Source organism: Companilactobacillus zhongbaensis (assembly GCF_003946515.1).
Taxonomy (GTDB): domain Bacteria; phylum Bacillota; class Bacilli; order Lactobacillales; family Lactobacillaceae; genus Companilactobacillus; species Companilactobacillus zhongbaensis.
The window spans coordinates 1-57671 of sequence record NZ_RHOM01000008.1 but is presented as its reverse complement, the minus strand read 5'-3'; the positions used below and the strand labels follow the sequence as shown (position 1 = coordinate 57671).

General features: G+C 38.4%; 55 protein-coding genes (1 of these 55 running past the window's edge). 18 read left to right on the top strand and 37 right to left on the bottom strand.

Translation table 11 applies throughout. From position 1 onward, the window contains the following. A protein-coding gene (gene ilvB, locus EKM69_RS05330; protein WP_125708881.1) for a biosynthetic-type acetolactate synthase large subunit crosses the window boundary here: on the bottom strand, nucleotides 1-550 show its beginning. The gene continues 1148 nt to the left of window position 1, outside the view; 550 of the gene's 1698 nt are visible here — the first part of the coding sequence; it begins with the start codon at nucleotides 548-550; its stop codon lies beyond the left edge, outside the window. Between the two features lie 547 nt (nucleotides 551-1097). Between ilvB and EKM69_RS05325 the strand changes: the two genes are divergently transcribed. Both EKM69_RS05325 and ilvA read left to right on the top strand, forming a co-directional pair. Continuing rightward, nucleotides 1098-1778 (top strand): isocitrate lyase/phosphoenolpyruvate mutase family protein, encoded by a 681-nt coding sequence (locus EKM69_RS05325; RefSeq protein ID WP_164505858.1) that lies wholly within the window; start codon nucleotides 1098-1100, stop codon nucleotides 1776-1778. Between the two features lie 82 nt (nucleotides 1779-1860). Continuing rightward, the gene (gene ilvA / locus EKM69_RS05320) at nucleotides 1861-3132 is read left to right on the top strand and encodes a threonine ammonia-lyase IlvA (protein WP_125708877.1); all 1272 of its coding nucleotides are present in this window, start codon (nucleotides 1861-1863) and stop codon (nucleotides 3130-3132) included. A gap of 184 nt (nucleotides 3133-3316) precedes the next feature. Here the strand turns inward: ilvA and EKM69_RS05315 are convergent, their stop codons facing one another. The 4 genes from EKM69_RS05315 to EKM69_RS05300 all read right to left on the bottom strand — a co-directional run bounded on the left by EKM69_RS05315 (nucleotide 3317) and on the right by EKM69_RS05300 (nucleotide 6557). Then, the gene (locus EKM69_RS05315) at nucleotides 3317-3547 is read right to left on the bottom strand and encodes a helix-turn-helix domain-containing protein (protein ID WP_125708875.1); all 231 of its coding nucleotides are present in this window, start codon (nucleotides 3545-3547) and stop codon (nucleotides 3317-3319) included. A 153-nt stretch (nucleotides 3548-3700) separates the two neighbouring features. Continuing rightward, entirely contained in the window at nucleotides 3701-5290 is a 1590-nt protein-coding gene (locus tag EKM69_RS05310) for an Nramp family divalent metal transporter (protein WP_404825400.1), read from the bottom strand. Nucleotides 5291-5809: 519 nt separating this feature from the next. Then, nucleotides 5810-6082 (bottom strand): hypothetical protein, encoded by a 273-nt coding sequence (locus EKM69_RS05305; RefSeq protein WP_125708871.1) that lies wholly within the window; start codon nucleotides 6080-6082, stop codon nucleotides 5810-5812. 148 nt (nucleotides 6083-6230) lie between these two features. Beyond that, on the bottom strand, nucleotides 6231-6557 hold the full coding sequence (locus tag EKM69_RS05300; RefSeq protein ID WP_125708869.1) for an iron chaperone: 327 nt from the start codon (nucleotides 6555-6557) through the stop codon (nucleotides 6231-6233). A gap of 24 nt (nucleotides 6558-6581) precedes the next feature. Here EKM69_RS05300 and EKM69_RS05295 point away from each other — a divergent pair, with 24 nt between their 5' ends. After that, on the top strand, nucleotides 6582-7214 hold the full coding sequence (locus tag EKM69_RS05295; protein ID WP_125708867.1) for an endonuclease III domain-containing protein: 633 nt from the start codon (nucleotides 6582-6584) through the stop codon (nucleotides 7212-7214). On the opposite strand, the gene EKM69_RS05290 is transcribed toward EKM69_RS05295, so the two are convergent. From EKM69_RS05290 to EKM69_RS05270, 5 genes are all read right to left on the bottom strand, one after another. Then, the gene (locus EKM69_RS05290) at nucleotides 7215-7835 is read right to left on the bottom strand and encodes an NAD(P)-dependent oxidoreductase (RefSeq protein ID WP_125708865.1); all 621 of its coding nucleotides are present in this window, start codon (nucleotides 7833-7835) and stop codon (nucleotides 7215-7217) included. It abuts the gene before it with no gap. 642 nt (nucleotides 7836-8477) lie between these two features. Beyond that, nucleotides 8478-8972 (bottom strand): C40 family peptidase, encoded by a 495-nt coding sequence (locus tag EKM69_RS05285; RefSeq protein ID WP_125708863.1) that lies wholly within the window; start codon nucleotides 8970-8972, stop codon nucleotides 8478-8480. Between the two features lie 42 nt (nucleotides 8973-9014). After that, nucleotides 9015-9956: an SLAP domain-containing protein gene (locus tag EKM69_RS05280; RefSeq protein WP_125708861.1), complete on the bottom strand. Its 942-nt coding sequence runs from the start codon at nucleotides 9954-9956 to the stop codon at nucleotides 9015-9017. Nucleotides 9957-9976: 20 nt separating this feature from the next. Next, complete coding sequence (locus tag EKM69_RS05275) at nucleotides 9977-11221, bottom strand: C39 family peptidase (RefSeq protein WP_125708859.1); 1245 nt, start codon at nucleotides 11219-11221, stop codon at nucleotides 9977-9979. A 310-nt stretch (nucleotides 11222-11531) separates the two neighbouring features. Then, nucleotides 11532-12812 (bottom strand): cation:dicarboxylate symporter family transporter, encoded by a 1281-nt coding sequence (locus EKM69_RS05270; RefSeq protein ID WP_125708857.1) that lies wholly within the window; start codon nucleotides 12810-12812, stop codon nucleotides 11532-11534. Between the two features lie 353 nt (nucleotides 12813-13165). Between EKM69_RS05270 and EKM69_RS05265 the strand changes: the two genes are divergently transcribed. After that, nucleotides 13166-14056, top strand: coding sequence for a DMT family transporter (locus EKM69_RS05265; RefSeq protein ID WP_125708855.1), 891 nt, complete (start codon nucleotides 13166-13168; stop codon nucleotides 14054-14056). Nucleotides 14057-14065: 9 nt separating this feature from the next. Here EKM69_RS05265 and lepB read toward each other — a convergent pair whose 3' ends face one another. After that, nucleotides 14066-14716, bottom strand: coding sequence for a signal peptidase I (gene lepB, locus EKM69_RS05260; protein WP_125708853.1), 651 nt, complete (start codon nucleotides 14714-14716; stop codon nucleotides 14066-14068). Between the two features lie 93 nt (nucleotides 14717-14809). Then, entirely contained in the window at nucleotides 14810-15412 is a 603-nt protein-coding gene (locus tag EKM69_RS05255; protein ID WP_125708851.1) for a TetR/AcrR family transcriptional regulator, read from the bottom strand. Between the two features lie 188 nt (nucleotides 15413-15600). Between EKM69_RS05255 and EKM69_RS05250 the strand changes: the two genes are divergently transcribed. From EKM69_RS05250 to EKM69_RS12270, 3 genes are all read left to right on the top strand, one after another. Beyond that, nucleotides 15601-16518 carry an ABC transporter ATP-binding protein gene (locus tag EKM69_RS05250; protein WP_125708983.1) on the top strand — a complete coding sequence of 306 codons (918 nt, stop codon included), beginning with the start codon at nucleotides 15601-15603 and terminating at the stop codon, nucleotides 16516-16518. Next, nucleotides 16519-18129 (top strand): ABC transporter permease, encoded by a 1611-nt coding sequence (locus EKM69_RS05245; protein ID WP_125708849.1) that lies wholly within the window; start codon nucleotides 16519-16521, stop codon nucleotides 18127-18129. It begins immediately after the preceding gene. Nucleotides 18130-18303: 174 nt separating this feature from the next. Beyond that, entirely contained in the window at nucleotides 18304-18474 is a 171-nt protein-coding gene (locus EKM69_RS12270; protein WP_164505856.1) for a hypothetical protein, read from the top strand. A 396-nt stretch (nucleotides 18475-18870) separates the two neighbouring features. Here EKM69_RS12270 and EKM69_RS05240 read toward each other — a convergent pair whose 3' ends face one another. After that, nucleotides 18871-19341, bottom strand: coding sequence for a hypothetical protein (locus tag EKM69_RS05240; RefSeq protein ID WP_225423842.1), 471 nt, complete (start codon nucleotides 19339-19341; stop codon nucleotides 18871-18873). Nucleotides 19342-19569: 228 nt separating this feature from the next. Between EKM69_RS05240 and EKM69_RS05235 the strand changes: the two genes are divergently transcribed. Together EKM69_RS05235 and EKM69_RS05230 are read left to right on the top strand one after the other, a co-directional pair. Continuing rightward, nucleotides 19570-20937: an Nramp family divalent metal transporter gene (locus tag EKM69_RS05235; RefSeq protein ID WP_125708847.1), complete on the top strand. Its 1368-nt coding sequence runs from the start codon at nucleotides 19570-19572 to the stop codon at nucleotides 20935-20937. Between the two features lie 168 nt (nucleotides 20938-21105). After that, on the top strand, nucleotides 21106-22275 hold the full coding sequence (locus EKM69_RS05230; RefSeq protein ID WP_125708845.1) for an iron-containing alcohol dehydrogenase: 1170 nt from the start codon (nucleotides 21106-21108) through the stop codon (nucleotides 22273-22275). Nucleotides 22276-22758: 483 nt separating this feature from the next. Here the strand turns inward: EKM69_RS05230 and EKM69_RS05225 are convergent, their stop codons facing one another. The 4 genes from EKM69_RS05225 to EKM69_RS05210 are packed head-to-tail and all read right to left on the bottom strand — an operon-like array spanning nucleotide 22759 to nucleotide 26960. After that, nucleotides 22759-24117 (bottom strand): ABC transporter substrate-binding protein, encoded by a 1359-nt coding sequence (locus EKM69_RS05225; protein WP_125708843.1) that lies wholly within the window; start codon nucleotides 24115-24117, stop codon nucleotides 22759-22761. Further along, entirely contained in the window at nucleotides 24117-24944 is an 828-nt protein-coding gene (locus tag EKM69_RS05220; RefSeq protein WP_125708841.1) for a carbohydrate ABC transporter permease, read from the bottom strand. Before EKM69_RS05220 ends, EKM69_RS05225 begins: the two co-directional genes overlap by 1 nt. Continuing rightward, nucleotides 24944-25888 carry a carbohydrate ABC transporter permease gene (locus EKM69_RS05215; RefSeq protein WP_125708838.1) on the bottom strand — a complete coding sequence of 315 codons (945 nt, stop codon included), beginning with the start codon at nucleotides 25886-25888 and terminating at the stop codon, nucleotides 24944-24946. The genes EKM69_RS05220 and EKM69_RS05215 overlap by 1 nt, the downstream gene beginning before the upstream one ends. After that, on the bottom strand, nucleotides 25881-26960 hold the full coding sequence (locus EKM69_RS05210; protein WP_125708836.1) for an ABC transporter ATP-binding protein: 1080 nt from the start codon (nucleotides 26958-26960) through the stop codon (nucleotides 25881-25883). Before EKM69_RS05210 ends, EKM69_RS05215 begins: the two co-directional genes overlap by 8 nt. Nucleotides 26961-27230: 270 nt before the next feature. On the opposite strand from EKM69_RS05210, the gene EKM69_RS05205 reads away from it, so the two are divergent. Together EKM69_RS05205 and EKM69_RS05200 are read left to right on the top strand one after the other, a co-directional pair. Next, on the top strand, nucleotides 27231-27980 hold the full coding sequence (locus EKM69_RS05205) for a TerC family protein (protein ID WP_191988683.1): 750 nt from the start codon (nucleotides 27231-27233) through the stop codon (nucleotides 27978-27980). A 683-nt stretch (nucleotides 27981-28663) separates the two neighbouring features. Then, nucleotides 28664-29419, top strand: a complete 756-nt coding sequence (locus EKM69_RS05200) for a TerC family protein (RefSeq protein ID WP_404825399.1) — start codon at nucleotides 28664-28666, stop codon at nucleotides 29417-29419. Between the two features lie 499 nt (nucleotides 29420-29918). Here the strand turns inward: EKM69_RS05200 and EKM69_RS05195 are convergent, their stop codons facing one another. Further along, nucleotides 29919-30770, bottom strand: coding sequence for a helix-turn-helix domain-containing protein (locus tag EKM69_RS05195; protein WP_125708830.1), 852 nt, complete (start codon nucleotides 30768-30770; stop codon nucleotides 29919-29921). 98 nt (nucleotides 30771-30868) lie between these two features. Next, complete coding sequence (locus EKM69_RS05190; RefSeq protein ID WP_125708828.1) at nucleotides 30869-31234, bottom strand: DUF488 domain-containing protein; 366 nt, start codon at nucleotides 31232-31234, stop codon at nucleotides 30869-30871. A gap of 78 nt (nucleotides 31235-31312) precedes the next feature. On the opposite strand from EKM69_RS05190, the gene EKM69_RS05185 reads away from it, so the two are divergent. The 5 genes from EKM69_RS05185 to EKM69_RS05165 all read left to right on the top strand — a co-directional run bounded on the left by EKM69_RS05185 (nucleotide 31313) and on the right by EKM69_RS05165 (nucleotide 35315). Next, a complete protein-coding gene (locus tag EKM69_RS05185; protein ID WP_125708826.1) occupies nucleotides 31313-32512 on the top strand; it encodes a betaine/proline/choline family ABC transporter ATP-binding protein in 1200 nt (399 codons plus the stop codon). Continuing rightward, nucleotides 32509-33144: an ABC transporter permease gene (locus EKM69_RS05180; RefSeq protein ID WP_125708824.1), complete on the top strand. Its 636-nt coding sequence runs from the start codon at nucleotides 32509-32511 to the stop codon at nucleotides 33142-33144. The genes EKM69_RS05185 and EKM69_RS05180 overlap by 4 nt, the downstream gene beginning before the upstream one ends. Nucleotides 33145-33146: 2 nt before the next feature. Further along, complete coding sequence (locus EKM69_RS05175; protein ID WP_125708822.1) at nucleotides 33147-34070, top strand: osmoprotectant ABC transporter substrate-binding protein; 924 nt, start codon at nucleotides 33147-33149, stop codon at nucleotides 34068-34070. Further along, complete coding sequence (locus tag EKM69_RS05170) at nucleotides 34070-34738, top strand: ABC transporter permease (RefSeq protein WP_125708820.1); 669 nt, start codon at nucleotides 34070-34072, stop codon at nucleotides 34736-34738. The genes EKM69_RS05175 and EKM69_RS05170 overlap by 1 nt, the downstream gene beginning before the upstream one ends. Before the next feature lie 139 nt (nucleotides 34739-34877). Beyond that, nucleotides 34878-35315 carry an Hsp20/alpha crystallin family protein gene (locus EKM69_RS05165; RefSeq protein WP_164505855.1) on the top strand — a complete coding sequence of 146 codons (438 nt, stop codon included), beginning with the start codon at nucleotides 34878-34880 and terminating at the stop codon, nucleotides 35313-35315. 906 nt (nucleotides 35316-36221) lie between these two features. Here the strand turns inward: EKM69_RS05165 and EKM69_RS05160 are convergent. From EKM69_RS05160 to EKM69_RS05085, 16 genes are all read right to left on the bottom strand, one after another. Next, a complete protein-coding gene (locus EKM69_RS05160) occupies nucleotides 36222-36620 on the bottom strand; it encodes a hypothetical protein (RefSeq protein WP_125708817.1) in 399 nt (132 codons plus the stop codon). Between the two features lie 1083 nt (nucleotides 36621-37703). Then, nucleotides 37704-38417 (bottom strand): demethylmenaquinone methyltransferase, encoded by a 714-nt coding sequence (locus EKM69_RS05155; RefSeq protein ID WP_125708815.1) that lies wholly within the window; start codon nucleotides 38415-38417, stop codon nucleotides 37704-37706. A gap of 129 nt (nucleotides 38418-38546) precedes the next feature. Continuing rightward, nucleotides 38547-39533, bottom strand: coding sequence for an LCP family protein (locus EKM69_RS05150; RefSeq protein ID WP_125708813.1), 987 nt, complete (start codon nucleotides 39531-39533; stop codon nucleotides 38547-38549). Between the two features lie 109 nt (nucleotides 39534-39642). Further along, nucleotides 39643-41037, bottom strand: coding sequence for a Coenzyme F420 hydrogenase/dehydrogenase, beta subunit C-terminal domain (locus EKM69_RS05145; protein ID WP_125708811.1), 1395 nt, complete (start codon nucleotides 41035-41037; stop codon nucleotides 39643-39645). A 19-nt stretch (nucleotides 41038-41056) separates the two neighbouring features. After that, the gene (locus EKM69_RS05140) at nucleotides 41057-42556 is read right to left on the bottom strand and encodes a lipopolysaccharide biosynthesis protein (protein ID WP_125708809.1); all 1500 of its coding nucleotides are present in this window, start codon (nucleotides 42554-42556) and stop codon (nucleotides 41057-41059) included. Then, entirely contained in the window at nucleotides 42549-43661 is a 1113-nt protein-coding gene (locus tag EKM69_RS05135) for a polysaccharide pyruvyl transferase family protein (protein WP_125708807.1), read from the bottom strand. Before EKM69_RS05135 ends, EKM69_RS05140 begins: the two co-directional genes overlap by 8 nt. Nucleotides 43662-43748: 87 nt before the next feature. Then, nucleotides 43749-44720 carry a glycosyltransferase family 2 protein gene (locus EKM69_RS05130; protein ID WP_125708805.1) on the bottom strand — a complete coding sequence of 324 codons (972 nt, stop codon included), beginning with the start codon at nucleotides 44718-44720 and terminating at the stop codon, nucleotides 43749-43751. 41 nt (nucleotides 44721-44761) lie between these two features. Further along, nucleotides 44762-45901: a glycosyltransferase gene (locus EKM69_RS05125; protein ID WP_125708803.1), complete on the bottom strand. Its 1140-nt coding sequence runs from the start codon at nucleotides 45899-45901 to the stop codon at nucleotides 44762-44764. A 297-nt stretch (nucleotides 45902-46198) separates the two neighbouring features. Continuing rightward, nucleotides 46199-46687, bottom strand: coding sequence for a glycosyltransferase family 32 protein (locus tag EKM69_RS05120; RefSeq protein ID WP_225423841.1), 489 nt, complete (start codon nucleotides 46685-46687; stop codon nucleotides 46199-46201). A gap of 9 nt (nucleotides 46688-46696) precedes the next feature. Further along, nucleotides 46697-47791 (bottom strand): hypothetical protein, encoded by a 1095-nt coding sequence (locus EKM69_RS05115; RefSeq protein ID WP_125708801.1) that lies wholly within the window; start codon nucleotides 47789-47791, stop codon nucleotides 46697-46699. Between the two features lie 132 nt (nucleotides 47792-47923). Next, on the bottom strand, nucleotides 47924-48280 hold the full coding sequence (locus tag EKM69_RS05110) for a glycosyltransferase (protein ID WP_125708799.1): 357 nt from the start codon (nucleotides 48278-48280) through the stop codon (nucleotides 47924-47926). Beyond that, on the bottom strand, nucleotides 48280-48729 hold the full coding sequence (gene pssD / locus EKM69_RS05105) for a PssD/Cps14F family polysaccharide biosynthesis glycosyltransferase (protein WP_125708797.1): 450 nt from the start codon (nucleotides 48727-48729) through the stop codon (nucleotides 48280-48282). Before pssD ends, EKM69_RS05110 begins: the two co-directional genes overlap by 1 nt. A gap of 11 nt (nucleotides 48730-48740) precedes the next feature. Continuing rightward, nucleotides 48741-49409: a sugar transferase gene (locus EKM69_RS05100; protein ID WP_125708979.1), complete on the bottom strand. Its 669-nt coding sequence runs from the start codon at nucleotides 49407-49409 to the stop codon at nucleotides 48741-48743. 33 nt (nucleotides 49410-49442) lie between these two features. Then, nucleotides 49443-50225 carry a tyrosine-protein phosphatase gene (locus EKM69_RS05095; protein WP_125708795.1) on the bottom strand — a complete coding sequence of 261 codons (783 nt, stop codon included), beginning with the start codon at nucleotides 50223-50225 and terminating at the stop codon, nucleotides 49443-49445. Continuing rightward, nucleotides 50222-50947, bottom strand: coding sequence for a CpsD/CapB family tyrosine-protein kinase (locus tag EKM69_RS05090; protein ID WP_125708793.1), 726 nt, complete (start codon nucleotides 50945-50947; stop codon nucleotides 50222-50224). The genes EKM69_RS05095 and EKM69_RS05090 overlap by 4 nt, the downstream gene beginning before the upstream one ends. 5 nt (nucleotides 50948-50952) lie before the next feature. Next, a complete protein-coding gene (locus EKM69_RS05085) occupies nucleotides 50953-51729 on the bottom strand; it encodes a YveK family protein (RefSeq protein WP_125708792.1) in 777 nt (258 codons plus the stop codon). 1094 nt (nucleotides 51730-52823) lie between these two features. Here EKM69_RS05085 and EKM69_RS05080 point away from each other — a divergent pair. Then, entirely contained in the window at nucleotides 52824-54110 is a 1287-nt protein-coding gene (locus EKM69_RS05080) for a uracil-xanthine permease family protein (protein WP_125708790.1), read from the top strand. Between the two features lie 195 nt (nucleotides 54111-54305). Here the strand turns inward: EKM69_RS05080 and EKM69_RS05075 are convergent, their stop codons facing one another. Both EKM69_RS05075 and EKM69_RS05070 read right to left on the bottom strand, forming a co-directional pair. Next, entirely contained in the window at nucleotides 54306-55835 is a 1530-nt protein-coding gene (locus tag EKM69_RS05075) for an ABC transporter permease/substrate-binding protein (RefSeq protein WP_125708788.1), read from the bottom strand. Then, nucleotides 55835-56767 (bottom strand): ATP-binding cassette domain-containing protein, encoded by a 933-nt coding sequence (locus EKM69_RS05070; protein ID WP_125708785.1) that lies wholly within the window; start codon nucleotides 56765-56767, stop codon nucleotides 55835-55837. Before EKM69_RS05070 ends, EKM69_RS05075 begins: the two co-directional genes overlap by 1 nt. A gap of 185 nt (nucleotides 56768-56952) precedes the next feature. Between EKM69_RS05070 and EKM69_RS05065 the strand changes: the two genes are divergently transcribed. Continuing rightward, on the top strand, nucleotides 56953-57366 hold the full coding sequence (locus tag EKM69_RS05065; RefSeq protein ID WP_125708783.1) for an Lrp/AsnC family transcriptional regulator: 414 nt from the start codon (nucleotides 56953-56955) through the stop codon (nucleotides 57364-57366). Nucleotides 57367-57671: the final 305 nt, after the last annotated feature.

The following is a 57671-nucleotide window of genomic DNA, read 5'->3' as shown; positions in this document are numbered from 1 at the left end:
CAGCTGTCGAATCACTTTCAAATACTTGTGACATCACGTCTTTGGGTAAGTCCACCAAGACAGGTCCTTTCCGACCTTCCTGAGCGATAGTAAAAGCTTGATCTAAAATACTCGCCAAGTCATCGCCTTTATGAACTTGAAAATTAGCTTTCGTCACTGCTTTGGTCATACTCACGATATCCAATTCTTGAAAAGCATGAGTCCCGATGGCACTCGTGCCAACTTGACCGGTCAAAACAACTAAGGGGGCCGAATCCATCATCGCATCAGCAATGCCAGTAATCGCATTTGACGCCCCTGGTCCACTTGTGACCAAAATGACGCCTGTCCTCCCTGTGACTTTGGCGTAACCTTCAGCAGCGTGAGCTGCTCCTTGTTCGTGCCGCGTCAAAATATTTCGAAACGACGAAGTGAGCAATTTGTCGTAAATTGGTAAAACGGCGCCACCCGGGTAGCCAAATAGCAACTCGACATCGTGATCAACTAAAGAGTTAATCAAAGATTCAGCTCCGCTAATTTTCGTTTCAACCTCCGACTGTTTTGCTAACATCGATAGATCCCCCTTTCTTCGCGAATAACTAAATTAAGAAAATAAGAATAACAGTTATGCTAAATTAAAATTTTCTAATTTTTGTAAGTTATTCGTTGCATGTTATAATTTTTCAGTCAAGCAGTGAGGCTTCAAAAACAATCGTGAAAGAATGCCGATCAAGAATTTCTTCTTTTGGTGTTCGCAACCGAAATCGATTGTGGAACGCGACATTTTGTAAATTACGTTTTATAAAATTTCGCTTGCTGTAGCTGATGGGCATTAATTTATACGCATTTAAAAATTCTGTCAAGCGCAAAAATTAGTTTTTTGTGAATGATTTCATGAATTTTTTATCAAGCTATATAGGTAGTTTTTTCAAAAAAATTGTCAGCAAAAAAATTTTATTTTTTTCAAATATGCACGTTTTTGTTGACATTGTTCGTGAAAGTGTTAATTTTAAAGACATTAAAAACAAATTAGAATTGCATCTGTCATAACTATTTTTTTGGCGGAGGGAATTTATCTCTATGTTTAGAGTAATTTGTTTAGGAAAGGGATGTTAATCATGTCAGCACGCTTTGTACCCGCAGCATCAAATGCTTTAATGCTAAAACATTTGTCAACAGAAGGCTTTGACTCTGTCTACTTAGACAGTCGCCTTTTAAGTACTCAATTATTGGGAACTTCTGATTCAGACTTGTTGAGCACATCAGCTTATTTAAACTATGTGCAAACTTTGTCTGCCTCAACAAAGATGAATGTCTTGGCAGATCTTTGCCTTAATGGTCAACTACAAGATTTGGATCAACAAGTTCAAGTCTTGCAAGACTCAGGTTGTGTTGCGGTCGTCGTGAGTGATGCTGACGTTGCCAATTCAGCCTTATTTGACGAACTCTTGAAAAATATCAAACTAGCTGCTGACAGTGATTTGCAAATAATCGTCAAGTTGGACGGCTTAGTTAAGTATGGCTTCAACGAACTACAAACAAGAATTGGGATTGCTCTCGATAATGGTCTAGACCACATTATTATTAGTAACATTACTGATGATGACTTGGTCATTATTAAGGCCGTCCAAGACTCGGCCTTGATTAGTCTTATTATTGATAACGCAAATATATCGTATTACAGCGCTTTACAGTTTAACCCCAAATTCATCTTGGACACTTTTCATGTTTATCAAGGTCTGGTACATTCGGCGAGTAGTATCAGTCAAAACATGATCTTAAAAATATTCATGGGCTAGTCCAAGCCCAACGGGTTGTCTGCAAACGCAGGCAGCCCTTTTTTTATTACCAAAATCAAAACAACGAGGAGAATTTTATATTATGACTACCAAAACTAGAACCGTCCTAACCGATCAAGAAGTAGAAAACGCCTATCGAGTCTTAAAACCAGTCGTGGAGCATACACCTTTGCAGCATTCTGAATACTTATCGCAAAAATATGGTTGCCAAGTGTATTTGAAACGTGAAGACTTGCAGCAAGTTCGTTCCTTCAAGATCCGTGGAGCTTATTACGCCATCCACCAAACACCAGAAGCCGACCGCAAGCGTGGAGTCGTCTGTGCCAGTGCCGGAAATCATGCCCAAGGTGTCGCTTGGACGAGTCGGGAAATGGATCTGCCTGCTACGATCTTCATGCCAACCACTACCCCTCAGCAAAAAGTCGACCAGGTGAAGTTTTTCGGTGGTGAGAATGTAACCATCAAATTAGTCAGCGATACTTTTGACGAAGCAAACGAAGCTGCCAATCAATTTTGCGAGCAAAACCAGCAGACCTTCATCGCTCCCTTCGACAACTTAAACACCATGGCTGGTCAAGGTAGCTTGGCCGTGGAAGTCTTCGATGATGCCGCCGAAAAAAATCTCGATGTCGATTTCTTGTTTGCCGCTATCGGTGGTGGCGGTTTGATCAGTGGGGTCAGCACTCACACCAAGGCAGTCAGTCCCCAAACGACTGTCGTCGGTGTCGAACCGAGTGGCGCTCGATCAATGGCTCAAGCTTTTTCCGTCGATCATCCGGTCAATTTAGATAAAGTCGACACTTTTGTTGATGGTGCTGCCGTCAAAAAAGTCGGTCAGCTGACCTACAATACTTGCCAAAAGTATGTCGACCGCCTAGTCTCAGTCCCCGAAGGTCTAGATAGTCAAACCATCCTCGAAGTTTATAGCAAACTAGCCATCGTTGCCGAACCAGCCGGAGCCTTGAGTATCGCCGCTTTGGAAGTCTACAAGGATCAATTACCAGGAAAGACCGTCGTTTGCGTCGTCTCTGGTGGCAACAACGACATCAACCGGATGCAAGAAATGGAAGAAAAGTCCCTAGTCTACCAAGGATTGCAACATTACTTCCTAGTAAGCTTTGCCCAAAGAGCTGGAGCGTTGCGGGAGTTCGTCAACGTAGTTTTGAATCCCGACGATGACATCACCAAATTCGAATACACTAAAAAGGTCAACAGCAGTGAAGGTCCCGTCTTGTTGGGTATCAGATTAGGGCAAGCTGAAAACCTCGGTCAGTTGTTAGACCGGTTGACCAAATTTGACCCTAACTACACCAACCTCCGCGACAATCCACAACTATATCGGATGCTAGTTTAGTTCGGTTCAATTTAGTCACTATATAGTGGAAGAAACAGGAAATTTTTCCGTAAAAAAACAGTATCAAAGCACTGATTTATCATGCTTTGATACTGTTTTTTTGATGATTTTAATTTGATTGATAATACTGCAAAGTTAAATTGACTGGTCGAAGCTTCGTCATCTATCACTTGTAATTGGAGTTTCAACCTAATCCATTGGCATACCTGCTCAGTGTTTTTAAAGAAGGAATGTGATCCATTCGCTCAATGCTTGCAAGTTGGGATGTATTCATGCCGATACGCTTAGCTAATTCTGACTGGCTAATGCCTCGATCTATTCTTTTAGCTTCCAAATAACTTAAAGTATGTATAACATCCATTTCTATCGCAGGAATCGATGTTATCTGTTTTTTAAAATCGCTATAAGTTTGCATCTTGAATTTCCCCTCTGCGGATTATTTTTCTGGATTAATTCATTGTAATTGCTCTCTTATGGTACGTTGCACTATCAAAAAAGTCCATAATTTAATAAAAAGTTCCCGAATAGAGTCATTTCTACTCGGGAACTATCATATTTGAATTCAATATTATTCAGTTTCAGCTAATCCTTTATTCTCACGATTGATTTTTTCAACTCGTTTGTTACCTTTGTACAATTCTACTACAGTCCAAATCAAGAGTGCGATTACTATACCGATCAAGGCGTAGGCTATGTCGTCAGCTATGACTAACTGAGTTTTGCTAGGATTGCTTCCGAAAAATCCTTCTACTTGAGCTGGTAAACCTAGTAAGTTGAGGTAGGTCAGACCGATGACGGAGATCCAGCCAAACATTTTAATAAAGAATGAATTTTTAAATTGCTTCCCCATTTCGGCTTCACTGTCGGTCATCAACAGTAGTGGCAACATTGAAAATGGCAAGGCGAAAGCTAAGAAGACTTGCGAATTATTCATCAAATCATTCAAAGCAACGTGTTCATCGATGGCACTTTTACCACTTGTCAATAAAACACAAATCAGAACTGGGATAACTGAGATCAATCTAGTTACTAACCGACGCAACCAGAGTGGCATCTTCAAATGAACGAAGCCTTCCATGATAACTTGTCCGGTCAAAGTACCAGTAATGGTTGAGTTTTGACCAGATGCTAACAAGGCAACAGCGAACAAAGTCGATAGTACACCGGTCTTGGCAACACTAGCGAGAACGCCATTACTCATCGTCTTCGTATCTGACAAGGCTTGGAACAATCCGAAGAATGATGGATCTTTAACAGTTCCACTCTTGAAGACGGCAACACCCATGATCAAAAGCAAAGCATTGACGAAAAAGGCACAAGTTAGTTGGATATTCGAGTCCCAAGCAGTGAACTTAACTGACATGGCAACTTGTTTTTTATCACTATGGTCGATTTTTCTAGTTTGAGAAATGGCCGAATGTAAGTACAAATTATGAGGCATGACCGTTGCACCAATAATTCCCAAGGCACCAGTCAATGGAGTCATACCGCCAACAGTGGGACTTTGAGAAAATGTTTGGGCTGAAGGGATGAGTCCTTTGAAGACCCCACCCCAATCAGGATTTGATAAAGCAACTTGATAACCAAAAACCAAAATGATCACAAGGATCAAGCAAACAACAATGGCTTCGATTTTTCTAAAACCGATCTTGGTCAATAATAATAGAAGTAAAACATCAAATACCGTTATAAATACCGCAATAACTAGTGGAATGTGAAACAGCAAGTAAAGCGCGATCGCTGCACCAATAACTTCGGCAATGTCAGTCGCCATGATGGCAAATTCAGTCATGATCCACAAAACGATCCCGAGCGACTTACTAGTCCGCGCCCGAATAGCTTGTGCGAGATCCATTTGTGTTACAATTCCTAGTTTAGCAGCCATATATTGCAACAACATAGCAACTAAACTAGAAAGAAGTATTACCGACATTAACAAATACTCAAAATTTTGACCACCAGTAATTGAAGTACTCCAATTACCAGGATCCATATAGCCCACAGCCACCAAAGCACCAGGACCAGAGTAAACAAACAACGTCCTCAAAAAATTCTTATTCTTGGGAACTTCAATCGTACTATTGATCTCCTCCAACGAAGGACCATTGGCATATTCAATCAACTTCTTACGATTGGGGGTTTCATCTTTCATTTTAATACCTCCCTTTTAGAATCCAGGGCAATACTAACACCACGAAAAATAAAAATATCTTTGAATTTAAAAAAACATTTTGTTAACAAATGAACAAGAGAATGGAGGTGCACGGTTAGCTGGTGAGGATTAAAAAACAGAGAGCGCAGCGAGGTTGGGCAGCTGCTGAGGATTAACGCGTGTAGTCGCACAAGGTGCTGCGAAGCAGTGCCGCGACTACATGTGTTAACCGGAGGCCGCTACCTCGCGGAGCTCGTTTCAGCATCCTTGAGGGTATAAATAAAAAACACTATCAAAATTGCTGCAGGTCTAGCCAGCAAGAATAGGTAGCACTATCTTTCTTTTCATACAAAGCCGTGCCTGCTGACAGTTTCTAAACCGGAGGCCGCTATCCCCTGGAACGCGTTTCCACTATAAAACGGGCAACGTTTGGCACAAAAACAACAAAAGTTTGGTTACCAAACAACAGAGATTTGGAAACAAAAAAAACCGTCAACCCCCAAGGTCAACGATCCAAATAAAATATTAAGCTTTCCGAGTACGACGCAAATGCATACGCCGTTGATACAATGAAATCCCCTGACTCCAAAAAATAAAATTAAAGAAGACAAAAACAACCCCAATAATCAGGTCAGTAAGTCCTCGAGTCATACGTGCACTGACGAGCAACCAAGTAACGATCCCGATAGAAAATACCGGAATAATGGCACCCAACCAGGCAAAGCGATTATTTGCAAAAATATACTTCTCCAGAAGTAGAGCAAAAACAGAACCAATTAAAAATAAAACGATTTGCATATTTTCTCCCCACACATTCGAATTCAACAAAAGATATAATACCACAAAAATGCAAACATATGTGCGATAAATCAGATTTGTAATATATTTTTTTGATTGCGCAATTAAATGTGAAAAAAATTTTTGATAATTGCTTATTTCTACAGGATCAATTATTCAAATTCCATAAAGCAATTTTTTGCACCAGTTCCACAGGAATCTCATCGACAGCTTTAGTGAACTGTAACGTAGTCTTATCGTGCAAATATGGCTTAATCTCATTTATAAAATGATCAATAGGTTTATCGGTTGGATAAAATCCGATATGATTTTTATAAATGCCAAAAAAGCAAATTTGCTTAGGTTGATAGTATCCAACGAGTCCATAAGAGAGACGGACTTCAGCATCAGGAAGTACTTGAGAAATAATATTTGCCATCTTTTTAGCTAAAAGTTTATCATTTTCATTATCGAGTGTTTGTAAATACTCATCCATTTTTGCACCACCGGGGGAATTATTTTGACAGAACAAATTACAATACCACAACTCTACAACTTACTACATAAAAAATTGGGCCAACAAAACTGGTGGCCAGCTGGATCAACTGAGGAAATGTTAACCGGAATGGTCTTGATCCAAAATACCAACTGGAAAAACGTCGACCGGTCCCTAGCCAATTTACAACAAGCAACTAATTTTGAACTAACAAGAATGCTTGACTTAACTTTTGAAGAGACCAAGCAACTGATCCAACCAAGCGGTTTTTTCAACAATAAAGCGATTTATTTAAAATCACTTTTGACCGCGTATCGTGACGACTTTGCCAATTGGGAAAAACTTCCAACCAGTGAATTGCGGAAGAAACTAATCGGCTTAAAAGGAATCGGCAACGAAACCGCCGATGTCTTATTACTCTACTATTTCCATCGAGCAACCTTCGTCGCCGATAACTACAGCATGCGACTTTTTAAAACCATGAACGCCTTCGACAAAAAGCCAACTTATCTCCAACTAAAACACGCAGTAGAATTCGACTTCAACTTCACATCCAAAGAGGCCGAAGAATTCCACGCCCTGATCGACGAATACGGCAAACTAAAAAGCGATTTTTTCAAAAACTATCAGCTAGTCTTACCTACTCCCATCAAATAATTACCGATAAGTAGCAGTAAACATAGAATTCAAAAACTGCCGATTCTCGATCTCATCGACCAAAGCCGTAGCCATATCAGCAAAGCTAATAGCAGCGGCCCCCTTCTGGTCAACAATAACAAAATCAGAACCAGTTCGATAAGTCCCAGTAGCTGGACCAGAAATTTCGAAATGAAACGGCGGAGCAACATAAGTCCAATCAAATCCAGAACTACCTTGCAAAACCTCAAAAGCCCGTCCCAACAAATTAGACTGCTCCTTCATAGCAGGCAAAAAATCAGCCACCTTCTGCTTCCGAGAATCATCAGCAAACAAATTAACCCCAGAACCAACCACCATCAATCGGCAGTCGGAATCAGCAAAAATCTTAACCAAATGTTTCATCTGAGAAACAGCCAACTCCCCCTGCCCAGCACGAAACTCAGAACAATCAACCACAACATCAAAAGAAGCAACATCAGCAGCAGAAAGCTCCAAAACATCAACATCAACCAAAGGCCAACCCTCAGGCAAATCAGAACGAGAATCGCCAATAGCAGAAACCTCAAACCCACGATCCAAAGCCTCATTAGCAACAAATCGACCAAAAGAACTAGCAGCCTTAATAATACCTAACTTCATAATCCACCTCTAAAAAATAAAAAAACAATATATTAGTAACAAAATACAAATTCATATATGACCATTCTTATCCAATAAAAGAAAAAATACAACCAAATACTCCAGAATTGCGACAGCGACATTTCACGAAGTAGAAATAAGCCAGAACTACCACTGCGACATTTCACGAAGTAGAAATGAGCCAGAAAAAGAAAAAAATCAAATAGGAACCGATGAAAAGAACCAGCAAAAATAAGAACAGATAAGGAAACAAAGAAAAAATCCTAGGAACGGAAAAAAAAAGGAAAGAAAAACCCAACAGCAGCAATCAACCACAATAAAACTAAGTACCGTACCCCAAACCAACAATTGGATTTATTGTAAACCTAGGTTCTGCGGAGGGTGGAGGGAATTCGCCGTCAGCCGCGAAATTTTCGTTTGCACGGCATGGGCCGTGCTTACGAAAAGGTCAAGCTTTGAGATGTCCAAGGGCGGGTTTCCCTTGGATAGCTCAAAGTTGGCCCGCAGCGTTCCACGGCGCAATTCCCGGAACTCTCCGCAGAACCGGCAGTGAACCACCACAACAAACTATAACCTCAACAAAAAACAACAAAAAAAAAGATGAAACCCCATCAATAAAGACAGAATCTCATCAAAAATAAACTATTCAAAAACCCGAGCAAAACCAGCAATATTACCACGATTACCATAAATCGAATGAATCTGAACCCCACCTGGCCACGACTCGATCATAGTATTAGCATCCAAAAGAATACCAACATGCCAGATAATACCAGTAGAAGGATCAGTAAAGAATACTAAATCACCACGTTCTCTTTGAGCAGAAGGAATATGAGGCATTCTCCAGTCAGCCCACATCAATCTACTATTCCATTCATTACCTGGTTGAGCGTGTTGGATAGCTGAAACAGGAAGTGGTGAAACACCAGCTGCATACATAGCTTGTGTAACCAAACCAGAACAGTCAACACCGTAAGCAGGTGAACTTGCAGCACCAGAGATCCATGGCTTGCCAAGATATTGTTTAGCTTGGTTGATCATGGCTTCGATATGGTCTGAACGAGTACTGTTCATACCAGTTTGAAGTGGAGCAACATATGAATCAATGCTGTACCATGAGTCTTCTGAGAAGCCCATTGCTTCCCAAGTAGCTAAGTCAGTTCTACCTGTAACAGGTAGTCACATACGTGCTTGAAGATTTCTAACGGCATTAATGACACTACCATCATAAATAGTATGGCCGTTTCCGAAACCAAAGTATTGTCTTACTAAGTAAGTCTTGATACCTTCAACACCGTTGTACAATTCGTAACCTGGTGTTCCATCAGGTTGGATCTGTGTGTTAGAAATTTGTAAGTAACCAGCGCTATTTGAGTAAGCTGGAGTAGTTGTAGCATCAAATGAGTTTACCCAAAGGTTGTTACCAACTTCCCAATAATTTACACCATCAATAGTGTCGTGGCGACTATATTGCCATACAGAATTTGCTTCTAGATTTGGTGAACCACTATCAGTAAATCCTGAGTCAGAACGGTTAGAAGTCTTTGCTCCCCAGCCTTGAACACGAACGACACCATTTTCGGCTTTACCAAAACTCAATGAAACATCGTTGCTGTTGACCCAAGCATTTGTACTTACACGATAATAAGTTTGGCCTTGATTTGACAATTTACTGTCAGTATACCAGTCGCTGTTTTTAGCAAGACTGATCGTCAATCTTGTACCATTTTCGTCAAATAAGGCTGATAAACCGTCACCAGTATGTACTTCACCGTTAACGATCGGTGTCTTAGTTGCTTGAGTTGTTGGTGTCGAAGTATTTGTTGAATCATCAGTGAAGTATGAATCATCTTGGTCCAAAGCGTTGTTCATTGCTTGAACATTTGCTTTAGTTGCTGATTCATTGGTTGTAGCTGCTGTATCAGTTACTTCGTTAGCTATTGTTGCTGTATCAGTGTCAGCAGTAGCACTTGCTTGAACTTGTGATGTAGTATCTGCAGTAGCTGTTTCAACTGTATTTTGGGCAGTAGTTTCAGCGTGAGCATTGTTTTGCATCAAACCAACTGAAATAACAGCCAAAACTAAATTACTAAAAATAATGACTTTATGTTTGTTTTTCATGTTTTTCCCCTAATTTAATTTTAATAACTAATAGCTCTTCTACTTTGCGTATCCCAATTATTCAAAAATTGTTGGATCCCCATTTGTGTCGATTGATTAGTCCAACAATCGTTGTAATAAACGTATTGGTCGTCGTAACCAGTCACCGTCAAAGCGTGATATGTAAATCCGTGCAATGTATTCCAAGTAACGACTGGATGACCGATATCAATTTGATACTTGATATCGTTGAAATCAACTCCAGTTAAATCTTTGGCTGAACCAGCGTATTTTTCCACTAAGTCCATCAAAGCGTTTGGAAAAATTGTGATACCTGTTTGATCCCAAGGTTGACCGATATAATCGTAGTTAGGGTCAGAATTTCTTGGCATTTCACGAGCTAATTGCATCTTATCAACGTTTGCTCCCGCGTATTGCAACATCATCGTGACAGCGGTGATCTCACAACCGTTTGGTAACTCTGGACGTTGAGCGATCAATGGCACACCGGATACCCAAGCTGCTGCCTTCATATCTGGTGCATCATTAATGGCCACATAATCTTGTGGTACCCACAAGTTATGCCCGATCTCGTACCAGTATTTCCCATTTTTACTGACACGCTTGTCGGTTTTCCAAGAAGTATCTGTTGGCAGATCATTACCAGTATATACGGCGGAATCACCGTATCCACTAAATGAATGGACACTAGATCCCTTCTTATAACTGATATTCACTGTCGCATTGTAATCCTCTATATTGGATACAAAAGTACCGGCATTGGCACTAATATATTCCAAGGTTGATACACGGTAGTATCCTTGACCATCTTGTGAGTAGGCCAATTTATCAGTGTACCAAGCAGTATGCGGAGCTAAACTACGATTACTCGTTTGTGTTCCCGATTGATCCGTCAAAGCTGACAAATTATCTCCAACTGTAAAAACTCCATCTACCTCAGTTACCGAAGCAGCTGGTTGAGTTGTGGTATCCGATTGAGTAGTCGTTTGATCACTCGTATTTGTAGTCGTATTGTTGTTAAATTGAACCGGATCCATTTGATCAGTTGAATTATCCGTCGTTTGATTGTCATTTTCTGGTGCAGAAGTTTGTGCTTGAACGACTTTTCCCGTAAGTTGTTCATCACTTGCAACTTCTGTCACTTTTGCTTGGTCTGTAACGCTAGCAGTTGGTTCCGTGCTGGCCTGACTTAGCATTGGAAAGGCAAAGATGCTCATCGATAGTAACGCTGATGCGCATAGTGAATATTTGTATTTTCTTTTCACTGTGTTCCCCCTATCTTAAGTTCCCTGTAACTTTAAACATGAACAGTTTAAATATAATGATATTTAGGGCGCTCGTCAATCGTGTTTTATCATTATTGGGTATATTATTTATTGTTATATTCATAAATTTACGTTTTTTCGCATTTTATCAGTATTTTTTAGTTTGAAATTTGGAATAATTCATTTATATTTGACTGAAAAATTTTGACGTTCAACTTTGTTTTTTTACGATGACGAATCCAACATACTTGCTTATTAACGCAAAAAAACAGATCATCCTTTTACTTGGATGATCTGTTTTTTAATAAATTTAGTCGCCACGTGTGTATGAAGCAACGTATTTCTCACGTTTTTCTTCATCAAATTCATTTTCACTCTTGGCAATAATAACTGTAGCTAAGGAATTTCCGACAACGTTAACGGCGGTTCTACCCATGTCGACTAGTCGGTCAATCCCGGCGATGAAGGTCAAACCTTGTAATGGAACACCGATAGTTGAAACGGTAGCTAGTAACACGACGAAGGAAGCACCGGGAACTCCGGCCATCCCTTTAGATGTCAACATCAAGACTACCACTAGGGTAATTTGTTGCCCGATCGATAGGTTGATGTTATAAGCTTGTGCTAAAAATAGAGCTGCTAGTGATTGGTAAATAGCCGATCCATCTAGGTTAAAGGTATATCCAGTTGGGATAACGAAAGATACAATACCTTTAGTTGCTCCGTATTTTTGCATCTTGTCCATCATCTTAGGCAAAGCTGCTTCAGATGAGGCTGTAGTGAAGGCTAAAACAATTTCGTTTTCAATGATGCGGAATAGTTCATAAAATTTAACATGGAAGATCCGACCGACGATCGCCATGATAACAAAGACGAAGAACGCCATTGTTCCATAAGCGATGACGATGAATAATCCCAAAGGTTTCAAGGCTTCAAAGCCCATTTCACCGACTGTCACACCGATCAAAGCACAGACACCAATTGGAGCTACTCTCATAACCCAGTTAGTTACTTTGAACATAACGTTTGCGACAGCGTCTAAAAACTTAGTAATGATCTGTCCTGGTTCACCGATGCTAGCTGTTCCTAATCCGAACAAGACGGAGAAGAAGATAACCGGAAGCATCTCACCTTTACCCATGGCTTCAAAAATATTCGTTGGGATGATACTCATCAATACTGACCAAATACCGTCATGTTGGGCGGTCTTTGCTGAAGCAGTATATTGTGAGATATCGGAACTTTGAAGATCATGGATGTTAATAAAGGTACCAGGATGAGTTATATTGGCAACGACGATACCAATAATAATGGCAAGTGTCGTCATTACTTCGAAATAAATCAAAGTTTTCAAACCGATTCTTCCTAGTTTCTTAATGTCCCCCATGTTGGCAATACCAACTGTTAAACAAGAAATAACAATAGGAAGCACGATCATTTGAATTAAGCTTAGGAACATAGTTCCAATGTTTTGCATTACTTGAATGGCGGCTTTATTATGGTAAAAAATTTGTCCTAAGATAACACCTAGGATCAAACCAATAATGATTTGCCAGCCGAGACTTATTCTAAAGTAACGTTTTTTCTGCAATTTTGACACCCCTTAAAAAACTCACTTCTTATGATTATATCAAAAATTTTCCCCACCGTTAGTATAATTTAATCAATTAAGAATAACTTTAATTTAATAACTTACTCAAAGTCCGAGTTTTCGGGATTTCCAGCTGGTTAAAAATTGAATTTAATATATATCACGAGGGATATTTTTTTCTAATTTAAATTGGACATAATTTTACTTGTTTCAAATATGCGGCTTAATCATCATGATTGGTATAGCCATTTCAGGGATGATTGACCTATTAAAACACAGTTTGAAAGCTGCTGCGTTTTATATTATTTTAGTAACATTGATTTTTATTGGTCTAGTTAAAAGGGGATGTTATTTTGTCTAAAGATCAACGTTTAGGGATTTTATTTGCCATCATCGGCTCAATGCTCTGGGGGACCTCCGGAAGTGTTGCCCAATTCGTATTTACAAATAAATCGATTTCACCGCTCTGGCTGGTAGGTATCCGGATGTTTTTTGCCGGATCATTACTGCTGATTTGGTACGGGATCTCCGACGGGAAAAAGGTTTTCTCAATTTGGAAAAATCGTTCATCAGCTATCACCTTGTTATTTTTCGCCTTTTTAGGAATGTTGCCTTCACAGCTGGCCTATTTCATGGCTATTAAATATGGCAATGCGCCCACAGCAACGGTTTTGCAGTTTTTAGGACCATTGTTCATCATCATTTACTTAGCAATCGCTAATTGGAAAATGCCACGTCGAATCGACTTGATTTCTATCGCCTTAGCGCTATTTGGAACTTTCTTATTAGTTACCCAAGGTCACTTCAATAAGTTGGCACTGGCTCCGCTAGCATTGATCTGGGGCTTGTTAGCCGGGTTAAGTCAGGCATCGTATACTTTGATTCCCAGAAAGTTGCTTCATGAACTAGACGCCCGTTTGGTAGTTGGTTGGGCCATGCTATTAGGAAGCATCCCTTTCTTACCAGTTGTCGTTACTACCAAAGTCAGTCACATAACTCTCAGCGAAATATTATCGGTAATTTTCATAGTCATCTTCGGGACTATGTTCGCCTACCTATTATATTTAAAAAGCGTGCAACACATCGAACCATCAACGACTGGAATGTTGAGTGCTTTTGAGCCCTTAACTGCCACGATTTTATCAGTCACTCTGCTGAGCACACCGATCTCCACCCCCGAAATAATCGGTGGGATCTTCATCCTTGCTACTGCCTTCTTGCAATCGATCGGTTCAAAGTCGTGATCATTCAACCTACCCGTAAAAAGTGAAATCGCTAAGTGGCCAATACTTCAGAGCCACGCGACCAACGATCTGTGAGTCTTTGACAAAGCCAAACATCCGACTATCGTTGGAAACTGTCCGATGATCACCGAGGACGAAGTAGTTGTGTTCCGGGACCCGATTTTGTTTTTGCAAAACTTTTAAATACTTTTTACTGTAGCGTTTTTGCCAATCAGGGGTCTGGGCCAGTGACTCGATGGAAAAAATATACGTATAAGTATATGGCATGCCAGCATATGGCGTGTAGAGCTTCTCCCGCAACTTCGAGTTGGGGTCGAAGAACTTTTGCTCATACTTCTTACCATTAATAAAAAAGCCGTTTTCCTGCGACTTGATCTTATCTCCTGGCAATCCAATGACTCGCTTAATATAAAGCGAGTTTTTTTTATCCGGTGCTTTCATGATGACCACATCACCACGGCTGATCGAAGCATTGCGAAGGGCAATGACGTGATCGCCATTGTTGAAATTCGGTTGCATCGACGGCCCCGAAACGTAATTTTTCGAAAATAAATACTGAAAGGCAAAAAAACTGCAACTCATTACTACCACAATAGCGAATAAAACTAATAACGAAATCTTTTTCCAAGAACGCGTCCACCGCCAACGATGATTTTTCATCCCATGACCTCGATCAGTAGTATTTAATTATTTTTTCAGTTTAATAATACTACTTTCGCACAGAAAATAATTATCGTTCTAATCATATTTGACTTATTTTCCTAAAATTCCATAAAAAAACATATGAACGAGTTCCTTAGCATGTTTTTTCATCTCCATGGCATTGATGTATGAGGCTCCATCAGGACTCATCACGTAACCGACATACATATCGAGGTAGATCAAAGCTCCTTGGTCGGTGATCTCGTCACTAATGACGTGTTCGGCCCGTCCTTGATCGAGTAAAGTCTTCCAAAACTTTATTTTCAACGATTGATACTCTTCCATCACCCGAGTGTCGCCATTCTTGCCTTGAAATTCTGCCACCATAAACTCGAAAAAATCGTTATCCATGTCCCCCGACATCGAGATACTGCTTTCTGTCATCGATTCAACTTTTTCAATGAAGGTCATCGAAGAATCATCGAGCTTTTGAAAATATTGAGCGTAACCATCAAGGATCAATTTCACGACTACCTCACGAGCGAGATCGACTTTGCTGGAAAAATACTTGTACAACGTAACTTGAGAAGCATTTGCTTCTTTTGCAATCTGGGCGATCGATGTTTTCTTATATCCCTGGGCCATCAACAGCTGTTGTGCTGCAACTAAAATTTGTTCACGTTTGATTTTCTTTCTTTTTTCATTTCCATTCATAATTTTCTCCTAAATAATTTTTTCGAAATATTTCAGTTATAAAACCGTCAATAATGACTTTGTAATTTTTCACCCCAAAATAGTTCAGTTTCCCATTATTTCGCAGTTGACAGCCCTTCCATCTGGTTTTACTATACGGATAAATAGTGAACTATTCAAGAAGGATATTTCATTTTTTAGAGGAGATTATTATGACAACGCCAATTTTACACATCGAACATTTACAAAAAAATTTTGGTAAGTTCCAAGCATTAAAGGATGTCACTTTCGACGTCTATCCTGGTGAAGTTTTTGGATTCATCGGACCCAATGGAGCCGGAAAATCCACGACCATCCGGACTTTACTGGGAATATTAAAGGCCAGTGCCGGTTCCGCCACGATTTTTGGCCAGGACGTCTTCAAGGATGCCGTGTCCATTCATAAACGAATTGCCTATGTCCCTGGTGACGTCTACTTGTGGCCAAACTTGAGCGGTGGCGAGATCATCGACTTGTTCTTAAAACTATCCGGTGACAAGCATTCTGACAAGACTGACCAACTGATCAAACGTTTCCAACTCGATCCAACGAAAAAGGCTCGGACTTACTCGAAAGGTAACCGGCAAAAAGTCGCCTTGATTGCTGCTTTTTCAACCGAAGCAGACTTTTATATTTTCGACGAACCGACTTCTGGACTCGATCCTTTGAACGAGGAATACTTCCAAAAATCGGTCGCAGAGCTGAAAAAACAAGGTAAGGCCGTCTTATTGTCGAGTCACATCTTATCTGAAGTCGAAAAAATGTGTGATCGGATCGGGATCATTCGCGACGGTCAGATCGTCGAAACGGGTACTTTGGCGGAAATGCGCCACCTAACCAGAACGGTTATTACTTTTAAAACGATGGATGACACTCCCGAACTAGCTAGCTTAAACGGCGTCCACAACGTTGAAGACCAGCCTAACGGTCGACAAACTTTTTCCGTTGATACCGAACAGATGCCTGAAGTCATCGACTACTTGGCCCAAAGGCAAATCGTTGAGCTCCAGTCGACTCCACCAACGCTAGAAGACTTATTCATGCGTTACTACGACACGAGCGAAGAAAATATTGCGGAGGGAAAATAAATGCTGAGCAACAACTTTACCAAAACAGCCTTTTTAACGCGGTTTTCGTTGCGAAAAAACTGGCTTAAACTAACCATCTGGGCCGTCGCTATGGCTGGTTTATTCACGGCTATTGCTGCCAAGTTTACTAGTATTTATAGCAATCAAGCCGCAATCGATTCAGTGATGGAAACTTTGAAATCACCCGCGATGACCGCTCTGTTCGGAAAGATGCCCAGTGGAGTATCAACCTCAGCTGACATCTTTGCAGCAGAAATGACCGTTTTCATGGCGATCATGGCCGTCGTGATGAATTACTCCATCGTCATCAAAAACCTCCGCGGAGAGGAAGAAACAGGCATCACCGAGATCATTCGAGCTCATGCCGTCGGCAAACTCAGTTTGTTAGGCGCAACCATGATCGAAGCTATCATCTTAAATCTGGGCATCGGACTCTTATATTCACTCGGACTATCTGTTGCCAACTTATCAGGAACTGACCTCAACGGAAACTTTTTATTAGGATTAGGACTAGGTTTTGCTGGTTTAATGTTTTCCAGCATCGCTGCCCTAATGTCACAGATCGTGGACAACGCCCGCAGTAGCACGATCTTGTCCTACTTAGTATTTGGCATCATGTACATCGCCAGAATGACGACCGACATTTCCGACCCTAAACAAACGTGGTGGGTTCCCTTCGGTTGGGTCGAAAAGTTTTCTACCTATAAAAACAACGACTGGACCCCAGTCTTATTAATGATCATCTTCACCATCATTGCCTTTGCATTAGCTTTTTTCATCAACTCAAAAAGAGACGTCAACGCCGGATTAATAGCAACCAGACCAGGTAAAAAGCAAGCCTCGGTTTTTTTAAACGGCACCTTCAGCCTGTTCTTAAAATTACACAAAACTTCCATAATAGTCTGGACCATCGGACTACTAATACTAGGCTTCACCTACGGCTCGATCTTCAGTGACATCGGCGACATCATCAAAACCAACCCAGCGTTAGAACAAATGCTAGGAAAATCCGCCATCCACTCAGCCAACGTAGCCATAATCAAGCAATTCATCAGCATGCTAATGATAATCTTCGCCGTCCTATCCCTGATCCCAGGAATACAAACCATCCACGATCTAAAAACCAGCGAAAACAAAGGCTACCTAGAAATGGTTCACGCCAAACCAGTAGGAAGAAGCAAACTCTATCTAAACGCCATAACAGTAGCAACAATAACCACCCTACTAGTACTAGCAGCAACCCTCTACGGCCTATATCTAGGAGGAGTCTACTCAATGAAAGACCCACTCCCCCTAAAAACCTTCGCCAAAGCCTACGCAGCCTACATCTCACCAACCCTAATAATGCTAGGCCTAACCGCAGCAATAATAGGAACAGCTCCAAAACTATCCATCCTAAACTACCTATACCTAACAGCAGCCCTAATAATCCAATACTTCGGCAAACTACTAAAACTACCAGACTGGCCAGAAAAACTAACCCCCTTCGGCTATATAGCCCAAGTACCAGTAAAAACCGCTGACCCAGAAACAATAATCTGGCAACTAGCAATAGCCGTAATATTATTTGGCATTGGGTACATTGGGTACACAAGAAGAGATTTGAAGTAAAAAAAGATCAAGAATAAGAAAAGAATAAAAAAAGAAAGAAATCAAACAAAATAGGCGCCGCATTGGATTTAAGAGAAAAATCCCAATGCAGCGCCTTTTTAAATACAAAATTCAAAAAAATATCAATAAAATAAAATAACCAAACTCAAAAAAATCATTAAAATTACTTCAAATATGAGAAAAGGTCTTAATACTTCCAAGAAAAATATGAAAAAAAAGGATAGCAACCACCCCAACCACCAAAACAAGACCAGAGCAATCCCAGAAAAAAACACAAAAGGTCTTGAACTAACAATAAATAACCGAAATGAAGTAGCAACCGATGAAGAGGAAAACATAAATTAACAAGATAGGAAGAAGTACGTAGGCCCGATAGAGAAAAAAAGAAACGGTAGCAGAGTAAAACCCAAAACAACATAAGCAAGAAAAAATAAGTACCGTATCCCCACACAAAAAGAGAATGTTTGTACCAACTTAGGTTCTGCGGAGGGTGGAGGGAATTCGCCGTCAGCCGCGAAATTTTCGTTTGCACGGCATGGGCCGTGCTTACGAAAAGACCCAGCTTTGAGATGTCCAAGGCGATCTTCCTTGGATAGCTCAAAGTGGGTCCGCAGCGTTCCACGGCGCAATTCCCGGAACCCTCCGCAGAACCGGGAACAAACCTCCACCCAAACTACCAGCACAAAAAAAAGCTCCAGATCAAAAAATCAATCAGAGCCCAAACATCAAAACATCAATAAACTAAACCTGCCCAATCTCAACCTCAACATCCTTACCAAGCTTATCAGACAAAAACTTCTCGATCTCCTTATAAGATCGCTTAAAATTGAGCTGGATCTGAGCAGCACGGTTAGTATTAAAAATAACCGCAACCCGCTCCACCTGGCCAGGCAACTCAATAGGAATCAAAGTAACATGGACGATTTGTGAATAATCTAACACTCCTGAATAAAAACCACTCAAGATAATTTTTTTATTACCAATTCCACCGACACCATTCATGATAGTCAATGTAACAAATTCAGCCACCATGAAAATGTATGGCAACCGGTTCACAGGTGAGATCATCAGCCAAGCACCAACGAACACTGCAAAAATCAGTGTAGACAGCTTGTACGTTGATCTGATCTCGATTTGTGATTGCCAATAAATACTAAAAATGGCTCCTATTAGGAAGACGACATCGATAAAAATTATAATTGAATCCATCATCTCTATCGCTCCTTTCCTCGTACCTTAATTGTAAGTTACCTGTGAAGGGAATTCAAACAATTGCCTCATTTTTCAGAAAAATTATATCGGAATTTTTTGATAAAATATTGTGAAATTAATATATTAGAATTCACAAATTTAGCCCAGCCTAAATATTTTATTCAAGGGGTTTTATATCTGCTGTTAGGGTGTTATGATGTCATGAGATGAAAAAAGGGGGAAATAAGCTTGAGTGAAAAAAATGAACAAAAACACGAAAGCCTTATCCATTATGCCAACGGTCCTTCACTAGAAGAGATCAATAACACGGTCGACGTTCCCGCTAATGCAAATTTTTTCAAAACCCTTCTTGCATATAGTGGTCCAGGAGCCTTAGTCGCCGTTGGATACATGGATCCAGGAAATTGGGTCACATCGATCGCTGGTGGTGCTCAATTCAAGTACAAACTACTAACAGTTATCTTAATTTCTAGTTTGATTGCAATGCTGCTACAATACATGTCAGCAAAGCTGGGGATCGTTACTGGAAAGGATTTAGCCCAACTTACTCGTGAAAACACTAGTAAAACCGGTGGATTCTTCTTATGGATCATCACCGAATTAGCCATCATGGCGACCGATATCGCGGAGATCATCGGTTCGGCTATTGCCTTGAAACTGTTATTCCATATTCCAGTCTTATTAGGTATTATAATAACCGCATTTGACGTCTTATTACTATTGCTATTAATGAAACTAGGATTTAGAAAGATCGAAGCTATCGTGGCTTGCTTGATCTTCGTTATCTTGGCAGTCTTCACTTATGAAGTTGTCTTGGCACAGCCACAATTAGGACCTATGGTTCAAGGATTCATTCCTGATCCAGTAATTTTACAAAATCAAAGCATGCTTTACCTATCCTTAGGTATCGTTGGTGCAACAGTTATGCCGCATAACTTGTACTTGCACTCATCGATCTCCCAAGCTCGTAAGTATGATCGACATGACAAAGCCAGTGTTAAACGTGCAGTTCGTTTCTCAACTTGGGATTCAAACATCCAACTAACATTAGCTTTCATCGTTAATACATTGCTCTTACTTCTTGGTGCAGCTTTATTCTATGGTACTAACAGTGATCTAGGACGTTTCGTTGATCTTTACAACGCCCTCCAAGATCCTAAGATCGCCGGAGCAGTTGCTAGTCCGATCTTGAGTACTTTGTTCGCTATCGCCCTATTGGCATCAGGACAAAACTCAACTATTACTGGTACACTTTCTGGTCAGATCGTTATGGAAGGTTTCGTCCACATGAAGATGAAACTTTGGGCAAGACGTGTTATTACTCGTCTCTTGTCGATCATTCCAGTTATTATCTTTGCGGTCGTATTCAATGGTAACGAAGCAAAAATCGAAGAACTGTTAACATTTTCACAGGTTTTCCTAAGTATTGCCTTACCATTTTCAATCTTCCCATTGATCAAATATTCAAGTGATAAAGGTCTAATGAGTGACTTTAAAAATAATACTGCGGTGAAATATCTTGGATATTTGATTGCGATTATCCTAACTATCCTAAATATCTGGTTGATTTACACAACAATCTTCCCAGGTGCATAGTCAAAATATTAAAAAATATACGTCATATTTGGCGTATATTTTTTTTGCTCAATTAATTTTTGACAATGAATTGTAAAATCTTGCTCAATTAGTTACATAATTAACAATATCGTTGCAAATGCTTTCATGAATATATAAACTGTTCCTATAAAGCGAGGAGGAACTATCATGAAAGAAAATTTCGATTTCTTAATGCCTAGTGTTAACTTTTTTGGAGCTGGCGTTATTAAGAAAATTGGTGATCGCGCCAAGATGTTAAATATGACTAACCCATTAGTCGTTACTGATAAATTTTTGGAAAGTGTTGAAGATGGCCCTGTTGCCCAAACACTCGATTCATTAAAAGCTGCCGGTGTTAAATACACTATTTACAATGGTGTTGAACCTAACCCTAAAGTTAGAAACATTCAAGAAGCTAAAAAAGTCTACTTAGACAATAACTGTGACGGTATCATCACTGTCGGTGGTGGTTCTGCTCACGATACTGGTAAAGGTACTGGTATCATTTTGACAAACGGCGACGATATCACAAAACTTGCTGGTATCGAAACACTCGAAAATGCCCTACCACCATTGATGGCTGTTAATACTACTGCTGGTACTGGTTCAGAACTTACTAGACACTGTGTTATCACAAATACAGAAACACATCTTAAGTTCGTTGTTGTTTCATGGAGAAACATCCCTCTAGTATCATTCAACGATCCAATGTTAATGTTAGACGTTCCTAAGAAATTAACTGCCGCAACTGGTATGGATACATTCGTTCAATTGATCGAACCATACGTTTCAACTAACAGAAACGAAATCACTGACGCTCAATGTCTCCAAGGTATCAAACTAGTTGAAGAAAGCTTACGTGAAGCTTACTCAAACGGCCATGACGTTGAAGCACGTACGAAGATGGTCGAAGCCGAAATGCTTGGTGGAATGGCCTTCAACAATGCTGATCTTGGTTATGTCCACGCAATGGCTCACCAACTAGGTGGTCAATACGATGCTCCACACGGTGTATGTTGTGCAATTCTTCTACCAATCGTTGAACAATACAACATCGTTTCAAATCCTGAAAGATTCGCTCAACTAGCCGTTGCTATGGGTGAGGATATTTCTGGACTATCAACACGTGATGCTGCAGAATTGTCAATCAAAGCCATGAGACAAATGGCCGATGATGTTGGTATCCCACGTAGTATTAAAGCTATTGGTGCAAAGCCTGAAGACTTTGAGCTTATGGCTGAGAATGCTTTAAAGGATGGTAATGCCTTTTCTAACCCTCGTAAGGGTAACAAGGAAGAGCTTGTCGAGCTGTTCCAAAAAGCATACGACGCAGAATAGTATTAAATTTGCTAGGACTTTAGAGTCCTGGCTTTTTTTATTTTTATAGTGTTTAGATGGTGGTAGTAGTTTGGTGTGGTGGTTCACTGCCGGTTCCGGGGCGGGGCGCTATATGGGATTGGAACGTAGCCGACATCGATTTGAACTACCCGAGGTGGACCGTCTCGGGCATTTCAAATACGAGTCTTATTCTAAGCGGTAAACCGCTAAGAATAATTTGGCTACTGAACCCATATAGCGCCCCGCCCCTCCACCTAGATTGTGGAAGTCAAAACTCTCTTTTTTTTAGTTTTACCGATTTTTGTTTGTTAAGTCGGCACTTTTTGCTCTTCCTATTTCTCACTTGTCTATCTCACTTTGCTTTGGTGTTTGTTAGTGCAAGTGCATGGTGAAGTTCATTTTATTAAAACATTATATTTCTAAATTACTGGACATAAAAAGACGATGAAACATTTTTCTTACTTGTTTCATCGTCTTCTTTATTTACTTATACCCATTTGCCTTATTCAAGGTGTGAAGATTTGCATTGATGTCTTTATCGGCTTTGTCTAGTGCTTTGTTGATGTCGCCGCCGTTGTAGACTGTTTCCATGGCTATTTCTTCTAGTTGGCGTGTTAGTTGCATGCCTTCCATTAGGATCCCTGAGTTGTAGTAGTTTGGCTTGGCTGTTGCTAGTTGTTGGCCTGGTACTTTGGCTGCTGGGGTTTGTTTGTATAGATCTTGTAGTACTTTTGATTTTTGTGAGTCTTTGTTTAATGCTAAATATCCTGTGTCTTTTTGCCATTGTGCTTGTACTTCTGGCTTCAAGGCGTATTTGATGAATTCGTAGGCACCTTGTTGGACTTCTTTTGGTTTGTCATTTGAGATCCAAAGTGCTGCACCACCGATGGCTACTCCGTTGGCTTTTTGACCATCTGGATGTGGGAAGTATGTGATACCTAGTTCATTTTTGTTGTTGGCTGTTAATTGCCCAATACTTGCGGAAGATTGGATGAAAATGCCAACTTTATCTGCCAAAAATCCGGCTGTTTGGTTGGCACCAGCACTGGCACCTGAACCGTAGTCGATGAAGTCGCCTGATTTGATATTTTCTCTGATCCATTCGAGGAACTTAACTGAAGCTGGATTGTTTAAGTTTACTTCAGTTGGATTTCCAGTGTGACCGTCGTTGTTGTTAGCTAGTGAAGCTCCAGAGTTGGCCAAGGCTTGTTCCATGAACCAACCGTAAACTTGCACGGTCATCCCTTTGACCTTGTGGTCAGACTTTTCGTAGAGTTCTTTAGCAACTCTAGTGATATCACTATAAGTTGGTGAAACTGGTGGTGGTGTGATGCCGTACTTTTTCAAGAGTGTTGCATTGTAGTACAACACTGGTTGTGATGTATTAAATGGCATTCCTTGTTGTTTACCGCCGTTGGAATAAAATGATCTAGCTACCGGTGAAATCTTGTTGACGTCAAAGCTATCGTCTTTATCTATGAAGTCTTGTATTGGTGTTGTGAAGCCACTGTGAATCATTTGGGCTGTTGAAATATCGAAAGCTTGGAAAACTGCTGGCGATGTACTTGATCCGTGTGTTTGTAAGATCTTTTGGATAGCTTCGTCATAAGTCCCTTGATACTTAGGAACTACTTGATACTTATCTTGTGACTTGTTGAAGCCGTCGACTACTTTTTTTAAAGCATCCTCTGAAGGTCCACCTAGTTCATGCCAAAAAACAATTTGCGTCTTATGATTTGAACTAGCTGTTGATTGGTTCGTCAAGATATTGCTAAATACCGCTACTAAGATTGCTCCAATGACTAAAACTAGCGGCAGAATAACTTTCTTAGTGTTTTTCATTATTTAACCGCTCCTTCATTTAGACCTGACTTGAAATAATGTTGTCCGATGAACAAAACAATGATAGTTGGGATAACGATGATAGCAGCACTAGCTTGGATCATCCTCCAGTCATTGAATGTTTCTTCAGATTGCAACTGACGTAATCCGTTTTGAATCACTCTTGAGTTGTTACTAAAAGTCGTCAACATTGGCCATAAGTATTGGTTCCAAGCACCTAAGAAACTGTATGCTCCTAAAGTGATCATGCTGATCTTGTTATAAGGCAAAACTACGTTCCAATAAAATTGGAAATGGTTCAAACCTTCGATATCAGAAGCTTCTTTCAACTCAGCTGGAGTTTGTTTAAATGATTGACGCAACATGAAAGTACCGAACGCTGAAGTCAAAAATGGCACGATCAAAACTGAATAGTTATCAAGCATTCCTAAGAATTTAACTGTTTGAAAGTTAGGAATAATTTGTGCTTCAAATGGAAGCATCATCGTAACTAAGAACAAACCGAACAAAATGTTACGACCTTTAAACTTCAAGAAAACAAAGGCGTAAGCACTCATTGAACAAAATAGTAATTGAGCGACCATCGTCAAAGTCGAAATAACAAAACTGTTAGCTAAGTATCTCAAGATAGGTGTCTTCGTAAAGGCAGCCACGTAATTGTCGAATGACAAATTAGTGCTGAACAGATCACCTTTGGCAATGTTCATCGTTGGCAAAAAGCTAGTCCAAATACCGATGAAAAATGGTGCTAGGATCACTAATGCTAAAGCAATTAGTAACACGTAAGTCAAAATACGTTTAGGCAAACTCTTATTGTTTTCAGCCATTAGTAATTTACCTTCTTCTCTAAAAATTTGAATTGAAGCAGTGTAAAGGCGGCGATGATCACAGTCAAAATAATAGCTTCGGTACTAGCTTGAGCATAGTTACCACTGTAAAAAGCGTCCTTATAAATTCGGTAAACGAGCATGTTAGTAGCGTTGGTTGGTCCACCTTTAGTGATCAAGTCGATCAATCCAAAACTCTTGAAGGCATCGATGATCGTAATCGTTGAAACAAAGAACAAAGTCGGTGAAATCATCGGTAAAGTGATCTTGAAAAATTGGAAACGAGGTGAAGCACCTTCAACACTGGCAGCTTCGTAAAGAGTTTGGGGAACAGATTCAATCGCACCTAAGAGGATCAAGAAAGTAAATCCTAAGTTCATCCACACTGTCGTAATAATAACGGCCCACATGGCGTTACTAGGATCAGTCAACCAATTGATCGGTGTCAATTTCAAAGCGTTAGCAATGATGGCAAAGAAACCAGTTGAAGGATTAAAAATAAATAGCCAGAAAATTGCAGCAACGGAAACTGAAACACCCATCGTCACTGAATAAAGTGTTCTAAAAATACCGATACCAGGCAGCTTTTTGCTAGCTAAATTAGCCAGCAACAAACTAATGGCCAAAGTAAAGAATGTCACACCCAAGACGTAGGCTAACGTCACGACCAGACTGTTCAAGAAATCCGGTGAAGTCAACAACTCTGCATAATTACTGAATCCAGCAAAGACCGAAGTCTTCCCTAAGGTATTAGTCAAAAACATACTGATGTAAAAAGTCTTGATCATTGGGTAAAAAACAAATAGTCCTAAGATCAAAAGTGATGGTCCTAAAAATAATAGTGAAAAATACTTATCATTCGCATTTAATTTAAAAGTGGATCTTTTCTTCGAAGAAGCTTGTTTCTTTTCAATGGCTTCTTCAGTTGTCGGAGACTTAAGCATGAGTTACAGCCCCTTTGTTAGTAATATTTTTACCATCAACATCAAAAAGTAAGAATTCAGAATCGGCAGTGATCTCAACGTTTTGATAAGGTTGGAAAACTTCTTCGCTGCTGACGATGACTGAAACTTCACCGCCATGGCTCATCTTAGCGTGAACGATCTTCTCATTACCTAAGAATTCAACAGCTTTGATAGTAGCGTTAGCGTGTAGTTCATCACTGTCAACGACCTTCATATCAGTTGGACGGATCCCGACACGGACGTTTGCGTGAGCGATTGGATGAGGTAAAGTAACTTCAAAATCACTATTAACTTGCAAAATTGCTTCAGAGACCTTTTGGGCAGGCAAAATGTTGATCGGTGGAACACCGAAGAAACTGGCCACGAATTCATTAGCAGGATGTTGATAAATTTCTTCTGGAGTACCGACTTGTTGGATCTTTGAATCGTTCAAGACCATGATGTGATCAGCCATAGTCATAGCTTCAACTTGATCGTGAGTAACATAAATCAAAGTTAGACCTAGCTTTCTTTGCAATGCATAAATTTCTTGACGCATCTTGATCCGCAATTGCGCATCCAAGTTTGATAACGGTTCGTCCATCAAGCAGATCTTAGCATCACTGGCAACAGCACGAGCAAGCGCCACACGTTGACGTTGTCCACCAGACAATTCACGAGGCTTACGGTCACGCAATTCTTCCAAGTTGACCATCTTCAAAGCGTCATTAACACGTTTTTCGATATCAGCTTTGTCAGCTTTTCGAGCTTTCAACCCAAAAGCTACGTTATCCCAGACGCTCAAAAATGGGAACAAAGCATAGCTTTGGAAAACCATCGTCAAGTTACGATCTTTCGGCGACAAATCATTGACCACACGGTCTTCGATCTTGATCGTTCCTTCAGAGATCTGTGTCAAACCGGCGATCATCCGTAGCAAAGTACTCTTTCCGCAACCAGACGGTCCGACGATCACAAAAAATTCTCCAGTTTGGATCTCAGCTGAAACATTATCCAAGACCTTCTTATCTTGGTCATATTGTTTCGTAACGTTCTTTAAAATTGTCGACATAATAAAAATCCTCCATGACATTCAATAGCCATAGTATGCATTTCGGATGTATAGATATAATCTATTTCTTGTAAATTTTGTGTAAATTACCAATTTATTTTCTGAATGAATTTTCAATCAAAAATCAAAAGAAAGATAATATTTTTTGAAAAATCATCAAATTCTAACCAATTAAAGTTAAAATTTAGTATGATGGAATTAAGAAATGGTCTACGTTTCTAAATTAAAATATAAAGTGAGGTAACACACTGATTGAATGCAATAATTAACATGTATGCTCCATTCTTTGATCTTCACAACTGGGCAACCGTGATCGAATCAGGTCACGACTGGATGGTTATTTTTTCTTTAGTTATTATGGAATGTTTACTTTCGGTTGATAACGCCGTGGTACTTGCGGCTCAAACTCAATCGCTGCCAGATAAAGTCCAACAAGAAAAGTCACTTTTCTATGGTTTGATCGGTGCATATATATTTAGATTTATTGTCATTGGTCTTGGTGTTTATTTGATCAACTTCTGGTGGATCAAGGCACTTGGTGCAATTTATTTATTTTATTTAGCAATTAAATTTTTCTTCGTTGAAAAACGAAAGAGCAATCAAGTTGAAGTTCCATCTGAGCGACCTAAGCCACGTGGTTGGAAGAAATACATTAAAATATCTGCCTTCTGGCAAGTTGTTATTTCTATCGAACTAATGGATATTGTTTTCTCGATCGATTCTGTTTTAGCTTCATTAGCTATTTCAGAGAATCCAGTTATCGTTCTTATCGGTGGTATGATCGGTATCTTGGCTATGAGAGGTATCGCTGAGATTATTATGAGTTTTATGAACAAGATTCCCGAGTTGCAGGATATGGCTTATTTTTTGATTTTGTTCATTGCTATTAAGCTGTTCCTTTCGATTCCTGCTATCAATATTCATATTCCTAATACTGTTTTCGTTTTTGTTTTATTGGGTGCTATTGCTGTTACTTTGATTGTGCATTTTTATCGTGCACATCGATCGGCACGTAAGTAGATGATTTAGACTCTGGTTTGTTTTCCAGGGTCTTTTTTTTCTTGAGGTGAGAGAGTTTTTGGCAGACGAGGAGCGTTTTGCTTGGTGGATGTTTTGATGTTTGTTTGGTGGGATAGAAGTAGTAGATTGGTGTGGTGGTTCACTGCCGACTCCGGGGCCCGGGGATACAGCCGCTGGAACGTGGTGGGCACATTTTGAACCAATCGAGCAAAGTACGCTCGCTTGTTTCAAAACTGCACCTTTCACTAAGCTCCTTCGTCGCCAAGTGAAATTTCACCACTGAGGGCTGTATCCCCGGGCCCCTCCGTCTAGATAGTGCAACACCCCCTTTTTTTTGGTTTTTACCGATTTATTGTCTACAAATTGGCACTTTTTGCTCGTCCTATTTCTCACTTGTCTATCTCATTTTCTATCTTAGTTAGTAAGATCTAAAAATAAAATCAAAGATCCAATGATATTATCTTTCGAATATTTTCCTATCGTTCTCTTTGAAAATAATCTGCTTTGTTTTCATTGTTCAAGTTCTTTTTCTTCTTTTCATCTTTTATGGAATTCCTTTTTCTTTTCTTAACTAAATAATAATATTTAGGAGATTTGTTTGGATTATTTGGTTCCGAGTCTGTATAATTCTAGACACAATAATATGAAATGAGGAATATCTTTAATTGAATGTACTGATTAATATGTACGCACCTTTTTTTGACCTTAATAACTGGAAGACAGTTATTACTTCTGGTAGTGACTGGCTTTTGATTTTGTCTTTGGTTGTTATGGAGTGTATTTTGTCGGTGGATAACGCCGTGGTATTAGCAGCACAAACTCAAACTTTGCCTACTAAAAAGGAACAAGAGAAGTCGCTTTTTTATGGGTTAGTTGGAGCTTATATTTTCCGTTTTATCGTTATCGGTCTAGGAGTTTACTTGATTAACTTCTGGTGGATCAAAGCTTTCGGAGCTGTTTACTTGTTCTACCTGGCCGTGAAGTTTTTCTTCTTTGAAAAGAAAAAGTCTAAGAATCCTGAAGTTCCGAAGGAAAAACCTCAGGCTAAAGGCTGGAGAAAGTACATCCGGATCTCAATGTTTTGGCAAGTAGTTATTTCGATCGAGTTAATGGACATCGTCTTCTCGATCGACTCAGTATTAGCTGCCCTAGCCATTTCCGAAAATCCGGTAATCGTACTGATCGGTGGAATCATCGGTATCCTAGCAATGCGTGGAATTGCACAAGTAATCATGAGATTCATGAAGAAAATCCCAGAATTACAAGACATGGCTTACTTCCTAATCTTATTCATAGCCATAAAACTATTCCTAACCATCCCAGCAATCAACATCCACATCCCAAACATCTTGTTCGTCTTCGTACTAATAGGAGCAATAGCAGTAACCCTAGTAGTACACCACTTCAACGAAAAGAAAAAAGCAAACAAAACAAACTAATAAAACAAAAACAAAAGGCAATGCACTGGAAAAAATTCCAGAATGCATTGCCTTTTTAATTTCAAAGCAAAATAAAAAAGCCAAACCCAACATAAAACTCGGTTTTGACCTTAAGTCATTTAAACTATATTGTCTTTGTTTTTCTTATTTTTTGACCTTGAACTTGAATTTCAAAATATGCAATCTACCAAACAAAATAAAACAGATAGATAGACCAACCAAATTCCTAGGACGAAAAACAAGTAAGTACCTATAACCCAACCAAAACAATTTTAGCAAGAAAAAATAAGTACCGTACCCCCACCAAAAAAGCAGGTTTATTCCAAATTAGGTTCTGGGAGGGTGGAAAAAATTCGCCGTCAGCCGCGAATAAAGGAACGTAAGTGCTGGCGCACTTGCGCAACTGGTTCTTGGTGGTGGCTACGCCACCGAACGACCAAGGAAGCCACGGCGCAATTCCTGGAACCCTCCCAGAACCGGGAATCAACCTCCAACAAAACTAAATCTCAAGAAACTCTCCGTTGCGAAACTCCGATGGTGTATACCCTGTATACTTCTTAAAAGTCTGACTAAAATAGCTGATCCGAGTAAACCCAAGCTCATCCGAAACCTCACTAATACTATGGCTAGTCTGCTTCAAAATGATCATAGCCTTTTGGATCTTACGGGCGTTCAAATAAACCGAAAAGCTCAGCTTCGTTTCGCGCTTGAACAGCTTACTAAAGTAGTAGTCGGACAAGAATACTTTGCTCGATACTTGATCTAGTGTTAGATGCTTATCCAAGTTTTCATCGATGTATTCGATGGCTGAGATGATGGCCTCGTTTGAGGTCGATAGCTTTTTCAGTTGTTGTAGTGCTTGATTGTCCTCGTCGTTTAATTCATCGATGATGTCATCGACTTCGACTGGATACTTGATCATGAATGAGCTGATCCCGTGGTTGTCGATCAAAATGCGACTCATGCTTTCGATCAAGCGTTTTAAAAAGTCGCTGTGTTCGCGTAATTGTTGCGTTAACAAGCCTGTTCCATTGGTTGGTGCTTGCGAAATTGGACTTACGCAACAAACTCGTCCGATGATTTGACCGATCGAAGCAATTCTCAATGAAGAATCGGAGTAAGCTAGCTTGTACTCGACGTGCTTGTTAGCTATTTCATTCATATTCTTCAATTCTGTCAGTTGCGCAAAAATTCCGTCACGATTGACGTTTCCAAAAATACCTGAACGAAGGTCGCCTGCATTATCGACAACATACATCACAATATGGTTGGTCGTTGCATAATCTTCAAGAAGGCGGATCAATGTTTTTTCATTGCTGGACAATAATGCCTCAATATCAAATTCTTCCATATATGTCTTCCCAACTTGTTGCTTAATACTAATATTATAATAGCGAAAAATTGGTAATTCAATTGGAAAAAGCTAACATTTTCATTATTTTGTCATTACTACTCTTTTACTGCCTCATTCAAAAAGTCGATCAAGACGGCTGCATTATTATACTTTTGTTCTTTTGATCCATATAGTAGTAGAACGTCTTGATCCTTCAAAGCATCCTTGACTGTTTGGATGAATTCTTCAGTGTAATCGTTTTTATTTATTTCTTCTAAATATTTTTCTTTAAATTTTGGAAATTTTTCTGGGTCGTGTGAAAACCACTTTCGAAGCTCGGGAGTGGGTGCGATCTGCTTGGCCCAAAGGTCCAATTGAGCCCGTACTTTCGACATTCCGCGGGGCCAAACCCGATCAATTAAAATTCTATAACCTTCTGGCAATTCCTTGTCATATATACGTTTAACGATGATTTTATTCATAATATAACTGTGCCTCTTTTGAATTAATTACCACATAATTGTATCATAACAAACGATAATATAATTATAGGAGGTTTTATGGCTACTGCTAAAGAAATCGTCTCTTTTAAGGATGTAGCAAAGATTTATCGTGGTCGTGCTGCTGTAACGGACGTCAACATCACGATCAAAGAGGGAGAATTCGTCTGCTTTATTGGTACGTCTGGTTCTGGTAAGACTACAACTATGCGTATGATTAATCGGATGTTGGAACCCACTAAAGGAACTATTATCTTTAAGGGCAAGAACATCAAAAAATACGATCCAGTTAAACTGCGTCGTACCATCGGATATGTTATCCAGAACAACGGCTTAATGCCGCATATGACTATTAAGGACAACATCACTCTCGTACCAAAATTACTAAAATGGTCTCAAGAAAAAATGGATCAAAAAGCACGCGAATTGATCAAACTAGCTGAACTTCCCGAAAACTACTTGGATATGTTCCCAGCTGAACTTTCTGGTGGTCAGCAACAACGGATCGGTGTCGTTAGAGCTTTGGCTGCCGATCAAGACATCATCTTAATGGATGAGCCTTTCGGTGCGCTTGATCCAATCACTCGCGATAATCTCCAAGATCTCGTTAAACATTTACAAGAAACCCTTGGAAAAACTATCGTCTTCGTTACTCACGATATGGATGAAGCTTTAAAACTAGCCACTCATATCGTAATTTTAGACGGCGGTAAAGTTATCCAAGATGATACTCCGGACAACATCTTACAACACCCAGCTAACAACTTCGTTAAGAACTTGTTAGGTGAAGAGCGTTTGCTTCAAGCTCAACAAGATACGTTGTCAGTTGGCGATATCATGTCGAAGAACCCAGCCCACATTACCCTAGGAAAATCGCTTTCTGAGGCTATTTGGGAAATGAGTCGTCATCACGTTGACTCACTATTAGTTACTGATGACAGTAAGAAATTGAAAGGTTACATCGATCTGGAAACGATCAATGATCATTATGCTAAAGACCTTTCGGTTTCCGATATTTATGCCAATAATTTGATCAAGGTGCGTGCTAACTCTTATTTAAGAGATACTTCGGAACGGATCTTGAAACAAGGCTACAAATACGTGCCCGTAGTCGATTCAGACAATACATTGATCGGTATCGTTACCCGCGCTTCGTTAGTTAACGTCGTCTTTGACGCCATTTGGGGTAAAGACGAGTTGGAAAATCCTGAAGACGCTAACTTACCTGCTTCAATTACTGAAGGAAGTGAAAAAGCATGATCGGCTTTCTCAATTCTCATGGCTCAGAACTAATCATCAAAACCTGGGAACAGATCTACATCGCCGGATTTTCGATCCTTTTAGGTGTCATCGTTGCTGTTCCTCTAGGCGTTCTCTTGACTCGTTTTCCTAAAACGGCCAAGTACGTCATGTCGATCACTAGTATGCTGCAGACGATCCCGTCACTAGCCTTACTAGCTTTAATGATCCCGATCTTCGGGATCGGAAAACTACCTTCGATCGTTGCTTTATTCATTTATTCATTATTACCAATTTTACGAAACACTTACATTGGAATGGCCAAAGTCAATCGTAACTTAGTTGATGCTGCCAAAGGTATGGGTATGACGACCATGCAATCGATCTTGAAAGTCGAAATCCCGATGGCTATGCCGATCATCATGTCTGGTGTACGTCTTTCTACTATATATGTAATTTCTTGGTCAACTTTAGCATCTTACATCGGTGCAGGTGGTCTAGGTGATTTCATCTTCAATGGTTTAAACTTGTACAACCCTAGCTTGATCATCGGTGGTACAATACCAGTTACCATTTTGGCGATCTTAGCTGATTATTTACTCGGCAAACTAGAAAAACGGATCACTCCAGCTACGAAGAGAAGTGAGGCGTAATCATGAAAAAGATTAAAAAGATTTTTACCCTCATAAGTATTGCCTTACTACTATTCGTTTCTGGTTGTGGCTGGCCTGGTCTAGGCTCAACTTCCAAAGATACTATCAAAGTTGCCAGTCTTTCCACGACTGAATCGATGATCTTAGCCGAGATCATCATGCAACTGATCTCCCACGAAACGGATCACAACACGGAGATCGTGAACAACTTAGGTTCTGGTCAATTAGTTCACCAAGCATTAATGAACGGCGACGCTGACATTGCTTCAGCTAACTTTACTGGTAACGAATTGATCACCACATTGAATCATGCACCGATCAAAGATGAGCAAAAAGCTAATCGGGTCGTAACTAAGCTTTATAAGAAACGATTCGACCAAACTTGGATGCCAACTTATGGTTTCGCGGATACTTACAATATGTTAGTGACCCGAGAGACTGCTAAAAAATACAATTTGCATAAGATCAGTGATATGAAAAATATCGCATCTAGAATAAATATTGGTGCCGATAACATTTGGATCAATCGTCCCGATGACGGCTATGAGCCATTTGCGCAGACTTATGATTTTAAATTTAAGCGAGTTTATCCAATGCAGATCGGTCTAGTTTACTCGGCGGTTGCTGCCGGGAAGATGTCGGCTGTTTTAGGATACTCGACTGATGGCCGGATCAAGAGTTATAACTTAAAGATCCTACCTGACGATAAAAACTTTTTCCCACCATACGATACTAGTATGGTCGTCAACAATTCCTTGTTGAGAAAATATCCCGAATTGAAGCCACTGTTACACCGACTTGATGGCAAGATCTCTGTTTCGACGATGCAAGATATGAATTACCAAGTTGATAACAACTTACGTGAGCCTGCTGACGTCGCAAAAGAATTCTTAAATAAACATAACTATTTTCGAGGTGATAAATAATGGCTAACCAGCCGCTCTGGAACCAATTGGTTTTTTACTTTACTCATAACGGCATGTACTTGCTGGAACAATTTGGCCGTCATTTCCTCATTTCATTTTACGGGGTCTTGCTGGCAGCCATCGTAGGTATCCCCTTAGGTATCTACATGGCAAATCATTTCCACTTGGGTGACTTTATCATCAGTATCGCCAACGTCATCCAAACAGTCCCTTCCCTAGCGATGCTTTCGATCATCATGCTGTGGTTAGGATTAGGCGTTAATACGGTTATCGTGACGATTTTCTTATATTCACTACTACCGATTTTAAAAAACACTTATACCGGGATGAAAAATGTCGACCCGAATACGATCGACTCCGCCAAAGGTATGGGTATGACGCCATTTCAAATGCTGTACATGGTCAAACTTCCTTTGGCCATGTCAGTGATCATGTCGGGTATTAGAACTGCCATGGTCGTGGCTATTGGTAACACAGCCATCGGTGCCTTCGTCGGTGCAGGTGGTCTGGGTGATTTGATCATCCGTGGTACTAATGCGACTGACGGTGCCCCATTGATCTTAGCTGGTGCTTTACCAACTGCCATCATGGCCATCGTGACTGATTTAGTGATCGGCTTATTGCAAAAACATTTTGAACCAACCGGTTATTATAAAACTGAAGAATAACTTTTTTAGCACTCAAAATATTTGAGTGCTATTTGTTTGCATTTATCAAATGAGGATCTATAATGTAGTTGTAAAGTGAAAGAGGGAAAGAACCCTCCGGACGCTACAGATTTTTTAACGAAAGGAAGCTTCGATATATATGACAAACGAAATTATGGACCGTCGTAATGATATTAGAGATTGGATGAACAGTGATCCTTGGATGAATGGCTTTACATCAATGTTTAACGATGTTTTACCAACAGTTCAAACTTTAAAAACAGACATTAAAGAATCAGACAAAGACTATTCTGTTCGCGTTGACATGCCCGATTTTGACAAGAAGAACATCGATGTCAGCTACAATAACAATACTTTAACCATTAGCGGACACCGTGATGACTTTGCAGATCAAAACGACAAGAAGGGTGACGTAATTATGAGTGAACGTTCAAGCGGTCGTTTCACTAGACAATATCACCTACCTGCAGTTGATTCTGATAAAATTGAAGCAAATTATGATAACGGGGTTTTGAGCGTTACATTACCTAAGGTTGCTAAGAGTTTAGATTCTGAGCATCATATTGAGATTCAATAGTATTTAGTGATTAGTATTTTGGCTGGTCGTTGATACCCAGTCGGAAGGGTTCCGGGAATTGCGCCGTGGCTTCCTTGGTCGTTCGGTGGCGTAGCCACCACCAAGAACCAGTTGCGCAAGTGCGCCAGCACTTACGTTCCTTTATTCATGGCTGACAGCGAATTCCCTCCACCCTTCCGACTTTTTTTGTGTCAAAACTCTTCTTTTTGTGGGGGGACGGTACTTATTTTTGTATGCTTTGACTGTTTTGGCTTTTAAAGATGTTCTTATTTGGGACTGTCTCGCTGCATGCTTTGCATGCATCTCGACGGTCATTTCGAGTATCACTTTCTTGAACTTATTTTTTCTTTTGATACGGTTTCACAGAATATTCACAGTTTGTCTATAGTTCATTCATATTAGTTGGGTACTATATTACTTGTAGATGAGAGATATCAATTCTCTCCTCTCACCCCCTATAACGATAGATATATTTTTAATCCCCTTAAACATATAGAATTTTAAAAAAAGCCATTCTTTCCCCGGAATGGTCTTTTTTTTGGCTATATTTTGTTGTGGTGAAACGTTCACAATTAATTCATATTTAGAGAACAATTACTTCAACTTTTCCCGTTATTATAGTAATTGTAGATGAGAGATATGAATCTCTTGTCACCCCCCTATAACATATATAATATTAATCCCCTATATGAAAACCACTCCTCCCCTGGGTGGTTTTCTTTTTTTGCTTTATTTCGCAAATTCATAATTTTTTCATGATTTGAAAATAGTTAATTCATTTTATTTCGTTATTATTTAAATTGTAAATAAGAGATGACTCTTATTTCTCCCCCCTATAACACAATATTTGATCCCCCAAATATGTACTAAAAAAGCACTCTTCCCCGGAGTGTTTTTTTGTTGTGTTTAATCTTGTGATACAAAGAATAGTGGTAATGTTATGCCTACGATTACGAATTCTTCATCACCACTGATATAGCCATTGTCGCTGACTTTGTAGTATAATCCTCCTGATTTGGTTTCTACGAGCGTTGTAGACGTCCATGAGCTGTTGGGTGATGCCTTTATGGCTGTTTCTTTGATGGCGCCGTTGTCGAGCTCGTAGACGGGTACTGCGGTGTCTTTTACATCTATAGTGTTGAATGTTGTTGAATAATTTTCTTGATTTACCGGTTGCGTCTCAATTTTTGTTATGTAATCAGGTTGTGTTGTTTGATCTGTGGTCGTTGCTGCCTGACTAGTTACTGCTGGAGCAAAAATCCCTAATGCTAAGGCTATTACGGTTGCTGATAAAAATTTTCTCATTATGATCTCCCCTTTTTCTTAATCATAACGCTTCAAAAATCGCATTGATACCGTTTTCTTCACAAATGATTCACATTTTCCCAATAGATTGTTCATTTCTGTTGGGTAACATAGTACTTGTAAATAAGAGGAGCGCATCCCTTATTTCCCCCCTATAACATAATATTTAATCCCCTAAAAAATCACTTTCCCCTGAGTGATTTTTTATTTTGCCTATTTTATCTCTTATGAATTCATGGATATTTCATAATTGCAAAATAATTACTTCATCATTATCCATTAATATATAACTTGTAGATGAGAGGAACAGAGAGTCCTCTTGCTACATCCCCCTCAAATAACACAAATAACACAAATAAATATAATAATCCCCTAGAAAAAAAGACGCTTCCCCCAGCGTCTTTTTTATTTTGCTAAATATTTGTTCTTCAATCAAATCGATCAATCGTTCTCCAATCGCTTCATTAAATCATAATATTTATCGTACAACTCACTAGCACACTCCATAATATTTGGTCGTTCTTTTTCGACCTTTTTAAACATTATGGCCTTTTTTAAAAATCCTTCTCCCAAAAAGTTTTTTAAATCATGACAATTTGCCAATGTTCACAATTAATTCACACTTTGTGAATACTTACTTCACTTCTATCCGGTACTATAGTACTTGTAGATAAGAGAAATACATCTCTTACCTCTCCCCCTATAACATAATATTTTAATCCCCTTAAATAACACTCCTCCCCTGAGTGTTATTTTTTTTGCGCGCTCGATTCTTTATTAATTTCACAAATAATTCATGATTAGCAAATAAATACTTCATCATTATCTATTAATATATAACTTGTAGATGAGAGGAACAGAGAGTCCTTTTACTACATTCCCCCCTATAACACAAATAAATACATATAATAATCCCCTAGAAAAAAGACGCTTCCCCGGCGTCTTTTTTGTTATGCTGATTTTTGATTTTGGAGACGATGGGCATATTTTGATCAATCAATCGCCAAAAAAAAAGACAAATCCACTTTTAACAATGAATTTGTCTTATTTGCTTTATTCTAGATGATCATAAATTTCTTTATCCTACTTGGGTTTGACACCATAATGGATCGCCGCAGATTTCATCATGAAGGTGTGCACTCTGATGTTGATGAAGCCGGCATCTCGATACATTCTGACTAGTTTCTTGATGGAGACGAATTTGTTTACGGAATCGTCTAGATATTGGTACTCTTGCTTTCTTGAGGCGAATACTTTACCCATTGCTGGCATGATCTCGTTGAAATATAGTTTCCAGCCCCACTTTACTACTGGTGTATCTACTTTGAAGGCTTCCAGACAGATCAATTGGCCGCCTGGTTTTAGGATCCGACGGATCTCTTTTAATACTTTGTTGGCATCGGGGACATTTCTTAGGCCAAAACCGATGGTCACGACATCAAAGGTGTTGTCTGGATAATCTAGATCCATGGCATTGCCTTGCTTCAATTGGATGTTGTTCAATCCTGAAGCTGTGACTTTTTCTTGGCCCACTTTTAACATTTCGGAACTAAAGTCTAGGCCGATGATATGTGATTGAGGATATTTTTCAGCTAAAACAATGCTCCAGTCGGCTGTTCCGCAGCAAAGATCTAAAACATCCATTGGATGACCTTTGATCATGTCGGTAGCTTGAGCACGCCACTTGTTGTGAGTTCCCAGACTCATGATCGAGTTCAACTTGTCGTAGTTACCAGCGATCGAGTTAAAAACCTTTTGAACATCCTTTTCAGGGACCTTATTAGTTAAATTTGACATTGCATCCTCACCCTTACATTAAACGAAATAGTTATATACTATTATAAGTTAAAATCGCGGCGAACAGTTAACGATTTACTCAACAAATTTTTTATAAAAAATAAGGCTCCGTTTGGAAGCCTTATTAGTCTATTTTTCAACTTTTGGAACTAGTTTGAAGACGTATTGAATATCGCCAGTATCCTTATCGTGTAAGCCGAGATTGTCGCGAATAGAATCCGTCACTCGTTGCAATTCTGGCTCATCAACAGTCGTCATCTTTTGACCATCTACTTTAGCCTCTGTTCCATCTATAGAATCATTGGTTATCTTATTTCCAACGGAACGATAATTTTTAGCTAAAGTCTTCATGCGGTCAAAGGTCAGATCAGTTTTGATCTGTTCTGTAACTGAGTCGATCAGATCTTGATCAAATAAAGTTGAGACTTTTTTACTTTTTGAAACTAATCCTGTCAGAACTTGTCTTTGACGAGCTTGACGGTCTACTTCGTCACCTTGATGGGAGCGAACGTAGGCCATGACCTTTTCGCCATCCATGTGGGTATTTTCACCTGATTTAAAGGAGTAGCCATCAGCTGAAAAATCAGCCTTAGGAGTTACTTCGACTCCGCCCACTTTATTGATAGCTTTACTGATCCCCAGCATGTTGATCAACGCATAATAGTCGATAGGTATGTTCAAAAGCTTTTCTACGGACGGAATGGTGGTTTCAGTCCCCTTAACTGAATAAGCTGTACCGATCATTGTCGGCTTTTTAATATCAGACCCTGGAATCTCTTTCAGAGCTAGATCATGGGGAATACTTGTGATAGTGGTTTTATTAGTATTTGGATTCAAAGTGACGATCATCATACTGTTAGTATCGCCATCATAATTTCTCACCCAATCATCGGTATCGATCCCCATCAACAAAATCGAAATTGGTTTTTTATTATTTAAGCCAGATTGAACATCACGCTGCTTAGTCACACCTGAAGGTGCAAACGAGCTATCGGCAGAATTTTTAATACTACGATAACGCGTAATACCAAACGCAGCCCCGACCACAACAAGGAGCAGGACGATTATCAGACATACATTTCTGGCTGTATGCTTCTTCCTTTTTTTATTGTGCATATACTTTCCCTCTATAACTTTTACTAATAAATAAAAATATCTTTATTTATTATTTTACCCTTAACTTGAACTAAATGAATGATTATTTATTAGATTGTTCATAATTTATCTAATTTTTCAGGTGCATCATCCGTTGTAACTTTGAAACGATTCTTTTTCCTAAATATATCCGTTTGTACTTCGCCGATAATTTATTGGCCTGATCAATAAAGTACTGGATATCATTTTTGGCCAATGCTTCTTGATAATATTCAGGAACATCGTGACAAATCTTTTCTCTTTGATCCTGAATTCTTTTTCTATTCCAAGACAAGTTAGAGCTAGGTTTGATTCTTTTTTCCGGATACCATTCGTGATTTTTTTGCTTTTTAAACAAACGATAAGCTAATTCATATTTAGTATGTTTAAAATGAGAAGCTTGTGATCTGTAAATAGTTTTATCATCCACAACATCCACCGATAACTTATTATCTCTAATACCATCAGCAATGATTTTTTGAATAATAGGATTTCTGACGATCACAATGTTGTTACCCTTGCTATCTTGAGTGTACTCAGGTAACCAAGCATCACCTAAAGTTATGTCAGCGGTTTCATTCATGACGTCATCAGTGAAGTCGGAAGCTCTGACTTTAAAAAATCCTTGCCCCCAATCATTGCCGACTAGACCTCTCATTTCCCGGACGATGGTCTGTTCTTTGCCATCTACTTTTCCAGTCACCTCAATAGCATATCTATCAGCAGAATAATTAGTTTGTTTTTTTCTAAAATTGATTTTTTGTAAATCTCCAGGTTTGATCCCACATTGCCAAGCTAAAAACTCAGCAAACTTGGTAGATTTTTGATGTCCACATACTAAACCTACCGTGAATTTCAATCTTTCTTTGATAATTGGATCAATTTCAGCCAACAACCGTAGTTCCATAATAAAGCTCGGAAGTCCAACAATTGCATATCTTCCTGGGTTTTCCTTGAGTACATTGATGACTTCTGAGAATTCTACTGGATAGTATTTAGTCTTGGCACCACTTTTGACACCGTCTAAATTATTGGAAATGCTGTATTCAAATAATTTATCATCCTTATTTGACTCAACCACATTTATCACGAAATCAATTTCATTTTTTTCAAGTAATTGCGCTAAAATCCAAGTGCCGAAACCACCGGAACTTCCGTTGCTTCTGTAGTCACCTTCCGTAACATGTCCGACGTACAAATCTGAGTAATAACCCAGATCATCGTCATGCTTGATTCCTTTTACTTGGGAAAATAGTTTATTTGCGATATCTGATTCGTTTAAATCACTCGTTGACAAACATGACTGCTGCAACTTATTGATCTCGTCTTCAGTATATTGATATTGTTCATCTTTTTGATATGGGTGATACTCACCGTTTTTATCAAATTTCATTTCAATATTATCGTTCGCTACTGCCCAAGAACCGGTGCCGAAATCATATTTGTTTTTAACGACCTTGTCGTAAATATCTGCAAAATCATTCAAATATCAGTACTCCCTTCAATTATCTTTTAAAAAATCCTAACAAAAGCTGCTTTTCCGTATTATTGATCGTGAATTTAAGATAGAAAGCCACGTATATTGCTGAATAAACTAAACCAAAAATGACAAATCGAGTAAACGAATTTACTACGATACTATTTTGAACAAACATCAACGGGATAGTTGCTACAGCAAAAGGAACCAATATTTTCGTAGTCTCACTCCAGTAACGGCCTATTTCTAAGCCCATTTTTTTCGAATAGTACCAATTCATAGCAATTCCATTAGCACAAAGAATTGTGATCACATATCCCAATGAAGCACCGATCAAGCCAAAATAAATTGATCCAAAAATCGTAATAACAATGTTAACGACGGCAAAAATAACATAGACTATTGATCTAAAAATGTGCTTATTCATGGCTTTCTGGATTTCAATACCAACATTTTGACATAACGGAATAATTGACGGTAAAACCATAATTATAATCAAATAATATGCTTCAACATTTTCTGCACCAGCCCAAATTTGCACAAAGAATTTACCTACAACGATAAAACCACCTAGAACAAAGAAAAGCAAAGCCATCTGTATGCGGCCCACTTTAATCATCAAATCAGTTAGAACTGTTTTACTTTTGTCTAAATTAACTAATTGATTAACCCTTGGAACAAACACGTTTGATAATGACGATGACAGCATAAAGAACATATTTTTAATTTGAATGGCAATGGCAAAAGTGGCGACCATCTTAGCGCCCTGAAATATTCCTAAGATAAAATTGGGAACATTGTTGTTAACAAGATCAACGATTTGATTTAAAAAAATAAAAAACGAAAACAATCCAAGTTCTTTCAATAAAGAGAAATCTACATTGGTAAATTCAAAACGCATATTTAGCTTTCGAATACAGTAATTAACATTAATAATCAAAAACAAAATTGTCACTGAAATTTGCGTAATTGCAATTGAAAGAACTCCAACGCCAACTAAGATGAGTGGAACGCAGATAATAGGAACTAAAAATGTCTGCATCAATTGTCTACTTTGTTGAAAAATGAACTGTTCATTAACAGTGATATTAGAGTCAAAAACTGATGATATAAAAGTAATTGCAACATCGAATACCATAATTGCCATTAAATAGGTAGTCAATCTAATCTCAGATGCATTCAGGCTTCTTCCAAAAATAGATCCAGTATTTAATACTAATATTCCTCCAATAATCAGGGCAACAATACTAATACCACCAAATAGAATCAAATATAAACCATTTAGTTTTTTTAACCGATCATATTGCTTATTTACCTTGTATGTAATGTAAAACTTAACGTAAGCACTCGAGAATCCCATCGACAGGAGACTAAGACTGACCATTACCGAATTTGTCATTTGAAACAGCCCATAATTAGACTGTCCGACAAATCTAAGCAAAAAAGGAACATACAAAAAAGTAACCAAGTTCTTGGCGATAATATTTACATATGATAAAGCTGCACCAAGTTTCCTTTGATTACCCATTGATATCCTTTTCTACTCCTCTTAATGAATTTTCCAAAAACGAAAGTGATTCCTTTTTCCGATTATTTAGCAATTCCATTGCCTTGGAATAATCAATCAACTTTTTATTACCAGTTTTTGAATGCCATCTATCAGTCAAATCTAAATCTCCTAATAAGGTGTCAATCCGAGAATTCATGGAAGGGCCTTTAAAGTTTCGTTCAAACACTTCAAAATGCTTATTAAAAATAATAGAAAAGACAACCGCATGAAAAGAATCTGTGAATACTGCTTCTGTCTGACTGAAAAGATTTATAAACTCCGAAGGATCTGATTCCCACAATTTTTCGTCCTCACGAGATGACATTCTTTTAATAACATAATTATTGGCATCTGCATATTTCTGAATGTAGATAAAATCATCATCAGAAATGTAATCTAAGAAATAAACTATTATAAATTTTTCCAAGTATGGCTTTTTTGTCGAAATCTCTTGCCAGTCCTCTTTTGACAATAACAGCGTGGGATCTAAAACTACTTTAGCTCTATCCCCAATTAAACTTGAAACTATCTTTTTTCCAGAAGTCTCCCTAACAGAAATATAATCGATTCCTTCAAGGCCGGTTCTATAAAAATCACTTAAATTTTGTGGAATATCGTTAACACCAAAAGAGGCTGCATAACTAATTTTAGGCTTATTAGAATATTCAACAAAATCAAACTCAGAAAAACTGGGAAATGAATAATTCCATACCTGATCACTCCCTATGACATAACAATCGACATCTTTATCAAAATCAAAGTTATTAGTTCTTTCGTTAATTTCAAAATCAGATTCGTTGATATATTTCTTTGTAAAATTTAAAAAACTGACGGTTCTACGATAGTTTAATTTTCTTGTATGAGAAAAAAGTGATAAAAATTTTTTCAAAAATAAAATTAGATGTGAATTATATCCAAATTGTTGTCTGATTTTCTTTTTTAACTTTGTCTCACTACTGTTAGTAGTATTCCTAATTGTTATAACGTCATTATTCATCAATTCTAATGTATGTTGTAATGCATAATTCTGGAGCCTATTCCCATAATTTCCGTATCCTGTTAGAGTGCTTATGGCGATTTTCATTTTACAATTTAACCCCTTAATTTCGTAGTCATTGATTATATGAAATATAAAGACCGATTTTAAATATACGTCTGTTTCAAATTGTCATTACTTTTGTACTCTTTTAATTATCTTCAATACAAGTGCTGAAATTGTAAAACTGAAATTTGCCAATAGCAGAGTAATAAATTCTGTTTTACCAAGACAATACTTATTTAAATCAGTAATAACTTTTTCATTTCGATATTCCCTTTTGAATATTCGATACATTTTATGTTCTAAAAAAATTAATTTAGATGCAAATTCAATACGTGCAAATTGCTTTTTTATAACGATTAAATCGTTAAAATCAATTGGTAATAATTGTCCAATACGATCAAGGACTTCAAAGAAAGTTAATCGTGTTGGCATAAATGTATTTACTATCGAATCAGCTCTCAAATTATACACATAACAACAATCATCAATACTCATTATTTCCTTAACACCTAAGATGCAATCTACATTAAATAACATATCTTCTGAATAGTTAATATTCTCATCAAATCGCTTATTATTTATACTATATCTGCTAAATACTTTGTTCCAACAATAGCCAAGGCCCCCCGTACTAGAAAGTACGCTTTCGATGGCTTTATTCCGAGATATTCGTTTTCCTAAAAACGTTGACGAAACAGTATGAGGTGTTTGTGACTGCTTAGAAGATTCCAAATAATTGAAAAACAAAATATCGACACTTTTATTTTTCAACAAAATTTCATGTAATTTAATCATCGTCCCATTCATCCAATAATCATCTGAATCCATAAACATCACATATTTTCCAACCACAGTGTCTAAACCCAAGTTTCGTGCTGCGGAAACGCCCTTGTTAGTTTGCCGTAATATTTTTATAAAACGATATTCTTTAATGTATTTCGAAACAACCTCAACAGAATCATCAGTCGAACCATCATCAACTAGTATTATTTCAAAGTCACTAAATTTTTGGATCAGAATAGAATCGATGCACTTCTCAATATATTGGGAAGAATTAAACATTGGTATTAGAATGCTAAAGAATGGTCGAACTAATTCCATATATTCTCCTTATTACTGAATATTTCATTTTTTAATTAGGCTTATTCTATTTGTGCATAATTTGGAGTATCGATAATTCTTATATATTGTTTGGATATTGCATCAATATTTAATTTCTTTTCCAATAACTCAGTTGATACATTAAAATCATTAATGTGATCCACACCGTATAAAATCCCATCATAAATGTTTCTGCATAAAATTCCATTATTAAAAACTTGGATATCATCCTTTAATGGGACATTGTAATCTACATTTTCTAAATTGAATAAAATTTCACGGGGTCCACAATAAATATCCTCAGAAATTACTGGAGTTCCAACTATTAAACTTTCCAAAATAACATTTGAAAATCCCTCACTATTGGAATCAAGCAGTAAGAAATCAGATTCTGACATTAATTGATGTACATTTTTTATAAATCCCAAAAAGTGAATGTTCTTTTCAATACGAAGGGTTACAGCAAGTTCTTTAAGTGCTTTCGCTTCTTCGCCATCTCCGGCAATCCATAAATCAACTTTATAACCCTTTGAAACCACTTTCTGTACTTGCTTAATTAAATTATCTATTCTTTTAGATTTCTCCAATCTAGATACTGCCACGAGATTAATGTTAGAATTTCGAACATTATTATCAATAGATAATTTTTTGCCATCAAATCGATAAGGATTATATATCGTAGAAACATTATTTAAACCATATTCATGGTTCAAATCATCTTTAATTCCTTGAGAAATTCCAATTACCTTAAATGCTTTTTTAAAAAATGTTTTTAGCGATAAATCAAATAACTTTCCAGACAAACCAAGTTGCTTATTTTCCACAGATTCAATACTGTGAATCGTACAAATGGACTTTGTTTTAGTGTTTTGTGAAATGATGTTTAACATTCCAGCCAAAACACCATAAGAAATGACTGCTTTATAGTTATTCTGTTTTTTTAATTTTCGCAATTTGAAAGCAAAGAATAGTTTTTGAAAATATTTTTGAACTTTAAATCTATGTTCTTCACCCAATTTAATTACTTTGGAATTATACGTATCGAATTGAATTGATCTATTAGATTTTATCAAGATAATATCAACAGCATATTTTTTCGATAATCCAGACAATAGATTAGACGCAACGACAGGCATACCACCTTCTTCAAAATCAGGTAATAACATCGCAATTTTATCCATAACAATTACCCCATTAATAATCCAATATGTTTTATTCTTGTGTTAATGTTTTAGACTATTCTTTATTCTGTTATAAGTTCCATCGCCAAAAAGACAATCTATAGTCTTTCTTGCCCTTATTTTGTATTTTGTTGAATATTTACTAAATTTAGGATGTTTCTTCCAGCTTGAGTCATAGTGATGAATTGAAATAGTCTTATCTGTTATTGTTGTTTTCCCTGTTTCTAATGACTGTGGACAAAAAACATCCGTAGCAAAGATTGCAATTCTAGATTGATCAAAATATTGTGTCCTATCTTAATCAATTAATCCAAGATTATCAAAAACTGGTTCTGAATATTCCAGACATGTTTTTAAATTTTCCTTTTTTCCATCAAAGAAGATCTGATTTTTATATTGCTTCATCATCTCACTAAGAATTTTTGTTTTTTTTTCAGATCCAAAGCCTAACCCAGTAGCAACTTTCCCAGCTTCCTCTAAACCAAAATAAGAATCATATTTTAAAAATCCGTCTAATGGTTTAATTAGTTCTATATCTGTGTCTAAATAGATACCGCCATATTTATATACAATGTCTAACCGGGCATAGTCTGATACAAATGCATATTTTTTTCGTTCATAAGCCTGTGAAACGTAATCATTTATATGAACATCAAAATTCTTTTCGTTCCACTGAATGATTTCATAATCAGGACAATATTTTTTCCAAGATGCAATGTTTCTTTGGATTTTACTTGGTAAAGGCTTTCCACCAAACCAGCAATAATGTATTTTCCTTGGTATCATTTCTTTCTCCTAATCATTTGAAATTCTTTGACTATTTTCTGACAAATATATAATTAATGGCAAAATCAATTCAAACTTAAACAAAATTGTTTCTGTCACTGCACAAAAATAAAGTGCCATTAACACGATAAATATTCTGAAATTCACTTTATGGCTAAATATTAACCTCCACATAGCCATCAAATATCCTACGAAAGTTATCAATCCCTTTGATAAAAACATTTGTAAATAACCGTTATCAAACATTTCACTTTCTAGAGATGAATTTCCAAAAAGAGTTATTCCTGATGAGTCAAAGAATTGCCTATATAGCACTGGTCTTCCAGATAAATGAAGATTTAAAAATTCGTTATTCGAATATATGATTAACAAACTACTGGCTAAAAGTAAAAATAGTGGGCTTAGGGCTAAGATTGATTTCATCGATTTAGAGATTGGATTATTCAATCTTTTATTCCAAATTAACATTGCTACCAAAGCTACCATAATCATGTAGAATTCTGTTCTACTTTTAGTTAGATAAAAGAGAAAACTAGTTAGTACCATTAATAATAGATAAACAAATCTCTTCTTTTTAAGAATCAATAATAATGAAAAACACAAACCAACATACTCAACCATAAAAATGTTTGGGTGTGCAAATCCCAAAGATTTCCGAGTAACAAATCCGTCAACTCTCCACATCATTACATCGTGTACTCCATTATTGAACAAATAATACTTACCCACAATAAAAAGCATAAAAAATAAGTAAATCACGAAATAATAAAGTAGTAGTTTATCGCATTTTAAATTGTCGAAACATATCATCAACATAATCAATACAGCTGGTGCCATCAAAGAAAAATCTTTAGCTAACACCGTACTAAACATTGATAACGCAATAACAATCCAGTCTATCGTCTTGACCTTTACGTCCTTTGCCAACAACAAAAGAAACATTGCCAATACCACTATCAACGAAAAATATTTATTCAAAACATTTGCAGCATTATACCCAAACAATACCGGTACAAATACTAGCAATAACAATGAAGTGATTAATGGGACACTAATAACATAATCATATTTGCTTTGTCTTACCATTTTATTCTCGTTAACCATGTTTATTACTTATGTTCATCTTTTTAATTTCATTCTCGAAGTTCAAAATAAATTGATCATTGTTTGATGACATTGACGTGTCCTCTTCCTTTTTATTGATCACCTCTGCTAGATCATCTAAATTTTCTGCAATTAAGATGCCATAGCCTTTTTTCTAACTTCCTGAGCAAAAACTAGTTGATGATCATTAACATGTTCATCATATTTCTTTTGTCTTGGAACTACTATAGTTTTTTTGCCTAAAGATAAAGATTTCATGAACGTTGCTGGACCGCCGTGACAGATTACGGTTGTTGCTTCTTCCATATAGTGATTCATTTCTTCGGATGATAAAAACTTGCTCCATTTATAATGCTTTGGTTCATACGTGGAATAACCTATTTGGGCGAACATTTCATCTTGGATCAGCTTATTTTCAACCATTTCGTCCAACTTTTTTATTAATCGATTGAATGGTTGTTCGTGGGTCCCTACTGTGACGAATATCATTAGAAGATACCCCCTAAATTGACTGCTTTTGGATAAACTTGTTTCATTTCTTCCCATTGAACGACAAATAAGTCAGTGATGGGATAAACTAATTTACCAGTCAACGTTGGTTTATCTATTCTGTCGAATACCTCGATATAAACTGTTTTGGCACCAAATAATTTACCTATATAGAAAAAGGGAACGGCAACAGCTGCACCTGATGAGATGATTAAGTCTGGTCGTTCTTTTTTTAATACTTTAATAGCAAGAAAAGTATTTTTTATTAAATTTTTGATGTTACGGTTCGTTGGGTAGTAACAATTGTATTTCTTTTCTTCTTTTAAAAGGCTATTGGCATCTTCTTTATCAAATGTGACCCAAAATCGATCTTTATCGTTCCAAAATTTTTTCAACAAATATAAATGGGTCAAGTGTCCGCCACTAGACCCAACTAAACAAACTTTCATAATGTCACCTCTTAGTAAGCTGCATTAGGATGAATAAACACAGCCACTGTCTTGAATAAGACATAAATATCAAACAAAAATCCGCATTTTGCTATGTACTGCAGATCCATTTCTACCATTTCGTGGAAGCCTACTGCGTTACGGCCACTGATTTGCCATAAGCCAGTACAACCTGGTTTGACGATCAATCTCAATAGATCGTGGTCAGTATACTTTTCCACTTCGTATGGCAATGGTGGTCTTGGTCCTACTAAGCTCATGTTTCCACGTAGGACGTTGAACAGTTGTGGTAGTTCGTCGATGCTATATTTACGAATGAAGGCACCCACTTTGGTTACCCGTGGATCTTCCTTCATTTTGAACATGGCACCTTCGATTTCGTTTTTATCGAGCAATTCTTTTAAGCGTTCATCGGCGTCAACGGTCATTGAACGGAATTTGTACATTTTGAATGGTTTCTTATTTTTTCCGATTCTAGTTTGTGAGTAAAAAACTGCACCGGCGGAGTCTTCTAGTTTGATGGCGATCGCTACGATCAAGAATAGTGGTAATAACAATATTAATCCCAACAAACTCGCAACGAAGTCAAATGATCGTTTTACTATTTTATAAAAACATTTTTCCCTGTGATAGCTAAACTTTATGTTATCGCTTTTATGTCTGTCGTTTGTATAATCCATCATAATCCCCTCTCAACAGATGTACCTATATCCCTAAAACAACCAAAATCGCTTTTTCTTAGGTACCTTTGTTATTTTTTTAATATTCATTTGCACAACATCGTCGCCATTGATGATGTTTTTGGCATTTTCATTGAACAATTCAGCTTTGTCTGGTCCTTCTTCTGCGGCTAACTTTGAAAAAGCTTCTTTCATCAAGAATCTTCTCCCCTCAAAGTTATGAGCATCCGAAGCAAAGATGTAGCCTTGGTTAGCTTTAACTATTTTTTCCGTCAGTTGTTGGACTTTTGATCCAAAAACGCCTAGATAACTGCTGGCTGTTAGTTGGGTCAAGCATCCCATTTTGACTAAGTCATATAACTTATTTGGATCTTTTTGAAAGCCTGCGTTGCGCTCCGGATGAGCTAGCACTGGGGTGATTCCTTGTGCTCGCAGGTCAAATAACATCCTGTTTGTATATTCGGGAACTCCACTATGCGGGAGTTCTATCAATAAATACCGGTTGCTTTCATCCATAAATAAGACGTCTCCAGCGACAATTGCTTGTGGTAGTTGTCCAGTTAAATGGACTTCTTGTCCTGGAAAAACTGTTAATGGTATTTGATTCATTTGTAAAGCTTGTTGAAAAACAGCCGTTTGCTCGATCACGTCTTGACGATGATTCAGATATGCTCCATCCATATGATGTGGCGTCAATAAAACGTGACTGATGTCTTCACTGACAGCGGCTTTTGCTAAATCTAGAGCCATTTGCATATCTTTTGCCCCATCATCCACTCCGGGTAAAATATGACAATGCAAGTCGATCAATTTCACTTCTTATAAGCTCCGTAATATCCGCCGTACTTGCTAGAACTAGTTTCCGTGACACGATTCATCACAAATCCCAGGATATTAGCATGAACTGTTTCCAGTAACTGCTTAGCACGAATGACGTCAGATTTTTTGGCAATTCCTTGAGGAACTACTAAAATCACGCCATCGACCATGCTGGCTAACACTTGTGAATCAGTTACGGCATTGACTGGTGGTGCATCTAAGATCAGTAGATCAAATTGACTACTTAATCGGTTCAACAGATCCTTGGTCCGAACACTTCCGAGCAATTCAGATGGGTTTGGTGGAATCGGTCCACTAGTAATGACGAACAAATTATCGATCATCGTTCTTTGAACAACATCTTCCAAACGAACGCTTCCAGATAAGTAATTCGACAAACCATAAGTGTTGTTGAGATTAAAAGTCTTATGCATGATCGGACGACGTAAGTCAGCATCGATCAGGAGAACTCGGTCACCTTGTTTAGCTTGAGTTACCGCCATATTATTACTGACAGTTGATTTACCTTCTGAACGTGCAGATGAGGTAAACAAAATTGATTTCAGCTTTTTATCAACTGACGAGAATTGAATATTAGTCCGAATAGTCTTGAATTGCTCGGACACGTTACTCATAGGATCGTTGTAAGTAACTAAGCCAACACCGTGTTTTAAACTGTAATTATCGATCTTCTTCTTTTTACTCTTAAATAATCCCATATCAGCTATACCCTTCTGTGACCGCCTACGTCATGACTGTGGACAGCTCTGGCACGTCCATTTTTGGATTGAGCTGCTTTTTCAATTTCTACTTGGTCGATTTCGTCAACTATTCCTAAACTAGTCAAGCCCAAATCTTTGGTCAAAAAGTCTTCTGTCGTAACAGTCTTATCGGTGATCTCACGAATGAATGCTAGAACGATACCGAGAAGTAGACCTAAAGCAATCCCTGCTAGCAAGTTCAAAGGTTTCTTAGGACTGACTGGATTGTGATTTGGCGTTGCAGTAGAAACAATCGAAACGTTATTGATACTCATGATCTTGACGATTTTTTTCTTAAAGACCTTGGCAGTGTAATTTGCCATCGCAGCAGCTGTCCCCGGATCATCCGAAGTAGCTGTCACTGAAAACACTTGTGAATCTTGTGAATTCTTAATAGCCAAAGAATCCTTCAAAGCCCCCATCGAACCAGGATATCCTGGATACTGCTTGATTTCTTTATTGACGCTATTTAAAACCGTGGGACTAGTAATAATATCTTTATAGGTACTGATCATTTGGACATCGGCCTGAACCTGTTGGAACTGAGCACTTTGCATATCAGCTGAAAGCTTTCGATTGACCAGGATCTCAGTTGTTGCGCTGTACTTAGGCGTCATTACGAAAAATGTGATAAACACCGAAGCAATAAAGACAACAATAGTTGTTCCAAAAATTGCGCGGACATGTTTTCGTAAAATGCTCCAAATTTGTACCATACTAATTGTTTGTTCTGATTCCACGTTCCCCTCCGAAATATGTAAAAAAAACTTTCACATGATATATGCTATGGCATATGAATTGAATTTTAATCGCACTGTACATTGTATGAAGTTTTTTGTAACATTACAACGGTTTTTTAATAATTATGAATTAAAATTTTCTTTGATGCACCTAAGACAGCTAAATGAAATAATAATCATTAAAAAAATCACCAAAAATGATCAATCAAAGATTAAAAAGAAATCCAAAATCCCGAATAAAAGCTTGTGAAATTCACAAACCAAATCCACCAAATCAAATTTGATCACCCGATAAAAAAAGGCAATCACAAGACAAAATCGCCATTCAATTTATCAAAAATTTACTAACAAAAGAAAATTTTTGATGAAAGCGCCACAAATCGGCAAAAGCTTATGCCACAAAAATCCATAAAATGGGAAGAAAAATCCGAAAATAAAAGAAAAAAACTCAAATTCCAATAAATCTATCCAAATAATTTAGAAAAGACAGGTAATATATAGTCCCGCATCGACAAAAAAATACCACCATCACCTATCCATCTTAATTACCAATAAAAAAACAATCGATGATTTACACAACAAAAAATCAACAAGATAGGAAGAAAAAGTAAAAATCGTAAGAACGATTAAAGCGGGAGTATATCCAAACTAACCAAAGCAACCTAGCAGGAAAAGAATAAGTACCGTACCCACCCCACCAGAATGCGATTTTTATACAATCTTAGGTTCTGCGGGAGGGTGGAGGGAATTAGCCGTCAGCCGCGAAATTTTCGTTTGCACGGCATGGGCCGTGCTTACGAAAAGGTCAAGCTTTGAGATGTCCAAGGCGGTCTTCCTTGGATAGCTCAAAGTTGGCCCGCAGCGTTCCACGGCTCAATTCCCGGAACCCTCCCGCAGAACCGGCAGTGAACCACCCAAACAAACTACTACCACAATTGACATCCCACTAAAAATCGAATATCATTAAGAAAATCGCATAACCTTTAATCTTAGTCCCGCGAGGCTAATAAGGAACACCAAAGTCTTTTATTTCGGCACAATCACGGGATAAAGGACTATTTTTTTGCAAAAAAACGTTATAGGGGGCACCACCATTGGAAACAAACGACAAGAACTACCGTAATCCCGAAGCGGTCTTAGACCTGTACGAACGTCCACCGCTAGCCAGTTGGCCGCTTTTATCACTACAGCATCTCTTCTCAATGTTCGGCGCGACCGTTTTAGTTCCACTACTCGTTGGACTTGATCCAAGTATTGCCTTGTTCAGTTCCGGTATCGGAACTATCTTGCACATCTTGATCACCAAAGGTCGGATCCCGGCCTACATGAGTTCCAGTTTTTCCTTCATCGTTCCCTCCGTTGCCTTAATGAAGACGGCTGGTTATGCCGGAGTCGCTCAAGGTACCATCGCCGTTGGTTTAGTTTACTTGATCATCGCAACGATCGTTGGCTTTGTCGGTTCTGACTGGATCGACCGTGCCCTACCACCAATCGTCGTTGGTCCGATTGTTATCGTCATCGGTTTGTCTGTTGCTGGATCAGCCGCTGACAACGCCATGCTCAATGGAAAAACTTACGACTTGAAATACTTTGGTATTGCCATCTTTACACTATTAGTCACCGTCTTATTCAACATGTACCTCAAAGGCTTTTGGAGCAACATTGCTATCCTACTCGGAATCGTCTGTGGTTATGCCCTGTCTGTGGCGTTAGGAATCGTTGATTTTTCAAAAGTAGCTTCAACGCCTTGGTTCAGATTGCCTGCGTTCGAATTTCCTTACATTAGTTACACACCTAAACGGATCTATTGGGATGCGATACTGAGTTTTGCTCCGATCGCTTTCGTTACGATGGCCGAGCATTTAGGACACATCATGGTCTTGGATGAATTGACTCATCGAAACTTCTTCAAAAATCCGGGACTTCATCGGACTCTAGCTGGTGATGGTACAGCTTCAATCTTCGCCGGGTTAGTTGGTGGTCCACCAATCACTTCTTACGGTGAAAACATTGGTGTTATGGCCGTTAACAAGATCTTCAGTGTTTACGTCATCATCGGTGCTGCCGTCTTTGCTGCCTTGTTCGGTTTCGTCGGCAAAATAAGTGCCTTGATTCAAACCATCCCCGGACCAGTCATTGGTGGAATCAGTTTCGTTCTCTTCGGAGTTATCGCTTCGAGTGGATTACGGATCCTAGTTGATAACAAAGTCGACTTCAACCGCAAACGAAACTTGATGATCGCCTCAGTTATCCTCGTAATTGGTATCGGAAATGCCTATTTAAAAATCGGTACTTTCCAGTTCACCGGTATTGGTGTCGCAACCGTAATGGGAATCTTATTGAATCTCATCTTACCTCGTGAAGCATTGTCAGAAGAATAATAAAAAGAGTGCGGATGGCAATCGTTCAGCTACCGAGGATTTAGGGACTATCAGCACTAGAGTTGCGCGAAGCGTGACTCGCTGATAGTTGCTAAACCGGAGGTCGCTATTGCCAGTAGCACGTTTCCATAAAAAACAGAACCCCCGTACGATGCGGCTTTTTGCATCGATACGAGGGTTCTTTATTTTAAAAAATTATTTATCCAATAAATTGTGTTTAACTAGATAATCGTGTGCCACGACACTAGCTTTTTTATTCTTAACTGAGACTTGATAGTTCATTTTTTGCATATCTTCAACTGATATCTTACCCTTCAGTCGATTCAAACTCTTGACGACCTGAGGATTTTTTTCAGCAAAATCACTATTCATCAATGGGGCTCCTTGATATGGTGGGAAGAAATGCTTGTCGTCTTTTAGAACGACTAAATTATATTCTTGAACTTGGGGATCAGTCGTATAACCGTCGACCAAGTTGACCCGTTTGTTGGCAATCGCCTTGTAACGTAAACTTGGTTCCATCCGATTTACTTCAGAAAAGTTCAAGTTATATTTCTTCTTCAAGCCTAAGTAACCATCTTGTTGATTCGAAAAATCAGGATCGAAGGCTGCTTTGACTTTGTCATTTACTCGTTCTAAATCACTTAACTTAGTAACGTGATACTTCTTCGAAAATTCTTGAGTGACCGCAAGATCGTAGCCATTCTCGTATTCCATTGGTTCCAAGAAAGTCATTTTTTCTTGCTTGGCCAACGTGGTCTTAGCTATATGATAAATCTTCTTAGGATCTTTTGGTGTCTTCTTATCATAATCGACCAGTGATTCCAAAACTGTTCCGGTAAACTCAGGATAAATGTCGACTTGGTTTTTCTTCAAAGCCTTGAACAAGAAAGTCGTACCACCGAAATTAGGTTTCAAAGTCACATGAGCATTAGGTTGATCTTGTTGGATCAAATCTTTATACATATTCATCAAGATCTCTGGCTCACTACCTAATTTTCCGGCGATCGTGATGTTAACCGGTTGTGGTTTGACTGCTTGATAAACTTGGTTGCCACCGATACCTAATAAGAACAAGAGGACTACGATACCACCACCGTAGATCCTTTTTTTCGATGAACCCATGTACTTCAACAGACCACTGAAAATAAAGGCTAGTAAAGCTGATAACACACCACCGATGACTAAGTAGTAGTTATTGTTTTGCTGGATACCGAGCATGATGTAATCACCAAGACCACCGGCACCAATGAAAGCAGCTAAGGTAGCTGTACCGATGATCATAACTAAGGCGATTCTAATTCCGGAAATGATCATTGGTAGAGCTAAAGGAAATTCCAAACGTTGCAGTCGTTTCCACTTCGACAAACCGAAAGCCACAGCAGCTTCTTCTAAGTTAGGATCAATATTAGTCAATCCTGAATAAGTATTTTGATACAACGGCATAATGGCATACATCGTTAAAGCTACCACGGCAGGAACTGTACCAATACCTACTAATGGGATCAGTAATCCTAACAATGCCAAACTAGGGATAGTTTGGATTATCCCAGCAATTTGCAAACCGATCTCACCGAATCGGCGGTGATTTCTTAGCCAAATAGCTAAGGGGATCGCGATCAACATGGCGATCAACAGTGAAATGAAGGAAATCTGGATGTGTTGCAACAACGATTTGAGAATTTCTCCTCGTTGCTCAACGATCGTCTGCATTAATACTTTCATTAGTGAACGCCCCCTTCTTCACTCAAATAAGCCAGCAATTTTTGCGAAGTCATGGAATAACCGGCTTTTTGATATTGAAAATCAAGTTGGGTTTGTTGCGTCAATAACTTCATCAATTCCTTGAAGTTGTCAATAACCGGCAACTGTTCGTTGAAATCGATTTTCTTCAGAGCATTCGAAGCCACCAAAAAGTCCATATCCCACCAGTGAGGCGTTTTGATGTCAAAAAATTGACGAACGAAATCCGTGGCAGGATGTTGCATGATATCGTGCGGTGTCCCGACTTGCTGGATCTCCCCCTTATTCAAAACAGCGATACGTTGTCCCATTCTTAAGGCTTCTTGCATGTCGTGGGTCACGAAAACGATGGTCGTTTTGTATTGTTTGTGCAATTTCAAAACGAGATCTTGCGACTTTTTCCGTAAAACCGGATCCAGAGCACTGAAGGATTCATCCATCAAAATCAGACTAGGTTCAGTCGCTAAAGCCCGAATGATGGCGATCCGCTGTTGTTGACCACCAGATAGTTCGGCCGGCATCCGTTTGGCGTACTTTTTCGGGTCGAGTTCAACGGACTCAAGTAATTCGGCTGCCCGTTTATGGCGTTTGGCTTTGGAAACACCCTTTTGTTCCAACTGAATGGCAATGTTATCTTCAACATTTAGATTAGGGAAAAGGCTGCTATCCTGAAGAACATAGCCCATGTCCAAGCGTAATTTTTGCACGTCATATTCTTTGATCTTGCGGTCTTCAAAGTAAACATCCCCATCGGTCGGCACCGTCAGTTTGTTCAACATCCGCAGCAAGGTAGTCTTCCCGCTACCACTTGGGCCTACTAAGACGAAGAGTTCCCCGTCATCGATCTTCAAGTTAACATCATGCAAAATCGTATTTGGACCATACTTCATCCCGATGTTCTTATAAGTTATCAATTAATTTCCCCCTCTCTAAAATCCACATATATTAATAATAAATATCTTCGAACTTTTTAACAAAAAATCAGCATTCTAATATCTTATGTTGAGTGTACAACACTCGCCGGCAATATTCCGAACAATTCCTAATTAACTTTTTGCGCTCACCTATCGTACAATATTAATATCAATAGGAGGATCTCATGGATAACGCCGATTTAAAAATACTCAAAGAACTCAACCGCAATTGTCGAATCACAAAAACGGAACTAGCAAAAATCGTCAACATGACTCCTCCAGCCGTTAACACACGGATCGAACAGCTTGAAGCCGAAGGGATTATTGAACGGTATACGATCAAGGTCAACCTGGATAAAATGGGTTATTCTCATCAAGTCTTCATCGAAACGCAGATGGAATATTTTAGTCATGAAAAATACCTTAAATTTATTCACGAACAACGAAATTACATTCGTCACCACTACAAAATTTCTGGTCAGATGAACTATATGATCCATGGGGCTTTTCATACTAGTGGAGAGCTCAATGATTTTTTGGAAAAATTGAATAAGTATGCTAACTATGAAGTTTTGGATGTTATTTCAGAGTTGTTTTAACAACTAATTAAGTGTAGAGAAATTGATTTGAAAACTGAATGGAGAAAATAAAGTATTTGTTCTAAATAATTTATTTTTTAAAGTTATTATTTTTGTTGGTGGATATCATCGCATCGATTAATATTTTCTTTTTAAAATGAAAAAGCTCCAACATCGTTTTGCGCTGGTCCCTGTCAAGTTGACATTTGAAATAATATAAAAATTGAATACTTCTTAAATGGCCATTCTCCTGTATTCCGCAGGGGTATGGCCATTTATTGTTTCTGATCTATCTACATGATTAAAATAGTAGATCCCTTCTTTGA

Bases quoted from the DNA above. Each gene is read 5' to 3' on its own strand.
- EKM69_RS05140 (WP_125708809.1), bottom strand. From the start codon at position 42,556: ATGGGTAATCAAAGGAAACTTGGTGCAGCTTTATCATATGTAAATATT.
- EKM69_RS05300 (WP_125708869.1), bottom strand. From the start codon at position 6,557: ATGGATGAGTATTTACAAACACTCGATAATGAAAATGATAAACTTTTA.
- EKM69_RS05240 (WP_225423842.1), bottom strand. From the start codon at position 19,341: ATGATGGATTCAATTATAATTTTTATCGATGTCGTCTTCCTAATAGGA.
- ilvA (WP_125708877.1), top strand. From the start codon at position 1,861: ATGACTACCAAAACTAGAACCGTCCTAACCGATCAAGAAGTAGAAAAC.
- EKM69_RS05230 (WP_125708845.1), top strand. From the start codon at position 21,106: ATGAAAGAAAATTTCGATTTCTTAATGCCTAGTGTTAACTTTTTTGGA.
- EKM69_RS05200 (WP_404825399.1), top strand. From the start codon at position 28,664: ATGTACGCACCTTTTTTTGACCTTAATAACTGGAAGACAGTTATTACT.
- EKM69_RS05160 (WP_125708817.1), bottom strand. From the start codon at position 36,620: ATGAGAAAATTTTTATCAGCAACCGTAATAGCCTTAGCATTAGGGATT.
- EKM69_RS05325 (WP_164505858.1), top strand. From the start codon at position 1,098: ATGTCAGCACGCTTTGTACCCGCAGCATCAAATGCTTTAATGCTAAAA.
- lepB (WP_125708853.1), bottom strand. From the start codon at position 14,716: ATGAAAAATCATCGTTGGCGGTGGACGCGTTCTTGGAAAAAGATTTCG.
- EKM69_RS05115 (WP_125708801.1), bottom strand. From the start codon at position 47,791: ATGGTTAACGAGAATAAAATGGTAAGACAAAGCAAATATGATTATGTT.
- EKM69_RS05205 (WP_191988683.1), top strand. From the start codon at position 27,231: ATGTATGCTCCATTCTTTGATCTTCACAACTGGGCAACCGTGATCGAA.
- EKM69_RS05190 (WP_125708828.1), bottom strand. From the start codon at position 31,234: ATGAATAAAATCATCGTTAAACGTATATATGACAAGGAATTGCCAGAA.
- EKM69_RS05120 (WP_225423841.1), bottom strand. From the start codon at position 46,687: ATGATACCAAGGAAAATACATTATTGCTGGTTTGGTGGAAAGCCTTTA.
- EKM69_RS05245 (WP_125708849.1), top strand. From the start codon at position 16,519: ATGCTGAGCAACAACTTTACCAAAACAGCCTTTTTAACGCGGTTTTCG.
- EKM69_RS05165 (WP_164505855.1), top strand. From the start codon at position 34,878: ATGACAAACGAAATTATGGACCGTCGTAATGATATTAGAGATTGGATG.
- EKM69_RS05135 (WP_125708807.1), bottom strand. From the start codon at position 43,661: ATGAAAATCGCCATAAGCACTCTAACAGGATACGGAAATTATGGGAAT.
- EKM69_RS05100 (WP_125708979.1), bottom strand. From the start codon at position 49,409: ATGGATTATACAAACGACAGACATAAAAGCGATAACATAAAGTTTAGC.
- EKM69_RS05225 (WP_125708843.1), bottom strand. From the start codon at position 24,117: ATGAAAAACACTAAGAAAGTTATTCTGCCGCTAGTTTTAGTCATTGGA.
- EKM69_RS05175 (WP_125708822.1), top strand. From the start codon at position 33,147: ATGAAAAAGATTAAAAAGATTTTTACCCTCATAAGTATTGCCTTACTA.
- EKM69_RS05255 (WP_125708851.1), bottom strand. From the start codon at position 15,412: ATGAATGGAAATGAAAAAAGAAAGAAAATCAAACGTGAACAAATTTTA.
- EKM69_RS05090 (WP_125708793.1), bottom strand. From the start codon at position 50,947: ATGGGATTATTTAAGAGTAAAAAGAAGAAGATCGATAATTACAGTTTA.
- pssD (WP_125708797.1), bottom strand. From the start codon at position 48,729: ATGAAAGTTTGTTTAGTTGGGTCTAGTGGCGGACACTTGACCCATTTA.
- EKM69_RS05180 (WP_125708824.1), top strand. From the start codon at position 32,509: ATGATCGGCTTTCTCAATTCTCATGGCTCAGAACTAATCATCAAAACC.
- EKM69_RS05215 (WP_125708838.1), bottom strand. From the start codon at position 25,888: ATGCTTAAGTCTCCGACAACTGAAGAAGCCATTGAAAAGAAACAAGCT.
- EKM69_RS05155 (WP_125708815.1), bottom strand. From the start codon at position 38,417: ATGTCAAATTTAACTAATAAGGTCCCTGAAAAGGATGTTCAAAAGGTT.
- EKM69_RS05305 (WP_125708871.1), bottom strand. From the start codon at position 6,082: ATGCAAATCGTTTTATTTTTAATTGGTTCTGTTTTTGCTCTACTTCTG.
- EKM69_RS05130 (WP_125708805.1), bottom strand. From the start codon at position 44,720: ATGGAATTAGTTCGACCATTCTTTAGCATTCTAATACCAATGTTTAAT.
- EKM69_RS05315 (WP_125708875.1), bottom strand. From the start codon at position 3,547: ATGCAAACTTATAGCGATTTTAAAAAACAGATAACATCGATTCCTGCG.
- EKM69_RS05075 (WP_125708788.1), bottom strand. From the start codon at position 55,835: ATGAAAGTATTAATGCAGACGATCGTTGAGCAACGAGGAGAAATTCTC.
- EKM69_RS05285 (WP_125708863.1), bottom strand. From the start codon at position 8,972: ATGGGCTTCTCAGAAGACTCATGGTACAGCATTGATTCATATGTTGCT.
- EKM69_RS05110 (WP_125708799.1), bottom strand. From the start codon at position 48,280: ATGATATTCGTCACAGTAGGGACCCACGAACAACCATTCAATCGATTA.
- EKM69_RS05150 (WP_125708813.1), bottom strand. From the start codon at position 39,533: ATGCACAATAAAAAAAGGAAGAAGCATACAGCCAGAAATGTATGTCTG.
- EKM69_RS05290 (WP_125708865.1), bottom strand. From the start codon at position 7,835: ATGAAGTTAGGTATTATTAAGGCTGCTAGTTCTTTTGGTCGATTTGTT.
- EKM69_RS05195 (WP_125708830.1), bottom strand. From the start codon at position 30,770: ATGGAAGAATTTGATATTGAGGCATTATTGTCCAGCAATGAAAAAACA.
- EKM69_RS12270 (WP_164505856.1), top strand. From the start codon at position 18,304: ATGAGAAAAGGTCTTAATACTTCCAAGAAAAATATGAAAAAAAAGGAT.
- EKM69_RS05185 (WP_125708826.1), top strand. From the start codon at position 31,313: ATGGCTACTGCTAAAGAAATCGTCTCTTTTAAGGATGTAGCAAAGATT.
- EKM69_RS05125 (WP_125708803.1), bottom strand. From the start codon at position 45,901: ATGGATAAAATTGCGATGTTATTACCTGATTTTGAAGAAGGTGGTATG.
- EKM69_RS05170 (WP_125708820.1), top strand. From the start codon at position 34,070: ATGGCTAACCAGCCGCTCTGGAACCAATTGGTTTTTTACTTTACTCAT.
- EKM69_RS05210 (WP_125708836.1), bottom strand. From the start codon at position 26,960: ATGTCGACAATTTTAAAGAACGTTACGAAACAATATGACCAAGATAAG.
- EKM69_RS05065 (WP_125708783.1), top strand. From the start codon at position 56,953: ATGGATAACGCCGATTTAAAAATACTCAAAGAACTCAACCGCAATTGT.
- EKM69_RS05220 (WP_125708841.1), bottom strand. From the start codon at position 24,944: ATGGCTGAAAACAATAAGAGTTTGCCTAAACGTATTTTGACTTACGTG.
- EKM69_RS05280 (WP_125708861.1), bottom strand. From the start codon at position 9,956: ATGAAAAACAAACATAAAGTCATTATTTTTAGTAATTTAGTTTTGGCT.